51 protein-coding genes (1 of these 51 cut by a window edge) are annotated in these 56923 nt (G+C 70.4%); 24 read left to right on the top strand and 27 right to left on the bottom strand.

What is annotated here, in order from left to right; all coding sequences use genetic code 11:
* Positions 1-71 precede the first annotated feature (71 nt).
* Positions 72-794, bottom strand: coding sequence for a GntR family transcriptional regulator (locus C5B99_RS16810; protein ID WP_181065045.1), 723 nt, complete (start codon positions 792-794; stop codon positions 72-74).
* Between the two features lie 177 nt (positions 795-971).
* On the opposite strand from C5B99_RS16810, the gene C5B99_RS16815 reads away from it, so the two are divergent.
* The 6 genes from C5B99_RS16815 to C5B99_RS16840 are packed head-to-tail and all read left to right on the top strand — an operon-like array spanning position 972 to position 8163.
* Complete coding sequence (locus tag C5B99_RS16815) at positions 972-1889, top strand: ABC transporter permease (protein WP_104244202.1); 918 nt, start codon at positions 972-974, stop codon at positions 1887-1889.
* Positions 1886-2776, top strand: a complete 891-nt coding sequence (locus C5B99_RS16820) for an ABC transporter permease (protein ID WP_104244204.1) — start codon at positions 1886-1888, stop codon at positions 2774-2776. The genes C5B99_RS16815 and C5B99_RS16820 overlap by 4 nt, the downstream gene beginning before the upstream one ends.
* Positions 2773-4401, top strand: a complete 1629-nt coding sequence (locus C5B99_RS16825; RefSeq protein WP_104244206.1) for an ABC transporter ATP-binding protein — start codon at positions 2773-2775, stop codon at positions 4399-4401. Before C5B99_RS16820 ends, C5B99_RS16825 begins: the two co-directional genes overlap by 4 nt.
* 35 nt (positions 4402-4436) lie before the next feature.
* On the top strand, positions 4437-5975 hold the full coding sequence (locus C5B99_RS16830; RefSeq protein WP_104244208.1) for an ABC transporter substrate-binding protein: 1539 nt from the start codon (positions 4437-4439) through the stop codon (positions 5973-5975).
* On the top strand, positions 5972-7186 hold the full coding sequence (locus C5B99_RS16835) for an amidohydrolase family protein (RefSeq protein WP_258063505.1): 1215 nt from the start codon (positions 5972-5974) through the stop codon (positions 7184-7186). The genes C5B99_RS16830 and C5B99_RS16835 overlap by 4 nt, the downstream gene beginning before the upstream one ends.
* Positions 7183-8163, top strand: a complete 981-nt coding sequence (locus C5B99_RS16840; RefSeq protein WP_104244210.1) for an ornithine cyclodeaminase family protein — start codon at positions 7183-7185, stop codon at positions 8161-8163. The genes C5B99_RS16835 and C5B99_RS16840 overlap by 4 nt, the downstream gene beginning before the upstream one ends.
* An 18-nt stretch (positions 8164-8181) precedes the next feature.
* Here C5B99_RS16840 and C5B99_RS16845 read toward each other — a convergent pair whose 3' ends face one another.
* Positions 8182-9171 (bottom strand): Gfo/Idh/MocA family protein, encoded by a 990-nt coding sequence (locus tag C5B99_RS16845; protein ID WP_104244212.1) that lies wholly within the window; start codon positions 9169-9171, stop codon positions 8182-8184.
* Positions 9172-9301: 130 nt separating this feature from the next.
* Here C5B99_RS16845 and C5B99_RS16850 point away from each other — a divergent pair, with 130 nt between their 5' ends.
* Together C5B99_RS16850 and C5B99_RS16855 are read left to right on the top strand one after the other, a co-directional pair.
* Positions 9302-10585 carry an acyltransferase gene (locus C5B99_RS16850; RefSeq protein WP_258063506.1) on the top strand — a complete coding sequence of 428 codons (1284 nt, stop codon included), beginning with the start codon at positions 9302-9304 and terminating at the stop codon, positions 10583-10585.
* An 82-nt stretch (positions 10586-10667) separates the two neighbouring features.
* Entirely contained in the window at positions 10668-10898 is a 231-nt protein-coding gene (locus tag C5B99_RS16855) for a hypothetical protein (protein WP_104244214.1), read from the top strand.
* A gap of 3 nt (positions 10899-10901) precedes the next feature.
* Here the strand turns inward: C5B99_RS16855 and C5B99_RS16860 are convergent, their stop codons facing one another.
* The gene (locus tag C5B99_RS16860; RefSeq protein WP_104244216.1) at positions 10902-12077 is read right to left on the bottom strand and encodes an SLC13 family permease; all 1176 of its coding nucleotides are present in this window, start codon (positions 12075-12077) and stop codon (positions 10902-10904) included.
* Between the two features lie 203 nt (positions 12078-12280).
* Complete coding sequence (locus C5B99_RS16865; protein ID WP_146080119.1) at positions 12281-12640, bottom strand: hypothetical protein; 360 nt, start codon at positions 12638-12640, stop codon at positions 12281-12283.
* A gap of 68 nt (positions 12641-12708) precedes the next feature.
* Between C5B99_RS16865 and C5B99_RS16870 the strand changes: the two genes are divergently transcribed.
* On the top strand, positions 12709-13668 hold the full coding sequence (locus C5B99_RS16870; RefSeq protein ID WP_181058088.1) for a carbohydrate kinase family protein: 960 nt from the start codon (positions 12709-12711) through the stop codon (positions 13666-13668).
* 522 nt (positions 13669-14190) lie between these two features.
* On the opposite strand, the gene C5B99_RS16875 is transcribed toward C5B99_RS16870, so the two are convergent.
* The 3 genes from C5B99_RS16875 to C5B99_RS16885 form a co-directional block, all read right to left on the bottom strand.
* Entirely contained in the window at positions 14191-15771 is a 1581-nt protein-coding gene (locus C5B99_RS16875; protein ID WP_104244222.1) for an amino acid permease, read from the bottom strand.
* Between the two features lie 196 nt (positions 15772-15967).
* On the bottom strand, positions 15968-16660 hold the full coding sequence (locus C5B99_RS16880) for a YitT family protein (RefSeq protein WP_104244224.1): 693 nt from the start codon (positions 16658-16660) through the stop codon (positions 15968-15970).
* Positions 16661-16762: 102 nt separating this feature from the next.
* Positions 16763-17716: an L-lactate dehydrogenase gene (locus C5B99_RS16885; protein ID WP_104244226.1), complete on the bottom strand. Its 954-nt coding sequence runs from the start codon at positions 17714-17716 to the stop codon at positions 16763-16765.
* A 199-nt stretch (positions 17717-17915) separates the two neighbouring features.
* Between C5B99_RS16885 and C5B99_RS16890 the strand changes: the two genes are divergently transcribed.
* The 7 genes from C5B99_RS16890 to C5B99_RS16920 all read left to right on the top strand — a co-directional run bounded on the left by C5B99_RS16890 (position 17916) and on the right by C5B99_RS16920 (position 30791).
* On the top strand, positions 17916-22367 hold the full coding sequence (locus C5B99_RS16890) for a proline dehydrogenase family protein (RefSeq protein WP_104244229.1): 4452 nt from the start codon (positions 17916-17918) through the stop codon (positions 22365-22367).
* A gap of 555 nt (positions 22368-22922) precedes the next feature.
* The gene (locus C5B99_RS16895) at positions 22923-24320 is read left to right on the top strand and encodes an FAD-binding oxidoreductase (RefSeq protein WP_104244231.1); all 1398 of its coding nucleotides are present in this window, start codon (positions 22923-22925) and stop codon (positions 24318-24320) included.
* 397 nt (positions 24321-24717) lie between these two features.
* The gene (locus C5B99_RS16900; RefSeq protein WP_104244233.1) at positions 24718-26508 is read left to right on the top strand and encodes a circularly permuted type 2 ATP-grasp protein; all 1791 of its coding nucleotides are present in this window, start codon (positions 24718-24720) and stop codon (positions 26506-26508) included.
* Positions 26502-27443, top strand: a complete 942-nt coding sequence (locus C5B99_RS16905) for an alpha-E domain-containing protein (RefSeq protein ID WP_104244235.1) — start codon at positions 26502-26504, stop codon at positions 27441-27443. The genes C5B99_RS16900 and C5B99_RS16905 overlap by 7 nt, the downstream gene beginning before the upstream one ends.
* The gene (locus tag C5B99_RS16910) at positions 27440-28288 is read left to right on the top strand and encodes a transglutaminase family protein (RefSeq protein ID WP_104244237.1); all 849 of its coding nucleotides are present in this window, start codon (positions 27440-27442) and stop codon (positions 28286-28288) included. The genes C5B99_RS16905 and C5B99_RS16910 overlap by 4 nt, the downstream gene beginning before the upstream one ends.
* Positions 28289-28290: 2 nt before the next feature.
* Positions 28291-29256: an alpha/beta fold hydrolase gene (locus C5B99_RS16915; protein WP_104244239.1), complete on the top strand. Its 966-nt coding sequence runs from the start codon at positions 28291-28293 to the stop codon at positions 29254-29256.
* A 485-nt stretch (positions 29257-29741) separates the two neighbouring features.
* Positions 29742-30791 carry a lipoate--protein ligase family protein gene (locus C5B99_RS16920; RefSeq protein WP_104244241.1) on the top strand — a complete coding sequence of 350 codons (1050 nt, stop codon included), beginning with the start codon at positions 29742-29744 and terminating at the stop codon, positions 30789-30791.
* A gap of 19 nt (positions 30792-30810) precedes the next feature.
* On the opposite strand, the gene C5B99_RS16925 is transcribed toward C5B99_RS16920, so the two are convergent.
* The 18 genes from C5B99_RS16925 to C5B99_RS17010 are packed head-to-tail and all read right to left on the bottom strand — an operon-like array spanning position 30811 to position 48298.
* Positions 30811-32856 carry a GNAT family N-acetyltransferase gene (locus C5B99_RS16925; protein WP_104244243.1) on the bottom strand — a complete coding sequence of 682 codons (2046 nt, stop codon included), beginning with the start codon at positions 32854-32856 and terminating at the stop codon, positions 30811-30813.
* Positions 32853-33731, bottom strand: a complete 879-nt coding sequence (locus tag C5B99_RS16930) for an ABC transporter permease (protein ID WP_104244245.1) — start codon at positions 33729-33731, stop codon at positions 32853-32855. The genes C5B99_RS16925 and C5B99_RS16930 overlap by 4 nt, the downstream gene beginning before the upstream one ends.
* Positions 33728-34627, bottom strand: coding sequence for an ABC transporter ATP-binding protein (locus tag C5B99_RS16935; protein ID WP_104244247.1), 900 nt, complete (start codon positions 34625-34627; stop codon positions 33728-33730). Before C5B99_RS16935 ends, C5B99_RS16930 begins: the two co-directional genes overlap by 4 nt.
* Positions 34618-36093 (bottom strand): carotenoid oxygenase family protein, encoded by a 1476-nt coding sequence (locus C5B99_RS16940; protein WP_104244249.1) that lies wholly within the window; start codon positions 36091-36093, stop codon positions 34618-34620. Before C5B99_RS16940 ends, C5B99_RS16935 begins: the two co-directional genes overlap by 10 nt.
* Positions 36090-37376 carry an ABC transporter permease gene (locus tag C5B99_RS16945; protein WP_104244251.1) on the bottom strand — a complete coding sequence of 429 codons (1287 nt, stop codon included), beginning with the start codon at positions 37374-37376 and terminating at the stop codon, positions 36090-36092. Before C5B99_RS16945 ends, C5B99_RS16940 begins: the two co-directional genes overlap by 4 nt.
* Entirely contained in the window at positions 37360-38076 is a 717-nt protein-coding gene (locus tag C5B99_RS16950; RefSeq protein ID WP_181065046.1) for a flavodoxin family protein, read from the bottom strand. The genes C5B99_RS16945 and C5B99_RS16950 overlap by 17 nt, the downstream gene beginning before the upstream one ends.
* Positions 38073-38738, bottom strand: a complete 666-nt coding sequence (locus tag C5B99_RS16955) for an ABC transporter ATP-binding protein (RefSeq protein ID WP_104244255.1) — start codon at positions 38736-38738, stop codon at positions 38073-38075. Before C5B99_RS16955 ends, C5B99_RS16950 begins: the two co-directional genes overlap by 4 nt.
* The gene (gene fabZ, locus C5B99_RS16960) at positions 38735-39139 is read right to left on the bottom strand and encodes a 3-hydroxyacyl-ACP dehydratase FabZ (protein ID WP_374953450.1); all 405 of its coding nucleotides are present in this window, start codon (positions 39137-39139) and stop codon (positions 38735-38737) included. Before fabZ ends, C5B99_RS16955 begins: the two co-directional genes overlap by 4 nt.
* A 26-nt stretch (positions 39140-39165) precedes the next feature.
* A complete protein-coding gene (fabG, locus tag C5B99_RS16965; RefSeq protein WP_104244259.1) occupies positions 39166-39927 on the bottom strand; it encodes a 3-oxoacyl-ACP reductase FabG in 762 nt (253 codons plus the stop codon).
* The gene (locus tag C5B99_RS16970; RefSeq protein ID WP_104244261.1) at positions 39924-41045 is read right to left on the bottom strand and encodes a beta-ketoacyl synthase N-terminal-like domain-containing protein; all 1122 of its coding nucleotides are present in this window, start codon (positions 41043-41045) and stop codon (positions 39924-39926) included. Before C5B99_RS16970 ends, fabG begins: the two co-directional genes overlap by 4 nt.
* Positions 41042-42481: an NAD(P)/FAD-dependent oxidoreductase gene (locus C5B99_RS16975; RefSeq protein WP_104244263.1), complete on the bottom strand. Its 1440-nt coding sequence runs from the start codon at positions 42479-42481 to the stop codon at positions 41042-41044. Before C5B99_RS16975 ends, C5B99_RS16970 begins: the two co-directional genes overlap by 4 nt.
* Positions 42468-42941 carry a thioesterase family protein gene (locus C5B99_RS16980; protein ID WP_104244265.1) on the bottom strand — a complete coding sequence of 158 codons (474 nt, stop codon included), beginning with the start codon at positions 42939-42941 and terminating at the stop codon, positions 42468-42470. The genes C5B99_RS16975 and C5B99_RS16980 overlap by 14 nt, the downstream gene beginning before the upstream one ends.
* Complete coding sequence (locus C5B99_RS16985; protein WP_104244267.1) at positions 42938-44131, bottom strand: ABC transporter permease; 1194 nt, start codon at positions 44129-44131, stop codon at positions 42938-42940. Before C5B99_RS16985 ends, C5B99_RS16980 begins: the two co-directional genes overlap by 4 nt.
* Entirely contained in the window at positions 44128-44754 is a 627-nt protein-coding gene (locus C5B99_RS16990) for a 4'-phosphopantetheinyl transferase superfamily protein (protein ID WP_104244269.1), read from the bottom strand. The genes C5B99_RS16985 and C5B99_RS16990 overlap by 4 nt, the downstream gene beginning before the upstream one ends.
* A complete protein-coding gene (locus C5B99_RS16995; RefSeq protein ID WP_104244271.1) occupies positions 44751-45809 on the bottom strand; it encodes a DUF4872 domain-containing protein in 1059 nt (352 codons plus the stop codon). The genes C5B99_RS16990 and C5B99_RS16995 overlap by 4 nt, the downstream gene beginning before the upstream one ends.
* Positions 45806-46738: a hypothetical protein gene (locus C5B99_RS17000; RefSeq protein WP_104244273.1), complete on the bottom strand. Its 933-nt coding sequence runs from the start codon at positions 46736-46738 to the stop codon at positions 45806-45808. The genes C5B99_RS16995 and C5B99_RS17000 overlap by 4 nt, the downstream gene beginning before the upstream one ends.
* Positions 46739-46755: 17 nt before the next feature.
* Positions 46756-47970, bottom strand: coding sequence for a beta-ketoacyl-[acyl-carrier-protein] synthase family protein (locus tag C5B99_RS17005; RefSeq protein WP_104244275.1), 1215 nt, complete (start codon positions 47968-47970; stop codon positions 46756-46758).
* Positions 47971-47998: 28 nt separating this feature from the next.
* On the bottom strand, positions 47999-48298 hold the full coding sequence (locus C5B99_RS17010) for a phosphopantetheine-binding protein (RefSeq protein WP_104244277.1): 300 nt from the start codon (positions 48296-48298) through the stop codon (positions 47999-48001).
* 311 nt (positions 48299-48609) lie between these two features.
* Here C5B99_RS17010 and C5B99_RS17015 point away from each other — a divergent pair, with 311 nt between their 5' ends.
* The 5 genes from C5B99_RS17015 to C5B99_RS17040 are packed head-to-tail and all read left to right on the top strand — an operon-like array spanning position 48610 to position 53420.
* Positions 48610-49707: a DUF6177 family protein gene (locus C5B99_RS17015; RefSeq protein ID WP_104244279.1), complete on the top strand. Its 1098-nt coding sequence runs from the start codon at positions 48610-48612 to the stop codon at positions 49705-49707.
* A gap of 2 nt (positions 49708-49709) precedes the next feature.
* Entirely contained in the window at positions 49710-50045 is a 336-nt protein-coding gene (locus C5B99_RS17020) for a hypothetical protein (protein ID WP_104244281.1), read from the top strand.
* 1 nt (position 50046) lies between these two features.
* Positions 50047-50415 carry a DUF6507 family protein gene (locus C5B99_RS17025; protein ID WP_104244283.1) on the top strand — a complete coding sequence of 123 codons (369 nt, stop codon included), beginning with the start codon at positions 50047-50049 and terminating at the stop codon, positions 50413-50415.
* Complete coding sequence (locus C5B99_RS19405; protein ID WP_181065047.1) at positions 50412-52904, top strand: hypothetical protein; 2493 nt, start codon at positions 50412-50414, stop codon at positions 52902-52904. The genes C5B99_RS17025 and C5B99_RS19405 overlap by 4 nt, the downstream gene beginning before the upstream one ends.
* Before the next feature lie 9 nt (positions 52905-52913).
* Positions 52914-53420: a DUF6301 family protein gene (locus tag C5B99_RS17040; RefSeq protein WP_104244285.1), complete on the top strand. Its 507-nt coding sequence runs from the start codon at positions 52914-52916 to the stop codon at positions 53418-53420.
* Between the two features lie 132 nt (positions 53421-53552).
* Here the strand turns inward: C5B99_RS17040 and C5B99_RS17045 are convergent, their stop codons facing one another.
* Positions 53553-53861 carry a hypothetical protein gene (locus tag C5B99_RS17045; protein ID WP_104244287.1) on the bottom strand — a complete coding sequence of 103 codons (309 nt, stop codon included), beginning with the start codon at positions 53859-53861 and terminating at the stop codon, positions 53553-53555.
* A gap of 25 nt (positions 53862-53886) precedes the next feature.
* Complete coding sequence (locus tag C5B99_RS17050; protein ID WP_104244289.1) at positions 53887-54234, bottom strand: hypothetical protein; 348 nt, start codon at positions 54232-54234, stop codon at positions 53887-53889.
* Positions 54235-54375: 141 nt separating this feature from the next.
* Between C5B99_RS17050 and C5B99_RS17055 the strand changes: the two genes are divergently transcribed.
* The 3 genes in view from C5B99_RS17055 to C5B99_RS17065 are tightly spaced (at most 47 nt apart) and all read left to right on the top strand, a layout consistent with a single transcriptional unit that may run on beyond the window.
* A complete protein-coding gene (locus C5B99_RS17055) occupies positions 54376-55113 on the top strand; it encodes an FHA domain-containing protein (protein ID WP_104244291.1) in 738 nt (245 codons plus the stop codon).
* The gene (locus tag C5B99_RS17060; RefSeq protein WP_104244293.1) at positions 55110-55610 is read left to right on the top strand and encodes a hypothetical protein; all 501 of its coding nucleotides are present in this window, start codon (positions 55110-55112) and stop codon (positions 55608-55610) included. The genes C5B99_RS17055 and C5B99_RS17060 overlap by 4 nt, the downstream gene beginning before the upstream one ends.
* Positions 55611-55657: 47 nt before the next feature.
* On the top strand, positions 55658-56923 hold the 5' portion of the coding sequence (locus tag C5B99_RS17065) for an EsaB/YukD family protein (RefSeq protein ID WP_104244295.1). It continues 69 nt past the right edge of the window; only the first 1266 of its 1335 coding nucleotides appear in the window; its start codon is at positions 55658-55660; its stop codon lies off the right edge, out of view.

A 56923-nucleotide genomic window follows, 5' to 3' on the forward strand; every position in this document is an offset into this window, starting at 1 on the left:
CTATCCCCGCCCCCGCCCCGCCGCCGAGGGCTGACTTGTGGTCGCTTCCGGGCGGTGTTGACGACCACAACTCAGCTTTCGGCGGCAGGGGCGGGGGCGGGGGTAGCGCGTCGACGGCGCACCTTCGTCGCCGGGGCCTCGCTCGGCAGCCGCGCCTCGAGGAGCGGCATGGACTCGATGCGGCCGCGTTCGACATGAGCGGCCGTCAGCAGCTCTGCCACGTCGGCTTGGCCCGCCACGATCGCGTCGACGATCTCGCGGTGCTCGACCCACATCGCCGCGGTGTCGCGCTGCGGCGTGAGGCGGAAGAGCCAGCGCACGCGTCCGCTCATCAGCTTCGTGACCCGGCGCAGGAGCGCGTGGTCGGCGAGTGCGATGATCTCCTCGTGCAGGTCGGAGTTGCGCGTCGAAGGTGGTGCGTCCGACTGGGCGTCGGAGGTCGACCCGCCGTGTGCCGACTGCAGGGCCGCCAGCATCGGGCCCACGTCGGCGCCGGCCTGCGCCCGCCTGGCGGCGAAGGCGGAGGCCATCGGCTCGAGCTGTCGGCGCAGGTCGAACACCTCCATCGCGTCGGTGACGGTGAGGATGTGCACGACGGCGCCGCGACGCGGCTGCGAGGTGATGAACCCCTCGGACTCGAGGATCGGCAGCGCCTCCCGCACGGGGATGCGCGATACCTCGAGTCGCTCCGCGATCTCGCGCTCGTTGAGCTTCGACCCCATCGCGAGCTCGCCCGTGATGATCTGCTCGCGGAGGGCGTGCGCGATGCGTGCTGGGGTCGGCTCGAGGCTCATGGGGACCATTCTGGCACGGTCGCGATGTCGTTTTTGGAATGCCAATACCCCCTTAAGGCGGCCCTGGCAGCGCTGAATTGACCTTTTGGTATGCAAACGTGACGCCAGGGTAAGAACTGTGTGACGAGCGTGTTACTTCGTGCCGAAGCGCGCAGGTGGTCGCATAGCGTCGCCGACGTGCTCCCGTTTATCGCCCGCCGACTGGCCCTCGCCGTCGCCACCGTGCTCGCCGTGGTGACCATCGCTTTCGCGCTCGGCCGCGCCACCGGTGAGCCCGGTGCGCTGCTCCTGCCCGACAACGCGACGCAGGCCGAGGTCGATGCGCTCAACACCGCGCTCGGCTTCGACCGCCCCCTCATCGTGCAATACCTCGACACCCTCGCCGGTCTTGTCACCGGCGACTTCGGCAGCTCGTACCGGCTGCACGAGTCAGCGCTCGGACTGGTCCTCGAGCGGGTCCCCGCGACGCTCGAGCTGGCCTTCTGGGCCTTCGTCATCGGACTCGTGCTCGCCGTCGCCGCGGCGCTTGCCATCCAGCTCACCGGCAGCCGGACCCTGCGCGCCGTGGTGGGGTGGGCCGGCGCCATGCGCCAGTCGGTGCCGGACTTCTTCTTCGCGCTGCTCCTGGTGCTCGTCTTCTCGGTGCTGCTCGGCGCGCTGCCCTCGCTCGGGCGGAACAGCTACGCCAGCCTCGTGCTGCCCGTGCTCACGCTCGCCACTGGCCAGTTCGTCATGTATCTGCGCCTGCTCGACTCGTCCCTCCGCGAGCAGGCCGGTCAGGACTACGTGCGCACCGCCATCGCGCAGGGACAGCGGCGCTCCACGGTGCTATTCACCCGCATGCTGCCGAACGCGGCGCTGCCCGTGCTCGGCATGGCGGGTCTCAACCTCGGTGGACTGCTCGGCGGCACCGTGGTGGTCGAGGTCGTGTTCGCCTGGCCGGGACTCGGCCAGCTCCTCACCACGGCAGTGAGCCAGCGTGACTTCCCGATCGTCCAAGCCGGTCTCGTCTTCGTCGCGCTTGCCTTTGTCATCGTCAACACCGCGGTGGACGTGCTCGTCCGCCGAATCGACACGAGGACGGCCGCAGCATGACCGCTCAGATCACCCCCGTCACCCCCGTCAGCCCGGTCGCACCCGTGCCGCGTCGCCTGCGCCTGCGCCCCGGCGCCGTCGTCGGCGCGATCATGATCGGCGCCGTGCTGCTCCTCACGGCCATCGTGCCGATGCTGCCCGGCTTCGACCCGATGGGGCAGGACCTGCGCGCCGCGATGCTGCCCCCGTTCACCGATCCGGCGCATCCGCTCGGCACCGACGCCCTCGGCCGAGACCTCCTCGACCGCATCGCGCTCGCCTCGGCGGTCACGCTCGGCATGACCGTGCTCATCGTGGTGATGAACGCCCTCATCGGCAGCACCGTCGGCATCCTCGCCGGCTACTTCGGCGGGCGACTCGAAGCGCTCGTGACGCTGCTCAGCAACGTGACGCTGGCCATGCCCGTCGTCCTGCTTCTCATCGCCATCTGCGCCGTCCTGCGTCCGAGCGCTGGGCTCACGATCCTGGTGCTCGGCTGCACCTGGTGGGTCGGCTACGCACGGGTCACGCGCAACGTCGCTGCCTCGCTGCGACGCCAGGACTTCGTCGTCTCGCCACTGACCCAGGGCGGCGACACCATCTGGGTGCTCACCCGCCACATCGTGCCCAACATCTGGCCGCACACGCTCATCATCGCCGCCACCGACCTCGCCACGATCGTGCTCATCACCTCCTCGCTCGAGTACCTCGGCCTCGGCGTGCAGCCCCCGGTGCCGAGCTGGGGCGGCATGATCTTCGACGGCCAGCGCCACCTCGGCAGCGACCCCTGGCTGTCGCTCCTCCCAGGAATCGTCATGCTCCTCGCCGTCGGCGGAGTGCAGTTCCTGAGCCAGCAGTTCACAGCAGAGACCCGCGGCTCGCTGCTGCGGAAGGGAGGCATGCGATGAATCCGGTACTGCGCATCGAGGACCTGCGTATCGAGACGACAGGCGAGGCGCCACGCACGCTCGTCGACGGCGTCACGCTCCAGGTCGACCGCGGCGAATCGCTCGGAGTGGTCGGGGAGTCCGGTTCGGGCAAGAGCCTGACCGTGCTCGCCGCGCTCGGCCTGCTGCCCGCTGGCACCCGCATCGCCGCCGGCCGCATCCTGCTCGACGACACGGTGCTCGTCGACACGGAGGCCGACATCTGGATGCGCGAGCGCGAGCTGCGCGGTCTGCGCGGACGCACCGCCGCGATGGTGTTCCAGGACCCGATGTCTTCGCTCGACCCGCTCCGCGCGGTCGGCGCGCAGGTCGCCGCCGCGGTGCGGGTGCACCAGCCCATGAGCCGACGCGCGGCGCGCGAGCGCGCCGTCGAGCTGCTGACCGCGGTCGGCGTGCGGGATGCTGCCGAGCGTGCCGCCGCCCGACCCCACCAGTGGTCCGGCGGCATGCGCCAGCGCGCCATGATCGCGATGGCGATCGCCCACGACCCGCTCCTGCTCATCGCCGACGAGCCCACCACCGCCCTCGACGTGACAGTGCAGGCGCAGGTCATGGACCTGCTCGCCGAAGTGCGCGAGCGCACCGGTTCGGCGCTCGTGCTCATCACCCACGACCTCGGCCTGGTCGCCGAGAACAGCGACCGGCTCGCCGTCATGCACCACGGACGGGTCGTGGAGACCGGCGTGACACGAGCCGTGCTCGACAACCCCGCCGAGGACTACACCAAGCGCCTCATGGCGGCCATCCCCGCCGAGAGCGAGCGCTCCGCGAGCGCCGTGCGCCCCGGCGAGCCGGACGCGCTGGTCGCCGACGGCGTCGTGGTCGAGTACCGAGCGCACGGCCGCCGGCAGCCGGTGCGGGCTGTGGACGGCGTCTCGCTGCGGATCGCGGCAGGCGAGACGGTCGCCGTCGTCGGGGAATCGGGATGCGGCAAGTCGTCGCTGGCCAAGGCCGTGCTCGGCGTGCAACCCGCCGCCGCAGGCAGCATCGAGCTCGGCGGAGTCGCAGTGCACAACGAGCTCGCGGCGCGCAGCGCGGCGGAGCGGGAACGCGCGCAGATCGTCTTCCAGGACCCGTACTCGGCGCTCGACCCGCGACTGACCGTGCACGACCTCGTAGCCGAGCCCCTGCGCATCCGGCACGCCTACGACCGAGGGACCGTGACCCGCCTGCTCGCCGATGTAGGCCTCGACGAGCAGCACGGCGCCCGCCTCCCTGCTCAGCTCTCCGGGGGTCAGCGCCAGCGCGTGGGCATCGCACGGGCCCTGGCGCTTCGCCCACGGCTGCTCGTGCTCGACGAGCCCGTCTCGGCCCTCGACGTGTCGATCCAGGCGCAGGTGCTCGAGCTGCTCGACGCACTCCAGCGCGAGCACGGGCTCGGCTACCTCTTCATCTCACACGACCTCGGCGTCGTGCGAAGCATCGCCGACCGCGTCGTCGTGATGCAGGAGGGGCGAATCGTCGAGGAGGCCTCGACTGCTGAGATCTTCACCTCCCCGAAGCACCCGTTCACCCGACAGCTCCTCGACGCCGTGCCCCGCCTCGACGGGGCGCGCCGCGGAGCGCATCCGCTTCCCGTCTCCTGACCCACCGACCCCCCCCCACCGAACTGAGGAACTCCATGCCCAAGCACGCCCTCCGACGTCGCCTCCTCGCGACCAGTGCATTCGCCGCCACCGGCACCCTCCTGCTCACCAGCTGCGCAGGTGGCTTCGAACCCACCAGCGCCGAAGGCGAGACGCCCACCAAGATCGTCGCCGCCATCCCCACCGACCCGAGCTCCATGGACCCGATCCGCTCGGGAGCTCTCGTCGTGCTGTCGGTGTTCTTCCACACCTTCGACCAGCTCGTCGCGATCACCGCCGAGGGCGAGCTCGCACCGAAGCTCGCCACCGAGTGGACCTCCAACGACGACCTCACGCAGTGGGACTTCACGCTGCGCGAGGGCGTCACCGCCAGCAACGGCGAGGCCATCACCGCCGAAGACGTCGCCTTCTCCTACCAGACGATCCTCGACGACCCGACCGGCGAGAACTTCGCCTACCTCAGCTCCGTCGCGTCGGTTGAGGCCGTCGACGAGCTCACCGTGCGCTTCACCCTCAACTCGCCGTTCTCGGCGTTCCCGCGCAACACCTCGCTCATCTCGATCGTGCCCGCCGACACCTACCAGGAGGCGGGCGCCGACGCCTTCGCCCAGGACCCCATCGGATCCGGCCCCTACGTCTTCGAGAGCATCCAGACCGGTGTCTCCTACGACCTCGCTCGCAACGACGACTACTGGGGCGAGGCCCCCGCCATCGAGCAGATCTCGCTGCAGCCCGTCTCCTCCGACGAGTCGCGCGTCAACGGGGTGCTCTCCGGCAGCCTCGATGTCGCGCCAATCGGACCCACGCAGGTCTCCTCGGTCGACGGGCAGGGCTCCGCGCAGGTGTTCTCCGCCCTGTCGAACGGCGTCGTCTTCCTCGGCGTCAACTCCACCAGCGGAGTGCTCACCGACGTGCGCATCCGCGAGGCCATCGCCCTGGCCATCGACAAGGAAGCCATCACCGGCGGGCTGCTCGGCGGCCTCGCCGAACCCGCCAGCGCCATGCTCGCGCCAGCCGTCGAAGGCTACAGTGACGACGTGACTGACCCCGGCTACAACCAGGAGCGGGCTCGCGAGCTCCTCGCGGAAGCCGGCTACGCGGGTGAGTCGATTCCCTTCGACTACGCGACCGACGGACGCATCCCCCTCTCCTCGGAGGTCGCGCAGACCATCCAGGCGTCGCTCGCCGAGGTGGGCATCACCGTCGAGCTCCGTGGCGCAGACCAGCAGGCCCACACGCTGAAGGTCCGCAGCAAGGAGATGCAGGGCATCTACCTCAACACCTGGGCGCCCTCGACGGTCGACGGCGACCTCCCGCTGACCGACTTCTACGAGACCGCAGGCAACAACAACTACGCGCAGGACCCGCGCACCGCCGAGCTCGCGGCAGAACAGCGGGCCGTCACCGGCGAGGAACGCCTCGACGTCTTCGCCGAGCTCCTCAACTACAGCAACGAACAGGGATACTTCGTGCCGCTCTACGTGCCCATGAACAACTACGCAGCAGACCCCGACCTCGACTGGACGCCCCGCGCGGACGGCCTGTTCGACTTCACCCAGACGAGCTTCCGTTGAGCGCCGCGCTGATCCGCGGCGCCCGCCCCTGGGGCGGCGAGCCGGCCGACGTCCGGCTGCAGGACGGCAGGATCGCCGCCATCCTGCCGCCCGGCACAGCACCGGAGCTGGGCGAGACGGTGATCGAGGGTCGCGGCCGCATCCTGCTGCCCTCCTTCGCCGACGTGCACGTGCACCTGGACTCCACGCGCATCGGCCTGCCGTTCCGCCCGCACACCGGCAGCCCCGGGGTCTGGGGAATGATGCTCAACGACCGCGTCAACTGGCGCGAGGCCGAGGTCTCCATGGAAGAGCGGACGAGCGGAACGCTGGCGCGCATGATCGCCCATGGCACGACGAGCGCCCGCAGCTACGCGCAGGTCGACGTGGATGCGGGACTCGAGCGGCTCGAGGCGGTGCTCGCCGCCAAGCAGCAGCACCGCGACCGCGCCACCGTGGAGGTGATCGCTTTCCCCCAGGCCGGTCTGCTCCGCGAGGAAGGCTCCTTCGAGCTGCTCGAGGAGGCCATGCGCTCAGGGGCCGACGTGGTCGGCGGCATCGACCCGTGCCAGCTCGACCGCGACCCCGCCAAGCACCTCGACCTGGTCTTCGGACTCGCCGAGCGCTACGACGCCCCCATCGACATCCACCTGCACGAGCCCGATCAGCTGGCTCGCTTCTCCGCCGAGCTCATCGTGGAGCGCACCCGCGCGCTCGGCATGGCCGGACGAGTGACCATCTCCCACGGCTACGGCCTCGGCGAGCTGCCGCGCGAGCAGCTCGTCCCCCTCGTCGAGCAGTTCGCCGAGCTCGACATCTCCTGGGCGACCATCGCACCGGCCAAGCCCCTGCCGACGCTCCTGCTGGCGGAGCACGGCATCCGTCTCGGCCTTGGCCAGGACGGGCAGCGGGACTACTGGTCGCCGTACGGCAACGCCGACATGCTGGACCGCACCTGGCAGCTGGCCTTCACGAACGGCTTCCGCCGCGACGCCGACATCGAGCACTGCATCGCCATCGCCACCATCGGCGGCCGCTCCGTGCTCGGCACCGCGCCAGCGCTGCAGGGCGCGCTCGACCGGCCGGGCGTGGCCGTCGGCGACCCCGCCGACCTGCAGCTCATCGAGGGGGAGACCGCGACCAGCGCGATCATGGACCGCCTCCCCGATCGCACCGTGCTCTTCGGCGGCGTGGTCGTGGCAGACGCGCTCGAACTCGTGGGCACCGCGTGATCGTGCTCACCGCCTCGCAGCTGGAGCCGCTGGTCGACCGACCGGCCACCGAGCGTGCCGTGGCGAAGATCTTCTCCGAGATCGCGCGAGGCAGCGCCGACCAGCCGCCGCCCACCTCCATGAAGACGGAGGCTGGCACCGGCCGCTACGTGCTCATGTCGGCACTCTCGGAGGCCACCGGCACCGCCGCGGTCAAGCTGCTCGCCGACGTCCCCGACAACGCGGCGCGGGGGCTGCCGACGCAGCGTTCCATGATCACCGTGCTCGACCGCGAGCTGGGAGCCCCGGTCGCCCTGCTGCATGGTGGGGTGCCGACCCGGGTGCGCACGGCAGCCGCGAGTGCCGTCGCCACGCGGGCCCTGGCCCGCGACGACAGCCGCGTCCTCGGCCTGGTCGGCGCTGGCGGGCTCGCGCGGGAGCACGTCGAGGCGCTGCGAGGCGTGCGCGACTGGGATCGCCTCGTCATCTGGTCGCGCACCAGAGCGCGGGCGGTCGCGCTCGCGGAGTCGCTCGACTGGTCGGGGGCCATCGAGGTCGTCGACTCGTGCGAGCGTGTCTTCGGGGTGGCGGACACGGTGTGCACGCTCACCCCATCGGTCAGCCCGATCGTGCGAGGCGAGTGGCTGCGCCCCGGACAGCATCTCAACGTCGTCGGCGCCAGGCCACGAGCCGACGAGCGCGAGGTGGATGCGCTGACCATGTCGCGATCGTCCGTGTGGGTCGACGACCTGGCGACGGCGCGCACGAAATCGGGCGATCTGATGCTCGCGGTCGCGGAGGGTGCGCTCAGCCTCGACGACCTCGTCGGAACCCTCGGCGAGGTGCTGGCTGGGCTGCGGCCCGGGCGGACGAGCGCCGACGAGATCACGTTGTTCGACTCCGTCGGCATCGGCGCTCAGGACCTCGCCATCGCGGACCTCCTCGTGCGTGAGGCCCGCGTGCGGGGTGTCGGGATCGAGCTCGATCTCAACGGCTGAGGATCGGCCAGGGCTCGGCTATCTGGCCCCGGCCATCACGGTCGCGTGCCAGGCATCCAGGAGGCGCGCGACCGTGCGGGTCTGCTCCCACGGCATGGCGCGCGACTCGAGCCGCCCGTCCCTGAGGGCGCGGGAGACCGCGTCAGCCTCGGCCGCGAACGGGTGGACCTGCGCCACCTCGATCGTGTCCCGCTGCCCGTCGTGGAAGTGGTCGAGGGTCTTCGGCGAGTGGTTCCGGTCGCCGAACGCGTTCTCGAGCGTGATCCAGCCCCCATCCCCGACGATGTCGGCCCGCTTGGACAGCTGGGTGCCGATGGAGCAGTCGACGTGGGCGGTGAAGCCCACCGCCGCCAGCCGTGCGGAGGCGTCCACGTCGACGCCCCTCTCGACTCGCCCGTGCGCGGCCTCGAGGGTTAGGCCCTCGAGCGCGACGCCAGCTGCAGCGGCCGCCGCGACCGCGAAGGAGACGGGGTAGCCGCCGACGTCGAAGATCGCCCCACCGGCAAGTGCGGGGTCGAAGAGCCGGCCGTCACTGCCGCCCGCTGCGAAGCCGAACTCTGCGCGCACCTGCATCGGGGCGGCGACCTGGCGCCGTTGCAGACGCTGGTCGATCGCGCGAGCGAGCGGACTGAAGCGGTGCTTGTACGCCTCGACGACGGGCAGGCCCGCGCGCTCGGCGGCGGCGAGGACACGCTCGGTCTCGGCGGCGCTCGGCGCGAGCGGCTTCTCGCAGAGCACGGCCTTGCCCGCCTCGAGCGCCGCGATCGCGAGCTCGGCGTGGGTCGTGTGCACCGTGGCGACGTACACGGCATCGACATCGTCGCGCGCCAGGATGTCCGTGTAGCTGCCGGAGACCTCTGCGCCGTAGCGCGCAGCGAAGGCCGCCGCGCGATCCGGGTCGCGGCTCGCGACCGCCCGCAGCTCGCCGTGCTCGGAGCTGGGCAGCCACGTCGCGAACGACTCCGCGATCGCACCCGGTCCGAGGATCGCCCACCTGGTCTTCTGCATGACGCGAAACTACCGGAGCAGGCTCGCACTCATCCACAGCCCGACCGCGAGCGTCGTGTTTGGCGGTAGGTTCTGGATGCAGCGGTGCAGGGGCAGGCGCCCCGATGGGAGTCAGGGAAGGGGCGGTGACGTGGCCGAGCCGAGACAGCAGGTGGTCGCCGTCGACCTCGCCAAGCGCGACCTGACGCTCGACCTCGCGCGCGTGTTCTGCGTGCTGCTCGTGGTCCTCATCCACCTCCTCATGGTCGGCATCGGTGCGGATACGAGCGGGCAGCTGGTCGCGTCCCGTCCGCTCGAGGCCCAGCCCTGGTTCGCGCTCGCCACCTGGGCCGGGCAGATCATGCCGCTGTTCTTCGTCGTCGGAGGCTTCGCGTCGATCACGGCCTGGCGCAGTGCCGTGCGTCGCGGCTCGACGCCGGCGGACTACGTGCGCTCGCGGGTGCTCAGGCTGGCCCAGCCGGCGCTGCCCCTGTACGCCTTCTTCCTCGTCGGCATCGGCGCGGCCACGCTCGCGGGCATCGACCCGGCGCTCGTCGACCTGGCCGCATCCGGTGCCGGCACACCCCTGTGGTTCCTCGCCGCGTACACGCTGTGCCAGGCAGTCGTGCCATGGATGGCTGGCTGGCACGCCCGCGCCCCGCGGAGCACCCTGGGCGTCCTGCTCGCCGGCGTGATCGCGGTCGACGCGGCCCGCTTCGCGACTGGCGTTGCCGAGGTGGGCCTCCTCAACCTGTTCTTCGTGTGGGTGCTCGTGCAGCAGCTGGGATTCTGGTTCGCCGACGGGTGGCTCGACCGGCGGCACCCGCTCACGCTCCTGGCCATCGCCGTCCTGGCGTACGCGTCGCTCGCACCGCTCACGACGCTCGGCCCCTACTCGCCGGACATGCTCTTCAACCTCAACCCGGCGACGCTCCCGCTCGTGGTGCTCGCCGTCGCACAGGCGTGCATCCTGCGTCTCCTGAGGCCCGCGCTGGCGAGGCTCATGGAGACGTCGGGAGCGCGCGCGGTCGTGTTCCTCGTCGGGTCTCGGCTCATGACGATCTACCTCTGGCACCTGCCCGTGATCCTTCTCGTCTCAGGTCTCGCGCTCCTCATCCCGGGCGCGGCACCCGAGCCTGGCTCCACGGCGTGGTGGTGGAGCCGCATCCCGTACTTCCTCGTCGTGCTCATCTCGGTCTACGGGCTGTCGTTCATCGTGGGGCGGTGGGAGACGCCGCGGGAGGTGGGGCGCACTCCGCCGGGGTTGGTGGTCGCACTGGCCGTGGCCTGCGCCTTCACGCCGTCGTTCCTCGTGCTGCAGTTCCTCATGGACCTGCCCCTCGCCGCGATCGGCACGGTGCTGCTGAGCGCCGCCATCCTCCTGCTCGGGCGCTGGCCGTCACGCGCGGCTGTGCAACGGCCGAGGGGAACCTGACGGTTCGCCGCCACCGCTCGTGGGCAGGGCGATCGACCCGCCAGACTTGGCGCACAGCTCTCGACGAGGACCGGAGGCGACCGTGACCGCACCGAAGCAAGGCGAAGACCCCGTCAGCAGCTACCGGCCCCGCCTCGTGCCGTGGGCCCTCGGCATCGCGATCGGTGTTGCGATCGGCGCCGTGATCTCCGTCATCCTCTCGATGAGCGCCGGGTTCACGATCGCGTTCCTCTTCATGGGCGTCGCGATCGGCGTCGGTGTCGCGATCGCCCTGCAGGCCGCGTTCGACGACCTGGCGCGAAAGAAGAAGTAGGCGTCAGATCGTGGCCGCGAGGGCCAGCGTCGCGAGCGGGACGACGAGAGCGACGCCGACCAGCCCGAGGGCCACGAAGCGGAGCCACGAGATCGTCACGCCGAGCGCCACGAGACGCTCGTGCCAGAGCAGCGTGGCGAGCGACGCCCACGGCGTGACGAGCGGGCCGAGGTTGACCCCGATGAGCAGCGCCACGAGGCGAGCCGGGCTGTCGGCCACCGGCTCGAGCGCCAGATAGGCGGGCAGGTTGTTGATGCCGTTGGCGCTCGCGGCACCGATCGCGGAGAGCTGCAGGAGACTCAGCGGGTCGTCGCCGCTTCCCGAGACCGCGGCGAGCAGCTCGCTCAGGCCGTGCGCGTGGGCCGCCTCCACCAGCACGAACAGCGAGCCTGCGATGCCCAGCGCCTGCCACGGCACGAGCCCGAAGCGCAGCGCCCCGCGGCGGCGGACGGCGAAGGCGACGATGAGCAGCAGCGCGGCGACTCCAGCCGGGATCGCCACCTCGACGCCGGTGACGAGCGCCGGGAGGAGCAGGGCGGTGACCACGGCGGCGAAGATCAGGAGCGGGCGGTCCTGGATGCTCGTCGGGGTCGGCATCCGGTAGCGGCGGTCGAGTTCCCTCCGGAAGACGAACGACAGGATGGCGGCGCTCGCGAGCACGCCCACGAGTGCAGGTGCCCACGTGATCGCAAGGAACTGCAAGGGCCCACCCTCGAAGGAGCGGGCAGCGAGCAGGCTCGTGAGGTTCGAGACCGGGAGGAAGAGGGAGGCGGTATTCGCGAGCCACACCGTCGCGAGCGCGAACGGGATCGGCGAGACGCCGACGTGCACGGCGAGCAGGACGACGACGGGCGTCACGAGCACGGCGGTCGTGTCGAGCGAGAGGAAGGCGGTGCTGACGGTGGCGAGCAGCAGGACGAGCGTCCACAGCAGCCAGAGGCGCCCTCGCCCGAGCTTCGCGAGCCGGTCGGCGAGCACCGAGAAGACCCCGGCGTCGCTCGCGAGCTCCGCGACGATCGTGATGCCGACGACAAACGCGAGGACGGGCACCACACGCTCGCCCAGCTCCAGCAGCTCAGGGGCCGGGAGCACTCCGATGGCCGCGACGACGGCCGCCGCGACGACGAGCACGGCGGTGGCGATGATGGGGGCGACGCGGGCGACGCGGGACTGTGCCATGGCGGAGCAAGCATAGGCCCGCGAGGCGCTTGGGATGTCGGCGTCCGCTCGTAGGATTCGAGCATGACCTCGAACGGGGATGTTCCTGCGCGGAGAGCGGCCGTCATCGTGAGCGGGCTGCGCGTCCGTTCCCGGCCCGGCCTATCCGACCCGCCCGTTTTCGCTCGCGGATGCGCCGGGAACGCGGGAAGCGGGAAGCGCGGCTACTTCGCGGCGACGCTGTCGAGGTGCTCGCGCAGCGCGATGATGATGTCGTCGCGCGTCGCGTTGCGCGCATGTGCGAGCTCCTCGATGAGCCAGTCGAGGGTCATGTAGTTGGCGTGGAGCAGGTTCGAGAGCTCGATGTTGACCTTGACCTGGTTGGGGCCGCCGTCGACGGGCTGCTCCGCATCCGGGTCCGTGTCGGCGTCGAGTCCCTGCCCCTGCTCGACCTTCACGACGAACGCGCCGACCTCGACGAGGCGCTCGTACGCGAGCGCCGCCGCGTCCGGAGAGACTTCCGTGACGGAGACGGCGTCGAGCAGCACATGCGCTGCTTCTCGACTGGTTGCTGGAGTGGACATGCAACGAGGATAGGCGTGCACTTCGCGCAGACAGTCAGGGTCCATCCATGCAAGGCACAATCGGGGGCATGAGCAGCAAACCCACAGCGAAGACCCGGCCGACCTCGGACGCGCCAGTCGTCGTCGTCGGCGATGCCATCGTGACCGAGCTGCGGGAGACCGAGGCGCGCGGCGGGCTCACGAGCCGCAGCTACGTGAGCGGCTCCGCGCTCAACGTGGCGATGGCGCTCGCCCGCCTCGGCGTGCCCATCGCGCTCATCGCCAGCATCGGCGATGACCCGGACGGGCTGCGCATCCGCGACCACCTCCACAGGTGTGGCATCCAGTTCGCGCCGTCCGTCTCGCTCGCCGGAACCGGGCGAGCCGTCGGCGAGTCCGCCGACGGGGAGCCCCTGTACACGTTCGACGACGCCGCGAGGGCGCGGCGCATCCGCTTCGACGACGAGCAGGTCGCTCTCATCCGGGCCGCGCCGTTCGTCGCGATCTCCGGCTTCGCGTTCGACGACAAGAAGCAGCACCGGCGCCTGCTCGAGGCGGTCATCCGACCGCAGGAGCGGCTGCTTCTCGACCCCAACCCGCGGCTCGGGCTCGTGGAGGACGCGGGCGCGTTCCTCGACAACTTCGAACGGCACGTGTCGAGTGCTCTCTTCGCGCACCTGTCCGACAACGACGCCGACCTGCTCTTCGACGCGCCCCTCGACGAGGCGACCAGCGACATGCTCGACCTCGGCGCGACCCACGTCCTCGCGACCGAGGGCACGCGCGGCGGCCGCTGGGTGAACCGGGCCGGCATCGACGTCGCCGAGCCGATCGTCGACCTGCCCGGTGACATCGTCGACACCATGGGCGCGGGCGACGCGGTGTTCGCGACAGCTGTCGCGTCGATCGCGCAGGGCGGCATCCCGAAAGATGTGGCGGATGCGCGGCGCATCCTGCAGCGCGCCATGACGGTCGCCGCCGCGACGGTCCGCGTCACGGGCAGCTTCCTCGCGGCCGACGACGACCTGCCGCCCGCCGCGGACGCGTAGGCCGCTGCCGCTGCCGCTGCGCGCTGCGCGCTGCGCGCCGCGCGCCGCGCGCCGCGCGCCGCGCGCCGCCGCGCCCGTCTCCCTGCCCGCCGTTTCGGGATGGCTTTCACGTCTGCGGATGGCTTGCAACCCATCCGCATGCGTGGAACCCATCCCGAGAGAGCTGGCCCTCGAGAGAGTCCGCGGCGTGAGGCATCCGGACGCGTGGGTCCCATCCCGATTCGAGCTTTTCACTCACCCGAGTCGGGACGTCTGCCGATCTCTCTGCCGATCTCCCCACTTTCGGGATGGCTTTCACGCCTGCGGATGGCTTGCAACCCATCCGCATGCGTGGAACCCATCCCGAGAGAGTCCGCGCCCGAGAGAGCCGGCCCCGAGAGGGCTACCCCCCCCCCGCAGGAACCCGGGCCCCGCAGGAACCCGGGCGCCGCAGAAACCCGGGCGCCGCAGGAACCAGGCCCCGGGTGCATCGCTCGACCCCGAGAGCGCGCACCTTGGAGAGAGCTCGCTGCGGGGGACGAGCTACTCCGCAGAACCCGCCGAGCCCGAGCCCGAGCCCGCGGTACCCGAAGCCACGGCCGCCGCCGAGCGTTCGCGCTTCTGCTTTCGCTGCACGTAGACGCCCGCGACGATCGAGATGCCGGCGATGACGAAGCTCGTGGTCACCTCGATGAGGCGCGTCTCTCCCGCGAAGAACATGTAGATGAGCAGCGCGGACAGGGCGATGATGACCACCCAGGTGAGCCACGGGAAGCCCCACATGCGGATGCTGCCCTTCGCCGCTTCGTTCGGGTCCTCGCCGGCCGCGACGGCGTCTTCCGCGAGGATCCGGCGCGAGCGGAGCTGGGAGACGGCGATGACGATCCACACGAAGATCGCGACGGCGCCCGTCGAGTTCACGAGGAACGAGAAGACGTACTCGGGGGTCGTGTAGTTGAGGACGACCGAGAGGAGGCCGACGACGGCGGAGGCGAGGATCGCGACGTACGGGGTGCCGCGCTTCGAGACCTTCCGGAACGCCTTGGGGGCTTCGCCGCGGCGGGAGAGGGAGAACGCCATACGGGATGCCGTGTAGAGGGAGGCGTTGAGGGTGGAGAGCAGCGCGGAGAGCACGATGATGTCCATCGCGAGGGCCGCCCAGCCGATGCCCGCCGCGTTCAGCATGGTCACGAAGGGGCTCACGCCTGCCGTGATCTGGTCCCAGGGCAGCACGATGAGCACCACGAGGATCGACCCGATGTAGAAGAGCAGGATGCGCCAGACGACCGAGTTGACGGCCTTGCGGACGGCCTGCGCCGGCTGCTCGGATTCGCCGGCGGCGATCGTCGCGACCTCGGCGCCGAACATCGAGAAGATGACGGGGAGGAGGGCAGCCAGGATGCCCGCGACGCCGAACGGCGCGAATCCGCCGTCTGCTGGTGCGAGGTTGCCGAACGTGGCTGTGTTGTTGGGGATGACGTGCGCGATGAGGAGCGCGCCGACGATGATGAAGATGATGATCGAGACGATCTTGATCGACGCGAACCAGAACTCGAACTCGCCGAACGACTTCACGCTGATGAGGTTCGCGATGAGGAACACGAGCGTGATGATGAGCGCGGGGATCCACTGGGGGACGTCGGGCAGCCAGCCGCTGATGATGACGGCGGCCGCGGTCGCCTCGATGCCGACGACGACCACCCAGAACCACCAGTAGAGCCAGCCGATGGAGAGGCCGGCCCACGGGCCGATGAATCGGGTCGCGTAGGCGGAGAAGGAGCCCGTCTCGGGGGAGATGGATGCCATCTCGCCGAGCATCCGCATGACGAGGACGACGACGACGCCGGCGAGGGCGTAGGCGAGGATCACGGCGGGTCCGGCGGCGAGGATCGCGGTGCTGGAGGCGACCAGCAGGCCAGCGCCGATGACGCCGCCGAGCGCGATCATCGACAGGTGGCGCGGTTTGAGCGTATTCGCGAGGGCCTCGCCCTGCTCGACGGGGCGGCCGTTGCCGCGCTGGTGGCCGCGTTCGCTGAGATCGCGGCCCTTCTCGGTGAAGACGGCCTCGGTGTGAGGCGCTGCTGCGCCTTCGGGAATCTTGCCGTCAGCGCTTGGGGACGTCATGGATCACGTTTCTCCTGGTGAAGGGGGCCCCGGGCGTCACGTGCTCGCTGAGGACTCAGCACGTGGGGGAGGAGCGCGGCGGGCGCCTCGAGGTCGGTACCGAGCAAGGGTAGGGCCCTGCGCGTGTCCCGTTCACCTTGTGTTCATAAGTGACGCGGCGGGGTGGGACTGGGCCCGTCCGGGATGGCGGTGCGCGTCAGCTCGCGGGCGAGTCGCCCGGCAGCATCTCGGGGTCGCTCGGCGCGACGCTGCCGCGCACGTCACGCTCCAGTGGAGTCTCCGACTTGGCCGCGTCTCCCACGTCGACCGTGAACCAGCGGATCGTGACGCCGCAGATGGGTCCGATGAGCAGCGCGAACGCGACGGTGCCGATGCCCACGTCTCCGCCGAGCATCCACCCGATGGCGAGCACGACGACCTCGATGCTCGTGCGCACGATCCAGATGCGCCATCCGGTCACCCGGTGCAGGCCCGTCATGAGGCCGTCGCGCGGCCCCGGGCCGAAGAGGGCGCCGATGTAGAGGCCCGTCGCGAGGCCCAGGGTCAGGATGCCGCCGGCGAGCAGCAGGATGCGCCACCACAGGTCGAGGCCGGGTGGGATGATCCACAGCCCCAGGTCGGCGAAGGGGCCGACGAGCAGCGCGTTCGCGAGGGTCCCGAAGCCGGGCCGCTGCCGGAGCGGGATCCACAGGCACAGCACGACGACGCTGATGAGCACCGTGATGAGCCCGAACGGCAGCCCGGACTGCACCTGGACGCCGAGCGTCAGCACGTCCCAGGGCGAGACGCCCAGCTCGCCGCGCACGATCATGGCGATCGCGAAGCCGTAGAGGAAGAGGCCGACGGTGAGCTGCGTGGCGCGGCGGGGCAGGCGGACGATGGAGCGCATCCGTGTATCTAAGCCTCAGCGCGCGCGGGTATCGCGGTCCACTCCGGAAGAGTGGATGGGTGGGTGCTCCTGCCCGCGTCCGGCCTAGCTGACGGCGCGCACCTAGCTGACGGAGCGCACCGTCGAGCGGATCTCCTCAGCCGAGGCGAGGAACTTCTCGAGCTCGCTCGGCGACATGGGGGTGTCGAGGATGCGCTCAACGCCTCGCGCACTGACGATGACGGGGGTGGAGATGGCGACGTCGTCGATGCCCCACTGCCCCTGCAGGAGCGTGGAGACGGGCATGATGGCGTGCTCGTCGTTGACGATCGCCTCGGCGATGCGCGCCCCGGACAGGCCGATCGCGTAGTTCGTGGCGCCCTTGCCCTCGATGACCTTGTAGGCGGCGGTGCGCACGTCGTTCGTGATGCTCTCGAGCGTCTCCTCGGTGAAGGGGCGCTCGCCGTCGCGCTCCCAGTCGAGGATCGGCACGGGCCCGATCGTCGCCTGCGACCACAGGGCGAACTCGCTGTCGCCGTGCTCGCCGACGATGGTGGCGTGCACGCTCGTGGGGGCGAGGCCACCGGCGAGCTTCGCGATGATCCAGCGGAGGCGGGAGGTGTCGAGCACGGTTCCCGAGGAGATGACACGCCCCGGCGGCAGGCCGGAGATGCGCTGGGCGACGACCGTGAGCACGTCGCAGGGGTTCGTGACGAGCACGAACACGGCGTCGGGGGCGAGCTCCACGAGTCGCGGCATGAGCGACTCGAGGATGCCGACGTTCACGCCGACGAGGTCGAGCCTCGTCTGCCCCGGCTTCTGCTTGGCACCGGCAGTGATGATGACGACGTCGGCGCCGGCCACGGTCGTGATGTCGCTCGAGCCGGTCATGACGCTCGAGCCCGTGAACTGGGTGCCGTGGGCGAGGTCGAGCACCTCCGCCTCGACCTTCTTCGTGTCGATGTCGTAGAGCGTGATCTCACGCGCGACACCGCGGATGAGGCAGGCGTACGCGAGCGAGGTGCCGACGCTGCCGGCTCCGACGATGGCGACCTTGGACTGCTTCTGCACTGGCATGGTGCTTCCTTCCACGAAGCCTCCGCGACGGAGACGCTGACTGAGGAGACCGTCACGGGCAGACGAACGCTGAGCAACGCGGCGTCGACCGTCGCTTCGGTCGGCAACGCTCTGATCGTATGGGCGCGGCCCGGCGCACTGCGGCGTGTCGCGGCGCGGCTCGGGTTGGCCCGAAGGTGCGCTGGTTACGCTCGTTCGCATGCGCATCCCGTCGGAACCCAGTGAAGAATCACGGCACGACGGCGCGACTTCCCCGAATGCCGGTGCGAACGACCGTGGCACCGGTGCGAACGACCGCGGCGATGGCGACCGCCGCGCTCGCGGACTCGAGGAGGTCGACGCCAGGCGGGTGCAGCGCGCCGATTTCGTGAAGCAGGTGCTCGCGAAGCGCGACGGCGGAGCGGATGCAGACCCCGAGTCGTCCGTGTCCGCCTCGAGCGAGTCGGCGCTCCCGGGGGCCGGTTCGCCCGCCGGGCAGCTCTCGCCGGACGAGACCGTGACGGTGGATGACTCGATCGTGCGTGCACTGCGCGCAGAGGGCCGGACGGCCTCGAGCGACCGGGACGCCGCGAGCGACGGTGCCGATGGCGTGGGTGTCGCCGGCACCGCTGGTCCCGACGCCGCTGGTCCCGTCGCAGAGCGCACCGTCGCCGTCGACGACTCGATCGTCGCAGCCCTGCGAGCCGAGGGGCGCACGGCGACGGGCGACCGCGACGCGAGCGACGCGTCCCGAGCCGCATCGCGAACAGCGGGCCCCGCAGCGCCGGGGACCCCGCCCACCTCGGCAGAACCAGCCGCCCCAGCGCGCAAGGCTCCGGTCGACGCCGCCCCGCCCACCGCGGCGATGCCCGTCGTGACGCAGCTCCGCGACGTGCCCGTCTCGGAGGCCCTGCCCGCGGCCCTCGCGACGCTGCGCGGCTGGCGCGAGCAGCTCGCCGCCTCCGACGCGCAGCGCGCGGCCGCAGTCGAGGCCGCCTCGAGCGCCAGGGCGAGACGCCGCGCCGACACGACCTCCGAGCTGGATCGCGTGCTCAGCGGACCAGACGGAGCAGACTTCCTGCGCTCCCTCATCGACGACGTCATCCGACCCGACGACGCCATCGCAGCCGGCAACGGCCTCGGCGACCTCGCGCCGAAGCTCCCCGCGAGCCTCTCGCCTGGCACGAAGCGCGCGTTCCAGCTCGGCGCCTTCGCGGGTCCCGGCGTGCCGTGGCTCGCAGTCCCGCTCATGCGCCGCGCCACGTCGGCGTTCTTCGGCGACGACACCGTCCGCAACGTGCCCGCCGAGATCTCCGCCGCCACCGAGCGCGCAGCCTCCAGGGGAGCGGTGCCGCGCATCCGCCTCCTCGGTGACGCTGTGCTCGGCGAGCGCGGCTCGAACGCGAGCCTCGAGACCTACACGCAGCTGCTCGCCGCTGGTCAGGTTCGCGAGCTCGAGCTGCGCGTCGCGGACATCGAGGCGCAGCCGGCCCTCTGGGACTTCGACGGCACCCTCGAACGGGTCGTCTTCAAGCTCGCCGCGCTCGGACGCGCGGCGCTCACTGCCCCGACCCCGCCGCTGATCATGCTGCGCACGCAGTCCTCGGCCGACCTCGAGCTGACCGTGCAGGCGTTCATGCGCGCCTTCGAGCAGGAGGAGCTGCGCGGCCTGCACGTCGGCATCTCCCTGCCGGCGCAGTTCCCCGAGACGACCGGCCTGCTGCGCCGCATCGGCGGGTGGGCGCACATGCGACGCGAGGACCTCGGCTCCGACATCACGGTCGCCATCACCAGAGACGCGAACCACGAGCTCGAACGCGCCGACGCCGTGATCAACGGCTGGCGCCTCGCGACCTACGCGTCCGAGGCCGACGTCGACGCCAACTTCGCGCGCCTCCTCGACGAGGCTCTCGCCATCGACCACGCCGCGGCGTTCAGGGTCGAGGTCGAGGCGGATGCACTCCGCGACGTCGCGCTCGCCGCGGCCATCGCGAAGGCGCGAGGCCTGCCGAGGCCGGTGCGCGTCGTCGTGCCGCGATCGAGCGACGAGGCGACGCTCGGTCGCATCCGCTCGGCAGGGGTGGAGGTCGTCGAGCGAACGCCCGTCATCACGGGCAGCACGCAGCGCCACGCGGCCAGCTATCTGCAGCACCGGGTGGACGTGCGGGCCAGGCAGCTCGGGGCAGACCCAGCCGAGGGCGCACCCGCTGCCCCTGCCGGCCTCCCGGCCGACGCCGTGCATCCCGACGACGAACGCCTGCTCAGCGCGACGGCGCGCATGCGGCAGATCGATTCCGGGCCCAACCGCGAGCAGGACCGCGTGCTCGCGGACGACGCCGCGACCGTCACGGCCAGCATCCAGCTCGAGCTCTTCCCCGAGGGCCTCTTCGAGGACGAGGAGCCAGCGGCCGAACGGCCCGCGCGAGTGAAGAAGCTGAAGCCAGCCTCGAAGCCCGTCATCGACGACGAGGAAGAAGTCACCGAGAACCCTGCCGACACCGGGCCGAGCCCCCGCCTCACCGAGGTGGTGCTCGGCCTGAAGCGCGGCAGGCTGCTGCGCAACACGTTCAGGAACGCGCCGGGCACCGACCCTTCGCTCGCCAGCAACCGCGAGTGGCTCCTCTCCATCCAGCGCCGCGTGCCGCGCAGCGAACTCGGCATCGACGAGGTCGAACGGCACCTGCTGCACGAGCCGGGCGACGTGGATGCGCTGCTCTCGCGGGCAGAGCGTGCGGCCGAGCCGTGGGCACAGAAGCCGGGCTGGGAGCGGGCAGCGGTGCTCGAGAAGGTGGCGAAGGCCCTCGAAGCGAACCGGGCGCGACTCATCGAGGTGGCCGTCTCCGAGACGGGGACCCCGCTGCCCGACGTCGACGCCGACGTGAGCCGCTGCGTCGACCTCGCGAACTACTACGCGCACCTCGCACGCCAGCTCGACCGCATGCAGGGGGCCGACTTCGAACCCGTCGCGGTGACCGTCGTCACGCCCTCCTGGGTCCCGGCAGTCGCAGGCAGCGCAGGCCACACGGCGCAGGCGCTCGCCGCCGGCAGCGCGGTCGTGCTGAAGCCGTCGCCTCGAACGCGCCGCACGGCGGCGGTCTTCGCGGAGGTGCTGTGGGACGCGGACATCCCGCGCGACCTCGTGCAGCTCGCGATCTGCGACGAGAGCCTCCTCTCCGACGAGCAGCTCGGGCAGATGCTCATCACCGACGACCGCGTGCAGCGTGTGCTGCTCAGCGGCAACTGGGAGACGGCCCGCTCGTTCCTGCGCTGGCGTCCCGACCTGCCGCTCATCGCCGCGACGAGCGGCAAGAACTCCATGATCATCACGCCGAGCGCCGACCTCGACCGGGCCGCGCTCGACGTCGCACGCAGCGCGTTCCTCAGCGCGGGACAGCGCCCGGGGCATGCGGGCACCGTCATCCTCGTCGGCTCCGTGGCCCGCTCGAAGCGCTTCCACGAGCAGCTCGCCGACGCCGTCGCCTCCCTGCGCATCGGCTACCCGAGCGACCCCGGCGCCGTCGTCGGCCCCCTCGTGTCCCCGCCGGACTCGCAGCTGCGCTTCGCGCTCAGCTCCCTCGGCGAGGGAGAGTCGTGGCTCGTCGAGCCGAGGCAGCTCGACGACACCGGGCGCCTGTGGTCGCCCGGCATCCGCGCCGGCGTGAAGCCAGGGAGCTACCAGCACGTCACCGAGTTCTTCGGTCCTGTCCTGAGCGTCATGCACACGCTCACGCTCGACGAGGCGATCCGCCTGCAGAACTCGACCCAGTACGGGCTGACGGCGGGCATCCACTCGCTCGACCGGACGGAGATCGCCGAGTGGCTGCGGCGAGTGGAGGCCGGCAACCTCTACGTGAACCGCGACATCCTCGGCAACACTCCCCAGCGTCAGCCGTTCGGCGGTTGGCTGCGCTCCATGGTCGGCACGGCGACGAAGTTCGGCGGCCCCAACTCGCTGCTCTCCCTCGGCACGTGGCGTCCGAACCACGGCGAGCAGTCGCAGACGCTGCACCTGAGGGGCATCGACGAGCAGGCGACGGCCCTCATCGAGTCGGCGGCTCCCTTCATGGACTACGAGACCTTCGACCGCCTGCGCCGTGCCTCGCTGAGCGACCAGATCGCCTTCAACGAGGAGTTCGGGGAGGTCTCCGACGTCTCGAATCTGGGGTTCGAGCGCAACCTCATGCGGTACATCCCGGTGCAGGCCACGATCCGTGCCGCCGAGGACGCGACGCTCGCCGACCTCATCCGCACCGTCGTCGCGGCTCGCATCGTGCGTTCGAAGCCGCTCATCACCTCCGGCATCGAGGTGCCAGATGCGGTGCTCGCCGAACTGCAGGCCCAGAATCTGACGGTGCGGCGAGAGACGGATGCGGAGTTCGCCGAGCGGGCGAGGGCCGGCGGCATCGAGACGCTGCGCGTGCGCCTCGTCGGCGGCAAGCGGCGTGAGTTCTGCGACGCCCTCGAAGGCGATCCGGACATCTCCATCTGGTCGGATGAGGTCACGCCGGCCGGTCGCATCGAGGCGCTCCCGTTCCTCCGCGAGCAGGCGATCTCCATCACGGCGCACCGCGGCGGGCATCCGGACCTGCGCATGCAGCAGCTCTTCCCGTACGAGCAGACGTTCGATCCGGACGCGCCCATCACGCAGGGCCCCACGAAGTCCCGCGGGTAGGCGCGCTGACGCAGCGGGCAGCGATGCAGGGGTCAGCTGCCCAGCTGCCCAGCTGCCCAGCGACGCAGCGGACTCCGGGGCGTGGGTGCTCCGGTCCGCGGGGCTTCGCTGTTGGTCCTGCTCGACCGTCGGCGCCGCCGCTGTCCAACATGAGTGCAATTTCGGTGTTTGAGGCCAGTTGGAGGGGGTGGGGCGCTGTTTTTGCACTGATGTTGGTCAGTGGCGCCGGCGAGGGAGCCTGAGATGCGCCGACAGTCGGCCTTCGCCGTGCCGCTAGCCGCGTGGGTCTGCTGTTGGTCCTGCTCGACCGTCTGCGCCACCGCTGTCCAACATGAGTGCGATTTTGGCGCTTGAAGCCAGTTGGAGGGGTTGGGGCGCTGCTTTTGCACCGATGTTGGTCAGCGGGGTCGACGCTGCCGCTTCCGGACTTGGCAGTGCGCCGTGAAGCTGCGCAGCGCCGGTCAGCGGAGGCGACGCTGCGCGGGGTAGCTGCTGCGCGTGGCGGCGGGATGCGCGGCTCGCGAGGGTGCATCCGCTTCGCCTACGATCGGGCGCATGTCTGCCGATGTCGCCGGAGCGCCAAACACCCTGCACGCACTCGAATCTCTGCACCGTGAGCTGCCGGGACGGGTGGTGACGGACCCGGCGGCGCTCGAGCCGCTGCGCGTCGATCGTTCTGGTGTCGTCGCCGCTGGCGTACCGGTGGCGCTGGTCGAGGCGGAGTCCGTCGCGGATGTGCAGGCCGTGTGCCGCATCGCGAGCGAGTTCGGGGTGCCCATCGTCACGCGCGGGGCCGGAACCGGCCTCGCTGGCGGGGGCGCGGGCGGCGCTGGCGAGATCGTGCTGTCGACGCTGCGCATGAACCGGGTCCTTGAGATCTCGGCGGCGAACCAGCTGGCCGTCGTGCAGCCGGGCATCCTCAACGGCGCTCTCAACGAGGAGCTCGAGGGGCACGGCTTCTGGTGGGCGCCGGACCCGGCGTCGAAGCACATCTCGTCGGTCGGCGGCAACATCGCGACGAACGCTGGCGGGCTGCTGTGCGCGAAGTACGGGGTGACTCGCGAGGCGGTACTCGGTCTCAAGGTCGTGCTCATCGACGGCTCGGTCATCGACGTCGGCCACCGCACGGTCAAGGGGGTCACGGGCCTCGACCTGTGCGCGCTCATGGTCGGTTCGGAGGGCACGCTCGGCGTGATCGTCGAGTGCACGCTCAAGCTGCGTCCGCTGGTCGATGGGGTCGTCCCGACGATCGGCGCGTACTTCCCCGACGTGGGGAGCGCGGCCCGCGCCTCCGCGGCGGTCACCGCGTCTGGTATCCAGCCGGCCATCATGGAGCTCATGGACGGGGGCGTGCTTCGCGCTGTCTCGGCGTACACGGGTGTCGACCTCGCGTCTCACGGCGACTCGTACCTGCTCATCCAGACGGATGGGGCGAACGCGGTGGCGGAGGCGGAGGGCATCGTCGAGGTGCTGCGCGCCAGCGGCGGAGCGGCGGAGATGACGACGGACCCGCAGTCGGCGCTCACGCTCGTGGATGTTCGGCGGCAGGCGTACGCCGCGAAGGAGGCGCTCGGGCAGGTGCTCGTGGAGGACGTCTCCGTGCCGAGAGACCGGCTGCCAGACATGTTCGCGAAGATCGACGAGGTCGCCGCCCGCACCGGGACGACGATCGTCACGGTCGCGCATGCGGGCGACGGGAACCTGCATCCGACGTTCATCTACGACCGGGCGGAGCCTGTCGTCCCGCAGGCGGTGTGGGATGCGGCCGACGAGCTGTTCACGTACGCCATCTCGATCGGCGGAACCCTCACGGGCGAGCACGGGGTCGGTGTGCTCAAGCGGCAGTGGCTCGGTGCGGAGCTCGGCGAGCGTCAGTATGAGCTGCAGCGCGGCATCAAGGGCCTCTTCGACCCGAAGGGGCTCCTGAACCCTGGCAAGGTCTTCGCCGAGTAGCGGGCAGCGCGCCGCCCGGCCGCGCACGTCTGCGGCTCTGCAGCCCACGCGGTCAGGTTTCGAGATGAGTTCCACGCTTCGGGATGGGATGCAAGCCATCTGCAGGCGTGGAACCCACCCTGAAACGCCGCGTCGAACGGGAGGATGCGTGCGGCAGGCGGACGCCACCCGTCCGCGCCCGGACGCCCGGCCCGCCTTGCCCTGGCCAACATCCGTGATGATTGGCCGCTTCGCCGCTTCGGGAGGCGGTCTCGGCCGGAACGATCACGCAAGCTGGACGCGCGCCACCCCAGGAAACTCCTCGATTGACGGGAAATTCTGCGGGACCCCGGGCGTGCCGTCCAGGCGAGCGCTCCGCGAAACAAGCGCGTCACATTGCGTCCACTAGTCTCGGGGCATGGGTGACCTCTTCGACGGCTACAGCCAGGCTCTGACCAGGCAATCCCAAGCGGCGCTGTCGCCGCCATTCGACGAGATGTTCATGGGGGAGGCGCCAGAGGGCGAGCTCGATCCGCGGCGCACATACCGAGATCTCTACGACGTCCTCTCGGGGATGACGCAGGAGCAGATCCGGCACCGCTCCGACTCGCTCGCCGACTCGTACCTCGCCCAGGGCGTCACGTTCGACTTCGCCGGCGAGGAGCGCCCGTTCCCGCTCGACGTGGTCCCGCGCGTCATCGAGCGCGCCGAGTGGCAGAAGACGGAAGCCGGCATCAAGCAGCGCGTCCGTGCCCTCGAGGCGTTCCTCGACGACGTGTACGGCGACCAGCGGGCCATCGCGGACGGCGTCATCCCCGCGAGCCTCATCGCCTCCTCGGTGCACTACCACCGGGTCGCGAAGGGCATCCGCACGGCCAACGGCGTGCGCATCCACGTGTCGGGCATCGACCTGATCCGCGACGAGCACGGCGAGATGCGCGTACTCGAAGACAACGTGCGCGTCCCGTCCGGCGTCTCCTACGTCATCTCGAACCGCCGCGCCATGGCGCAGACGCTCCCTGAGCTGTTCTCGCGCATGCGCGTCCGCCCGGTCGGCGACTACCCGAACCGCCTCCTCGGGGCGCTTCGGGCCTCCGCCCCAGACGGCATCGAGGACCCGACGGTCGTCGTCCTCACCCCCGGCGTCTACAACTCCGCGTACTTCGAGCACACGCTGCTCGCGCGCCTCATGGGCGTCGAGCTCGTCGAGGGCCGCGACCTGTTCTGCTCGGGCGGTCGGGTGTGGATGCGCACCACGGCCGGCCCGCAGCGCGTCGACGTCATCTACCGCCGCGTCGACGACGACTACCTCGACCCGCTGCAGTTCCGCCGCGACTCGATGCTCGGCTCGCCCGGCCTCATGATGGCGGCGCGCCTCGGCAACGTCACGATCGCGAACGCGGTCGGCAACGGCGTCGCCGACGACAAGCTCGTGTACACGTACATGCCCGACCTCATCCGCTACTACCTGTCGGAGGAGGCGATCCTGCCGAACGTCGACACGTGGCGCCTCGAGGAGCCGGACGCGCTCGAGGAGGTGCTCGACCGCCTCGACGAACTCGTCGTGAAGCCGGTCGACGGCTCGGGCGGCAAGGGCCTCATGATCGGGCCGAGCGCCTCGAAGACGGAGCTCGACGAGATGCGGGTGCGGCTGCTCGCCGACCCGCGCGGCTGGATCGCGCAGCCCGTCGTGCAGCTCTCGACCATCCCGACGCTCGTCGACGACGGGATGCGGCCGCGCCACGCGGACCTGCGCCCGTTCGCCATCAACGACGGCCACGACGTGTGGGTGCTGCCGGGTGGCCTCACTCGCGTCGCCCTCCCGGAGGGACAGCTGGTCGTGAACTCCAGCCAGGGCGGCGGGTCGAAGGACACGTGGGTGGTCGGCGCCGAGCGGAGCTTCTCCAAGCCGCAGCCGCACGGCGTCGAGGAGCTCCTCGACGACCAGGCCGACGTGTCGGAGACGCCGCACCCCGTGACGGGCGTGCTGCGCGTCATCCCGCACCGCCAGGACCACATGCCGCAGGACGCCCCGAAGCGCGGCGACCAGCAGCAGGTGCAGCAGCAGACGCAGGGCCGTCAGCCGCAAGCCCAGTCGCACTCGCATTCACAGTCAGAGCAGGTGCAGCAACAGCAGCAGGCGCGCGCTGAAGCGTCGCCGGCAGCCGCATCCGCCGGCAAGAACCCGAAGGGAACGGACGCATGCTGAGCCGTATCGCCGAGTCGCTCTTCTGGATCGGCCGCTATGTGGAGCGTGCCGACGGCACCGCCCGCATCCTGGACGTGCACCTGCAGCTGCTCCTCGAAGACCCGTGGGTCGATGAGGCGACGGCCTGCCGCTCGCTCCTCAGCGTCATGGGGGCGGCGGATGTGCACCCCGACACGGAGCTCACCCGCTCGGACGTCCTGAACCTCCTCGCGGTCGACCGCTCGCAGCCCGCATCCATCGCCTACTCGGTGAACGCGGCCCGCGAGAACGCTCGCCGTGCTCGCGAGATCGTGTCGACGGAGCTGTGGGAGTGCCTCAACGCCACCTACTCGCGCATGCCGTTCAGCGTGCGGCAGGAGAAGGTGCACGACCTGTTCGCGTGGGTTCGCGAGCGTTCGGCGCTCGCGGTCGGTGTCGTGAACTCGGCGGCGAGCCGTGACGACGCATACCAGTTCATGATGCTGGGGCGTTCCCTGGAGCGTGCCGACATGACGGCGCGGCTGCTCGCGACGCGTTCGCTCACCGAGGCCTCCGGGGCGTCGTGGACGACGATCCTCCGCTCGTGCGGTGCGTACGAGTCGTACCTGCGCACGTACCACGGCATGCCGTCGGCGGCCAACGCCGCGGAGTTCCTGCTGCTCGACCGCCTGTTCCCGCGGTCGATCCAGTACTCGGTGTCGACGGCCCTCTCGAGCCTCTACGACATCCAGCCGCGCCACGAGCGCGGTGGCCGCGTCGGCGTCACCGACCAGGCCCAGCGGCTCCTCGGGCAGATCTCCTCTGACCTCGAGTACCGCCCCATCCACGACACGCTGGCCGACCTGCCCCGCTACATGGATGGTGTGCAGGACGCGGTCTCCCGGGCTTCCGAGGCGATCCGTCAGCGCTACTTCCCGTCGATCACGGCACCGAGCTGGGTGGGAGACAACTCATGAGCCGCATCCGCATCCGCCACTCCACCGGTTTCCGGTACGAGGGCGACGTCACGACCTCATACAACGAGGCCCGCATGCTGCCGATGGCCAACAACGGCCAGTTCGTGCTGTTCGGGCACCTCGATGTCACGCCGCATTCGTCGACGCACAACTACTCCGACTACTGGGGCACGAAGGTGACGGCGTTCGAGGTGCTCAACCCGCACTCGGAGCTGTCGCTGACCGCGTCGAGCCTCGTCGAGGTGCGCCAGCGGCCCGAGGCGGGTCAGCTGTCGCTCAGCTGGGATGAGCTCGCCCGCGAGCGGCTGCGCAGCGTCGAGCTCGTGGAGCAGACCGCGCAGACGCGACTCACGATGCCGCCCGACGACGTGAAGGCGCTCGCCGCTGAGGTGAAGGGCGCCAACGCCGGACCCGCGTCCACCGCGATGGAGATCCTCCACCTCGTGTACGAGGCGGTCGCCTACGAGGGCGGCGTGACGGGTGTCCGCACGACGGCGGCCGAGGCGTGGGAGCACAAGCGCGGCGTGTGCCAGGACATCTCGCACATCGCACTCGGTGCGCTCCGTGCGGCGGGAATCCCGGCGATCTATGTCTCCGGCTACCTGCACCCGCGGCCGAACGCCGAGATCGGCGAGACGGTCAGCGGCGAGTCCCACGCATGGATCGAGTACTGGGACGGCGAGTGGCGCGGCTGGGACCCCACCAACGACATCCCGATCGGCGAGCGCCACGTGCTCGTGGGCCGTGGCCGCGACTACAACGACGTGCCTCCGCTGCGCGGCGTGTACGCGGGCCCGTTCTCCTCGCAGCTGTTCGTGAAGGTCGACATCACTCGAGAGGCGTAGCAATGACGGGGTCGGGCACGGGTTCGCAGGGCGGTTCCGCCGGCGGGTCGCACGGCGGCTCGCAGGGGCGGGCGGATGCGCGCGGCCCAGCCTCCCCGAAGCCCGACCCGTCCGGCGCGCCGGCCTCGTTCGTCGTGCCGGTCGGTCATGGCATCGACGTGCACGTCTACGAGTGGGCCTGCGAGTCGCCGCGAGGCGTCATCCACCTGTCGCACGGCTCGGGCGAGCACGCGATGCGCTACGACGCGTACGCGCGCGATCTGGTCGCGGCCGGCTACGCGGTCGTCGCGCACGATCACCTCGGCCACGGGCAGACGGGCCTCGGCGCGCACGGGCTGTCGGTGCTTCCCACGACCGAGAATCGGGCCGCGCTCGAGGCGCTCGAGGACATCTCCGCGTGGGTGCGGGACCGGTACCCGAAGCTGCCGCTCATCCTGCAGGGGCATTCGTGGGGTTCGCTGCTCGCGCAGCAGCTGCTCGCCCACGACTCGGCGTTCTTCTCCGCGTGCATCCTGACCGGGACGACGCTCGCGGTGCCGGGCTTCATCAACGCCGGGAATCTGAACAAGCGCTTCGAGCCGGACGAGACCGGCCTGCTCTGGTTGAGCCGCAACCCGGATGCTCGCCGCGCGTTCGCGTACGACGAGCTGTGCTTCGACATCGCGAAGATGCCCGTGTGGTCGGCGCGGGGTGCGCTGCAGCTGGCGCACATTCCGCCTCGGGCCGCCTCCGGTAAGCTCGACGACGTCCCGGTGCTGATCATGGCCGGGTCGGAGGATTCGATCGGATACGGCGAGCGGGGGCCACGCGCGCTCGCGCGGCTGTACCGGAAGCGGTCGAAGCTGAGCGATGTGACGCTGAGGATCTACCCGGAGGCGCGCCACGAGCTCCTCAACGAGCTGAACCGCGACGAGGTCATCGCCGACATCGTCGCGTGGCTGGACACCCGCATCCCGCTCCCCGCCTGACCCCGCGCGGCCTGCCCGCGCGCCGGCGCATCCGCCCGCCCGCCTGCTCGCGCGCGCTTGCTCGCGCGCGCCTGCGCATCCGCCCGCCCGCCCCACCGCCAAATGGGGCGTTTTCGCCCCGTCTTCCGGGCCGCGGAGGGGCTAAACCGACCCATTTGGTGGTGGTGCGGAGATGGCGCGATGGCGGTGGCGGGAGGAGGCATGCGGCGGCCGGGTGTGCGCGGATGGGGCGTTTTCGCCCCGTTTTCGGGGCTTCGATGGGGTGAGACTGACCTATTCGGTGTGGCGGAGGCGGGAGGGGGCAGGCGGTGGTTGGTGTGTGCGCGGATGGGGCGTTTTTCCCCCGTTTTGGGGGCTGCGATGGGGTGAAACCGACCTATTCGGTGTGGCGGAGGCGGGAGGCGGGAGGTGGCGGTGGCGGTGGCGACGACGGTGGCGGCGGCGGGCGGAGGGCAGGTGCGAGCGGAGCGCCGTAGAGTGCTCTCATGCACGGTGAGTACAAGGTTCCTGGCGGGAAGCTCGTCACAGTCGACCTCGAGGTGGAGGGCGGTCGCATCGTCGATCCGCACCTCGCCGGCGATTTCTTCCTCGAGCCCGATGAGGCGCTCGACGACATCAACAGCGCACTGCGGGGGCTCGCCGCCGATTCGTCGGCGGAGGACATCTCGGCGGCGGTTCGGGACGGCCTGCGGGAGGACGCGACACTGCTCGGCGTCACGCCGGAGGCGGTCGGCGTGGTCGTGCGCCGTGCCGTCCTCGGCGCCAGGGACTGGCGCGCGTACGACTGGCAGATCCTGCATCCGGGCCCCCTGTCGCCCCGCGAGCACGTCGCGCTCGACCAGGTGCTGACGGAGGAGGTCGGCGCCGGTCGTCGGCCGGCGACGCTGCGGCTGTGGGAGTGGGATGAGACGGCGGTCGTGCTCGGCTCGTTCCAGTCGGTGAAGAACGAGGTCGACCAGAAGAACCTCGACAAGTACGGGGTGCAGCTGGTGCGGCGCATCACGGGCGGCGGGGCCATGTTCATGGAGGCCGGTTCGGTGGTGACGTACTCGCTGTACGTGCCGAGCGATCTGGTGCATGGCATGTCGTTCGCGGAGTCGTACGCGTTCCTTGACTCGTGGGTGCTGGATGCGCTGCACGGCCTGGGCATCAACGCGAGGTACGAGCCGCTCAACGACATCGCGAGCCCGTCGGGGAAGATCGGCGGGGCGGCGCAGAAGCGGCTCGGCTCGGGTGCGGTGCTGCACCACGCGACGCTCAGCTACGACATCGACGGCGACCGCATGACGGAGGTGCTGCGCATCGGCCGGGAGAAGCTGAGCGACAAGGGCACGCAGTCCGCGAACAAGCGGGTGAGTCCGCTCCGCTCGCAGACGGGACTCGAGCGTTCGGCGATCATCGACCATTTCAAGCAGACGTTCGTGGAGCATTACGGCGGCACGCCGGGTGAGCTCACCGAGGACGAGCTGGCGCGTGCGCGCGAGCTGGCGCAGTCGAAGTTCGCTTCGCGGGAGTGGACGCACCGGGTTCCGTAGCCTGCGGGAGCGTTCCTCGTCAGAGGAGGGTGAGGCGCCAGCGGGCGTGACGTTCCTCGCCGGCTGGGCGCGCGAGGCATGTCGCGAGCACACCGGCCGGTCCGGCCCGGAGGAGCACCTCCGTGTGGTCCCCGTCCCTGGGCTCGACCAGCACGTCGCCGGCTGGGGTCGGGAACCGGAACGCCCGCGTCCAGGTGCGCCATGGCGGCCCCGCGATGCTCAGGCGCTTCGCGTCCGGCCCGTCGCCGAGGTCGATGTGCTGGGCGGTCGCCGGCACGAAGACGAAGACTGCGAGCTCGTCGGTGCCGGGTGCTCCTGTCGGATCGCTCAGGGAGATGTCGATCGCTGAGAAGTCGGCGTTCGGCTGAACGCCCCAGCGTCGTTCGCCTGCGCTGGCACCGTCGAGGGTGAAGCTGGCGTCGTGCGGCGCCCACTCGACGCCGTGGTCTGGCGTCGTCCGGTCGCGGAGGCTCGCGACCCAGGCTGCTGCTGGCAGGCGGTAGAGGGGCCCGATGGAGCGACTGCGTGGCTGGGAGGAGTCCAGCACGTGGATGCCGCGGTGCCGCCATGCGTGGAGGCCCGTCGCGGCTGACACGTCGAGGCCGCTCGCGGGAGTGAGGACGCCGGCCTCGTGTGCGGCTCGCGTCCATAGCCGCCGAGGCCGAGACAGAGGCGTCGGCGTCGGCGTCTGCGCCGCCATGGGCATGCGCGTCTGCTGCCCGTCGCGGAGCTCGATGCGGTAGGCGATCGTGCCGTGCCCGCTGATTCGGGCCAGGTGCGGTCCTTCGACTCGCCAGGCGCCCGAGGTGAGCCCGGTCACGTCGATGCCGATTTCGCTGTGCTTCTCGTGCCAGCTCGCTCGCATCCCGAGCGCTTCGTACGTGTGGGCAGCGCCGACGGCGGGTTCGAAGTCGGTGGCCTCGGGAGGCCAGATCCCGCGCACGACGTGGGCCGAGCGCTTGTCGCGTCCGCGCGCCGCGATGGTCAGCTCGGCGTCGCGGAACCCGCTCCAGGGGGAGGCGGTGAGGAGGTGGCCGCAGTTCTGCGTGACGGTGAGCTCGATGCTCCCGCGCCGGAAGCTGACGACGCGGGTGAGGTGCTCCGAGGTGGTGGTCCAGGTGCCGCCGTGCTGGCTGACGCTCACCCGCGTGACCGCCGGTCGCCGCACGCCTGCCGGGGTGTCGCCGCAGACGGGGAACGCATCGACGAGCAGCGGGCCGAGCCGGTCCCTGTGTCGAACGGTCAGGGCGCCCGTCTCGACGTCCAGCTCGGCGCTGAACCCGCCGAGCTCGTGGCGAAGCGGCGGATGCACGGCTCGGGAGGGAGGGGCGAGTTCCGCATCCGGAATCTCGGCTGGGTCGCCGTCGACCCTCCCGGAGACGAGTTCGCCCGTCTGGCCGTCCACGACCGCCTCGATCCGGCTCGTGCCGATGCGCAGTCTGTAGTCGATGACGGTCCGCCCGGCTCCGTCGATGCGGACACCGCCGGTGAGCGACTCCGCCCGAGCCTCCCGCAGCGATCGTGTCTCGGAGCCCGGCGCGCTCGGGCCCACGAGGCCGGCCTCTCCGGGGACCAGGGCCGACGAGATCCCAGGGAGGTGGTTCACGAGTTCCAGGTAGCCGTCTTCGTCCGGCCTCGGGGAGGAGACGTTGCGGAAGCCGACGCGCACGTAGAGCGGGAACGCTCGCTGGTTGGCGGGGTCGACCTCGAGCCGCAGTGTGCGCAGGCCGAGCGAGGGGAAGCGTCGGAAGGACTCGGTGAACAGCTCGCCGACGAGGAAGCCGCCTCGCAGGGTGCGCTCGACGACGAACATGACGGCGAAGAGGTGGTCTTCTGGCGCCACCCGGCGTCCGGACATGCGCGCGTAGCCGAGGGTGCCGACGATCGTGTCTCGGCTCTCCGCGACGAGGAGGAGGCGCACCCCGGTCTCCTGGATGCTCGCGAGCAGGGATGCGCCGTCCAGCGGCAGTCCCGTCACGACGGGCCCGCTCCCGTGGTCGTTGATGAAGCGGGCGACCCGCTCTGCGTCCGACGCGGCGTCGAAGGGTCTGATCCTGGTGGTCATCGGATCTTCGCGGAGAGGCGCCACACGCCGAGGCCAAGGAAGAGCGCGAAGACGGCGGCGAGGGCGAGGCTCGCGATGCTCGCGGTCAGCTCGAGCGTGCCGACGCTCGTGGTCATCCCGTAGAAGTCCCGGAGCCCGTCGAGCGCGGCTTGGTCGCCGCCGGCCAGGGCGCTGGCTGCCTGCTCGGTGTACGGACGCCGGATGAGCATGGCGGCCTGGGCGAACGGCAGCGTGTTGATCATCGTGACGACTCCGGCCGGGAGCGTGCCGGCTGGCACGTACGCGCCGGAGAAGAACCCGATGAGCGACCCGATGACGGTGGACACCGCGGTGAAGGCGCCGGCCGTCTTCAGGAAGGTGACGATGAAGGCGCCGAGACCTGAGAAGGTCGCGCTCGAGAGGAGGACGAAGGCGAAGGTCGTCCCGAGGTTGCCCGGTGTCAGGGGCGGGTGCCCCTGCGTGAGCAGGTAGAGCTGGCCGATCACGATGATGACCGTGGTCATGATCACGGAGATGATGAATCCTGCGATGAGGTAGCCCAGCACCACCTGGGAGCGTCGGAGGGGCGACACCATGAAGTCCCGGAAGCGACCGGTGACGTTGTCGTCGACGAAGACGCCGAGTCCGGCGATGGCGGTCGTGAGGGTGGTGATCATCGTGATGCCCGCGAAGACCCACGAGTCGACGAACCAGCGCACGTCGGCGTCGGCGGCCTGCGGGAACGTGGTGCGGAGGATGCCGACCTGCAGTCCGCCGAGGAAGAGCGCGTAGAGCGCGATCAGGATGATCGCGGACAGCAGCGAGAAGAAGACGCCGATCCGGTCTCGGAAGAACAGACGGAGGTTGCGTCCCGTGAGGAGCCAGATGCTGCTCATGCGGCGACCCCCTTGAGGAGGGCGAGGAAGACGTCGTCCATGGTGCCGTGTCGGAACTCGAAGTCTCGGACTCGGAGGCGACGCAGGAGGTCGAGCGCCTCCGTCGACGACGAGACGGTGACCCGGAGGTCGTCGCCCTCTCGGCGCACGTCGATGCCGGAGGCCGCGCAGAGGCGGAGGGCTTCCGCGGGGTCGTCGAGGCGGAGCGTCAGCACGCTCGAGCTGAACTGGGCGCGAAGCTGAGCCGGTGTGCCTGCGGCGACGATCCGCCCCTTGTCGATGACGCACACCTCGTCGGCGTTCTCCGTCTCCTCCATGTAGTGGGTGGTGAGGAAGATGGTGGTGCCCTGGTCTCGGCGGATGTCGTGGATCGTCGACCAGATGAGCTCTCGCGACTGCGGGTCGAGTCCGGCGGTGGGTTCGTCGAGGAACAGCACGGTCGGTCGGTGCATGAGTGCCCGCGCGATGTCCGCCCGGCGCCGCTGCCCGCCGGAGAGCGGGCCGTACCGTCGGTCCAGGATGGGCTCGATGCCGACGAGGCCTGCGAGCTCGGCCGTGCGGGTTCTGGTCTCCTGCTTGCTGAGACCGTAGAAGCCCGCCCGGATCTCGAGGTTCTCCCGCACGGTCAGGAGGGGGTCGAGCAGGGACGACTGGAAGACGGCTCCGATGGTGCGCTTCACCCGCTGCGCTTCCGTCTGCACGTCGAAGCCGTTGACGGTGATCGTGCCCGAGGTGGGCGTGAGCGTCGTCGTGATGCACCCGATGGTCGTGGACTTGCCCGCGCCGTTCTCCCCGAGGAAGGCGAAGACCGAGCCTCCGGGGACGGAGAGCGACAGCTCGTCCACTGCGACGAGCTCGCCGTACGTCTTGCTGAGTCTCTCGACCTCTACCGACACCAGTTCTCCTTCGTGCTTCGCGCCATGGCCGTGTGATGCTCTCGGCGGTCCGGCCCCGCCTGCGGGCCGTCGTCGTGGGCGGGGATCCAGCTGCCGTGCAGCCCCAGCGGGATCCGCGCGGGGAGGTGGATGCGCGCGAGCTCGTCGCCGCCGAAGTCCTGAGCGCTCAGGATCAGGAGGTCGCTGGCGTTCCGCTGCGGGTTGTGGACGTAGCAGAGCAGGTAGCCGTCGTCCTCCTCGGTACTCCCGGCTCGCGCGACGAAGATCGCCTCGCCGACTGCCGCATCCGTGCCGAGCCGCCGCGCCTGCGCGGAGCCGCGGTCCAGGTCGTGTTTGAACAGCACGTTGTCGAACTGCGAGTCTGGGACGTCGTCGAGCTCTCTCGGCCCGGTCCGCCAGGTCGCGACGAGCTCGCCGGCGCTTGACGTGTAGGCGAAGCGGTTCCGGCGGCCGGAGCGGCGGTCGTCGATGCGCGGGAACTCCTGCGGGGTGTCGTCGAGTCGACGCCGGACCACGGTTCCGCGGGTGAGGTCGAGCGTGAATCGCTCCAGCGACGGGGTGCCGTGGCCTTCGATGGAACCGCGACGCGTGGCGAACATGGAGGGGTGCGTGATGGCGTCGAGGGTGATGACGTTGTCCGCCTCGAAGGCGTTGACCGTGTGGTAGATCCAGACGGGGTCGATGTCGAACCACGTCACGTCTGCGCGCTCGTCGCCTCGGGACAGGACGCCGAGGCGCGCGTTCGCCGCCGAGCTCCATCTGAACGGGAAGGGGTCTCCGGCGGCGGCGGCCAGCGCGCTGAACTTGGCGGGCAGGTCGAAGAGGATCACGTGCTCGCTCGTGAGCGCGAAGTCGTGCATCATCGTGGCCGTGGGCAGCTCGATCGACTGCGAGCGGACCAGCTGACCGCGCGCGGACACGACGCAGTACTCGACGGAGGGCGACCCGGAGAAGTAGCCGACCGTATGGAGGTCACCGGTTTCCGGGTCCGTCTTGGGATGCGCGGACAGGCCGGCCCGCAGCGTACCGTCGAAGTCGTGCGGGCCCACCGTCTCGAGGCTCGCGTCGAGCTCGAACGGGAGCGTCCCGCCTTCGCCGAGGGACAGGATCCTGCCAGCGTGCCCGACGACGTTGATGTTCGAGGCAGTGTCGACGCCGCCGAGCACCGCGTACGCGCGTCGGGGTTCGCCGAGCGTTCGCGTGACGGGGCTCTGCCGGACCCAGCGGTTGCGGTACCACTCGGCGCGGCCGTCCCTGAGGCGCACGCCGTGGATCATGCCGGCGCCGAGGAAGTAGTGGAACCTCGCGTGCTCGACGCCGATCGGATTGGGCCCGTTGCGGAGGTACCGGCCGTCGAGGTCGGTCGGGATGGATCCGGTCACCGCCAGATCGAAGGCGGTCACCTCCTCGGCGACCGGGGCGAACGACCCCTTCCGGAACGGGGAGCGAGCACCCGTGTTCCTCATGCGGCTTCCGCCATCTGCACCGGTGAGCGGGAGAGCAGCTTCCGGGCGGCGAGCGCGTTCGCCGCCTGCTGCGCGGCGATCATGAGTGCTCCGGTGAGCAGGACGTCCGAGGCCTTCAGTGAGGGTCGGAGCGTGTCGCCCCCGAACAGCTGCTGTCCCTCTCCGATCGGGATGCCGACGGCGCCTGCGATCGCGACGGCGACGATGGCCGCGACAGTGCCGATGGTCACCATCCCGAGCCCGATGAGCAGGACCTGCATGGCGTACACCGTCTCGAGGTCTCTCGCGCTGAAGCCCATCGTCCGCATCGTCGCGAGTTCGCGTCGGTCGCGACGCAGGGAGAACCCGACGACGTTGCCGATGAGGACCGCGCAGATGAGCGCCGCGACGATCACGAGCGCCCACATGATCGCCTGCTGCGCGGCGAGGACCGTGAAGATCAGCCCGGCCGTCTCCTTCGACGTGAGGAACTGCAGCCCAGGAGCGTCAGGGCCGAGGGAGGCCGCCGCTGTCGCGGGGTCCACACCCGGGTCGAGGGTGATGAGCATCTGCGTGATGGCGTCTGGCCGGTCCAGGATCTCCTGCATGCCGGCGATGTCCATGATCACGGAGCTGGAGCGGAAGAGCCCGAATCGGCTGTTGTCGTACACGCAGACGACGTCGGCGGTGACGGGACCGGCATCGACGGGCGCGCCGGCGACCGAGAGGAGCACGCTCGTGCCGATGTCGATGCCGAGCTCGTCCCGCTGCGCGATGTTGATGCAGATCTGCGCGGCGCCCGCGGGCGCCTGCCCTGCGACGATCTCGTAGCCTTCCGCGGCGACGTCCGAGCCGACGAGGACAACCCCGGCATCCTGTGCCTCGGCCGTCATGCTCGCGCCGGCCGTGAGGCGCGGCCGCACCTGCTCGACACCCTCGGCGCCCGCGACTCGCTGCACCGTGGACTCCGCGTCCGGAATGTAGGTGACGACGTCGGACTCCGGGTTGAGCATCGAGTACTCGTACCCGTCTGCGAACGCGGAGACGTCGCCGCTGATGATGTCGCTGGCCGACTGCGTCATCACGGTGCCCATCGCGGTGATCGCCGCGAACGAGAGCAGCAGTCCGAAGGTCGCGACGGAGACGCTCGTGAACGTCCGGGCGTTGCGTGGGTTCGCGCGGATCATGGACACCGCCATGTGGAGCTTGTAGCGCAGGTCGAGGCTCGCGCTCCGCTCTCGCGTCTCGCGCCTCCCCGGCGATCCGGGGCGCTCGGCAGGCTCTGGGTCAGTGGCTCGCGTCATCCGTCGCCCTCTCCTTCGTCGTTCGGTCCTGCTCGGCGAAGTACCGCTCGTCGCTGCGGAAGAGCCGCTTCGCGACCTCCGGATGCTCGCGAAGCGATCTCCGGATGTCGACGCCGAAGGTCTCTTCTGGCACGTGCTCGCTCGGCGATTCGACGGCCGAGATGAAGGCGTCGAGCGATGCCCGCATGGCCTCGCCCGCCGCAGTCTCGCCGTAGTCGAACACGATCATGGGGCTGCCGATGTTGCAGACGTCGACGACGCTGGCACCGTAGCTCCCGAGCACTCGCCTGAGGTACTCGGCCGCGTACGGGGCATCGAACGGACTCGCGGATGTGGACATCGCCAGCGCCCCCTTGCCCGCGAGGAGCTGCCGGTGGCTCAGGCGCGTCGTCCGCTCGATGAAGCGCATCATCGTCGAGTTGACGTTCGCGCAGTAGTTCGGGCTCGCGAGGATGACGCCGTCCGCGGCGAGCATCGCGTCGATCAGGGTCTCCGCGTCGTCGACGAACGTGCATCCATCTCGACGGAAGCAGCGGCCGTTGCCGTCGCACGTCGTGATGTCCAGGTTCCACAGCGCGGTCTCCTCGTACCGCCAGGCAGGGCGCCGCTCGGCGAGGTAGGAGCGGGAGGCTTCGAGCATCACCGCCGTGTGGCTGAGGTTCCTCGGCCGCGGGCTGGAGTGGATGGCGAGGATCTTCACGCCGCGAGCCGCCCATCGACGAGGTGCACGATGCGTCTCCCCGCTGCCAGGACTCGGTCGTCGTGGGATGAGACGACGATCGTCGTGCCGTCCCGTTCGTTGAGCAGGCGCAGGAGGTCGAGGACCCCGTCAGCGTTGCGCCCGTCGAGGCTCGCCGTCGGCTCGTCCGCGACGACCACCGCGGTTCCGCTGGTGACGGCGCGGATGATCGCCGCGCGCTGCTGCTGGCCTCCCGACAGCTGCCGTGGAAGCGCCGTGAGCTTGTCGCCGAGGCCGACTGCGGCGAGCAGCTCGCGGGTCCTGGCCGCCGCTCCTCGCGTGAGCCGGCCCTGGACCCGGAGCTGCAGGACGGCGTTCTCGTAGACGGAGAGGGAGCCGACGAGGTTCGACTTCTGGAACACGTAGCCGATCTGATCGCGGCGGAAGTCGGAGAGCTCGCGAGGCGAGAGGCGGGTCAGCTCAGCGCCGTTGACCGTGACCGAGCCCGAGGTCGCCGTGTCGAGTCCTCCGATGAGGTTGAGCAGGGTGGTCTTGCCCGATCCGGAGGGGCCCGCGAGCACGACGAACTCGCCGGCCGCGATCTCGAGGGAGATGCCGCGGTTCGCGCGCACCTCGCTCGTGCCCTCGCCGTAGGTCTTGGTCAGGTCATGCGTCGTGATCATGCGGTACGTCCTTCGAGGAAGCTGTAGGTGATGTCGGCGCTCGCGACGATGCGGTCGTCGACGGTCGCGGTCGCCTCGACCTTCCCCATGGAGGCGAGCGTCGCGATCGCCCGTGCGTCGAGGATGAGTCGGTCGCCGGGGACCACGGAGTTCCGGAAGCGGACGGTGTCGATCCGGGCGAGGACGCAGAGCCGATCCCCGATGTCGAACAGCTGGCCTCCTGCCTGGGCCATCGCCTCGAGGATCAGGACTCCGGGCATGATCGGGTTCCCTGGGAAGTGGCCCGCGAAGTGCGGCTCGTTGACCGTGACGTTCTTGATCGCGCGAACCGAGGTTCCGGGATCGAGCTCCTCGATCCTGTCGAGCAGGAGGAACGGGTACCGGTGGGGGAGCCGCGCCATGAGGTCGCGCGTGGTCGCGGCGCCACTCATGCCGTGAGCCCGCCATCGGCGACCAGGCAGTGCCCGTTGATGTAGGAGGCGCTCGGCCCCGCGAGGAACTGGACGACGTCCGCGATCTCCTCCGCCCGCCCGAAGCGGGCCTGGGGGATGAGCTTCAGGTAGTCGTCGCGCGTCGGCTGCGGCAGCGAGTCGAGCATGTCGGTGTCGATGAAGCCGGGAGCGACCGAGTTCACCCGGATGCCGAACGTCGCGAGTTCCTTCGCGAGGGTCTTGGTGAGGGCGATGACGCCGGCTTTCGCGGCCGCGTAGTTGGCCTGCCCGATGGGGCTCGTGAGGGCGCTCACGGAGGCGATGTTCACGATGGTCCCGTGCTTGGCGGCGGCCATCAGCCAGGCTGCCTGCCTCGAGCAGGAGAAGGTCCCGGACAGGTCGGTGTCGACCACGGACCGCCAGGACTCCTCGCTCATCATGAGCGCGTACCCGTCCTTGGCGTGGCCAGCGTTGTTGACCTGCACGTCGAGCCCACCCCACGCGGTCTTGATCTCGGCGAACATGGCCTTCACCTCGGCGAAGGAGGAGACATCCGCCTTGACCGGCAGCACCTGGCCGGGGTAGCGGTGCTCGAGGCGCTCGAGCACCGACATGGTCTCGCTCCGAGTGCTGCGGTAGTTCACGGCGACGCGAGCCCCGCTGTGTAGGAAGCGCTCCGCGATGGCGAGGCCGATTCCGCGGGTCGCGCCGGTGACGCAGACGCGGGTCGTGCCTTCGGGGTGACGATGGGCGTTCATGCTGCCGCCTTCCGGGTGATCGTCGAGGTCACGCCGCCGTTGACGGTCGCCACGGTCGTGAGGATGCTCGAGCCAGGCGCGGATGCCTGCAAGCCGATGACGTGGGCGAGGGCCTCGTTGCCGCCGAAGCACTCGCCGGTCGCGAGTCGCGGCAGCAGCACGCTGCCGCGGTGGCCGATGGCGCGGATGGCCGAGAGCTCGCTCCGCGTGAGGCCCTCGAGGCCGTTCGCGGTGCCGACGACCGTGTCGACCTCGTCGATGGTGAGGTTCGCGCGTTCGAGCGCCTGCCGCATCGAATGCTCGATGGTCGTGTCGTCTGGCTGCCAGTCCAGGTAGCTGACGCCTGCGCCTGCCGCCGAAGCCGAGGCTGTGCTCAGGAGCGTCGCGAGCGGCGTCGCACCGCGTGCCTCGGCCGACCGGGCCGACTCCAGGACGACGACGGCTGCCGCTTCCCCCGTGGCGAAAGTGAAGGCGACCCCTCTGGGGTACTCGAAGACGCGGTCGAAGTACTCGGTCATGATCTGGTTGGTCTCGTCGAGGGAGATGGCGAGCAGCGCATCCGCCTTGCCGGAGGCGAGCAGCAGCTCGGCGTAGGCAAGCGCTGACCCGCCGACGAGGGTCGAGTTGGCCCCCTTGAGGCCGAGGGCGAGGCTCGCCTGGCCGTTGGCCACGTTGTAGACGGTCTGCGTGAAGAGCCCGGGACTCGCCTGCTGGAGCCCGCCGCCGAGGAGACCGTCGAGGTACTCGCTGACGACTCGTTGCGGCCCGTACTCGGTGCCGGTGACCACGCCGACTCGCTCGAGGTCGGCTGGCCGTTCGCCGAGGCGGGCCGAGGTGAAGGCGACGGTGGCGGCCGCCATGGCGATCTGGCTGAAGCGCTTCTTGCGGCGGAGCCCAACGGGCTTCACGTAGTCCGTGACGCTGAAGCCCTCCGGAATCGGCCGGGTCTCGTGTCCGTGCTGCGTCGTCGAGCGGGACGCGAGGCGCTCGGCTTCGTCGATGTCTGCGAAGGCCCAGCCGAATCGGTCGAGCGCGCCGGCGGACGCCGCGTGGTCCTCGAGGCGCAGGCCCAGCGGCGAGATCGCCCCGAAGCCGGTGATGAGCGTGGGTGCTGTCATTGCTGTGCTCGCTTTCTCAGCCAGTTCTCTGCGAGGGAGATGGATCTCGCTGCGGATGCGATCAGCTGCGGGAGGCCCGATCCGTACTCGCCCCACTGGCCGGTGATGAAGGTGTTCTGCAGGCCGGTGCGCTGGCTGATCCGGCGCACCAGGTAGTTGTCGACGTCGTGCGCCCAGCCCGTCGCCGATCCGCCTCGGTGCCCGAACCAGCGCAGGTAGTCGAGCGGGGTCGCGACCCTGCGGTACACGCAGTGCTCGCGCAGCTCTGGCACCAGGCGCCTGGCGACGAGGCCTTCGATGACCTGCGCGTACTCGGCGTAGAAGGCCTCGTCGTGGGCGTCGTCGTCGTGGTACATGTCGACCTCCAGGCGCAGGAGGTCTCGGCCCGGTGCCGCCAGGGAGGGGTCGATGCGGCTCGGGAAGTGCAGCTTGATCACCGGGTGCTGCGGGAGCCTGCCGGTCTCGAGCACCCGGTAGGTCTCGAACACGTCGTCGGTGTCCGTGAGGTAGTGGCGGGCGGCGCCCGCGAACCGTGAGAGGTCGGCGCCCTCGAGCGTGAGGAACAGGCTCAGCGAGGAGTGCCCGCGTCGTCGCCCCTCGACGGCGATGCCCGTGCCTCCGTGCTCGGCCAGCATCGTCTCGAGCGCGAAGACGTCGCCGTTGTAGAGGACGACGTCTCCTGCTCTCGTCGAGCCGTCCGCGAGCCGCACGCCATGCGCGACTCCGTCGGCGGCGAGGATGGCGGTGACCTCCGCGCCCAGCAGCACCTCGCCGCCTGACTCGGTGATGTACCCGACCAGGGCGTCGACGAGCGTGCGCACGCCTCCTCGGAGGGAGACCATCCCCTTCGCGTAGCACTCGGTGAAGAACCCGGCCATGATCATGAGCGACGACTCGTCGCACTGGATGCGCATGGCAAGCGCCGTGCGCAGCAGCGGGTCGGCGATGGTGGCCGTGCAGAACTCCTCGAAGCCCCGCCGGTAGTTCCGCATCATGAACCGGCCCTTGTCCTCGGAGCCGCCGTCGTCGCCGAGGAACTGGCGCATGAAGCCGAAGAACGCCGCCAGGTCGTCCGTGGACTCCGGGAACTGCACCCCGAGGCTCGTCTGGAGCCGGTCGAGACCGGTCGGCAGGGTGATGCGTCGATCGCCGATGACCATGACGTCGGCGATGTCGACGGGGTCGAGGTGCACGGCGTGCTCGAGGTCGAGCTCGTGGAGCAGGGTGTGGAGTGCCCCTCCGGGGTGGCCGCCGAGCAGGTGCGAGACGGCGAGGTCGAAGTGGTCGCCGGCGTCGTTCCGGAACCCCCCGAAGTAGCCGCCGGCCTGTTCGCGCTGCTCGAGGACGGTGACGTGGTGACCGTGCGCCGTGAGGCGGGCCGCCGCGACGAGGCCGGCCATGCCGCTGCCGACGACGATGCATTCAGAGCCTGGCATCGAATTCCTTTCCGTCGGTGACCGCGTGCGGGTGCTCCGCGAAGAAGCTGTCCATGCGGTGCCTCGTCGACTCCGGCCACCTGAAGAGGAACCGGTTGTTGCCGCGGAGCACGACGTGCTCGGTCATGCCGATCGCCACGGGGCTGCCGTCGCGCACCTGAGTGAGGCGGTAGTAGAAGACGAGCTTCGTGGTCGCCTGCGGCTTCAGGAAGGTCTCGAGGCGGAGCTCGTCGCCGAAGCGTCCGAGGCCGAGGAACGAGACTCGCGTCTTGGTGACGGGGACGAAGAGCGTGTCCCCCTCGAGTTCGAGCAGGCTCCCGCCGCGGGTGAGCTCGTCGATGAGCGCGAAGCGTCCGACCTCGAACCATGTGAACAGGTTGCTGTGGTGGAAGACGCCGGCCATGTCGGTCTCGCTGAAGCGCACGGAGAACCGGGTCTCGTTCACGCTGCGGCCGCTCATCGGAGCTCCAGCAAGGTGAGCGCGGGCTGCTTCGACACCCCATGGACCGGGAACCAGAGCACTGCCACGGTCAACGTGAGGCCGATGGCGAAGGGGGCGGCGAATGCCCACCAGCTCGGGTCGAGGTGGAGCTTCGTCGAGCCGACGGCGAATGCGAAGGCCGAGTCGGTGGAGGAGACCTCCAGGAGGTTCACGACGGCGACCGTGGCGGTGGCGATGAGGGCGCCGATGGCGTATCCGACGATGAACTGGGCGACCACCTCCGCGAGGTACATCCGCCGCAGCGTCCCACCGCGTGCTCCGACGGCTTTCAGCACGGCGAGATCGCCGACGCGGGAGAGCATGGCCGAGTAGATGAGCGAGGTGAGGCCGATGCAGATGACGACGTAGGTGAACGTGAAGACGGACACCAGGAGGATGACCCAGATCTTCGGGCCGAGCATGAGAGCCGACCAGCTCGTCTCCGACCAGGAGGACACCGTGGTCGGGGTGCCCAGCGCGGCGGCGGCGGTTGTGATCTCGACTCGCGCCGACTCGTCGTCAGCGGCGTCGACGAGGATCGCGTTGACGCTGTCCGGGTCGCCGTGCACACGCTCGGCGAGGCTGTCTCGGTCGACGATCGCCCAGCTCTCCATGACGAAGCTCGGGGTGTCTGGGGTGACGACGTCGTCGACGGTGTAGGTGATCTCGGCGCCGGCAACGGAGATGCTGACCTCGTCTCCCGCCGTGACCCCGAGGCGGCTCGCGGTCTTCTCATGGAGTTCGATGTGCTGCGTGCCGATGCGCTCCGGTGGGAGTCCGAGGTTCTCGGCGAGCTGCGGTTCCGCGGAGAGATCGGCGCCGATGAGGCTCACCGATGCGCTCTCGGGGCGTGCGCTCGAGCCGTTCGGGTTCGAGACGTTCGCGGTGAGCTGCAGCCGGGGCCGCACGGATTCCGCGTCGCTCGCGGACGACAGGAAGCGCTCCGCGGTCGCTGCGTCGAAGCTGAGGGCGCCGCCGCTGTCGGCGCTCGGCTCGACGAGCCACGTCGCCCCGACGCTCCCGAAGACGAGCCGGTCGGCGTTCTGACCGATGGAGCCGACGAAGGACAGCGCGATGACGAAGAGCGCGATGCCGATGGCCACCTGGCTCACCACGCCTGCTGCTTCGCGCCGGTAGTGGACGACGTCGTGCAGCGCCAGTCTGATCATGCGGCTCGTTCCTTTCGATCGGTGGCTGCCGCGGCGGCGAGCTGGACAGCGGTCGGGGTGCGCCGGAGGACCGTGATCTCGCTGCCCACGGGGTGGGCCAGGATGCAGACGGCACCAGGGATGGTGAGGCGCGTGAACTCGACATCCGGGTGAGACGCGTGCAGTGCGGCTTCGTCGAAAGCGCCGAATCCGATGCCGAGCCCGCGCCCTGCGCGCTTGCCCCAGGACTCCTTGAGGACGAAGATCTCGAGCAGCCGAGCCGGTGACGTCGCGATCTCTCGGCGTTCTGCGGGGGTGAAGAACCCCGACCGCAGCGACGGCAGCTCACGGGTCAGCCGGTGCTCTCTGGGTGAGCCGACGGCTTCGAGGTCGATGCCGATGGGCTCGCGGGCGACCGCGCAGACGGACAGCTCGCCCGAATGCGACGTCGAGAAGTGGAGCCCGCTCGTCTCGAGCCGGGGCTTCTCGGGAGACCGCCTGGTCACCCGCGCATCGTGCACGCCGAACTCCGCGAGGGTCTCGGTCAGGAGTGCACGGCCCGCGGCTCGGCGCAGCTGCCAGCCACCGGTCGGCGCCGCTGCGCGTCGCATCTCCGCCCGGTCCAGCCAGCTGACCGCGATCACGAGGTGCCTCGGAGGAGGCAGTCGGCGAGCGATGAGAGCCGGGAGACGGCCTCGAGTTCCGCGCGGCGCAGTTCGCGCATCCGAGAGACGAGGTCACCCCAGCCGTCTCTCGGGTCTTCGGCCCCGGCATGTGCGCGGAGTGCCCTCGCGAACGCGCGCCACCCTCGTCCGAGGCTCGCGTACTTGTCGGCGATCGGGTCGAGGTCGCCGTGTCCGAGGTGCCGCGCGCTTGCGCGCAGCCCACGTGAGAAGAGGTGCCGACCGGCGCCGCCGCCGGTCCCGATCTTCTCGAGCATGGTCGAGATCGACAGCAGCTCTCCCCGCATCTGCTGGGTCGTGAGCACGTCGGGCATGGAGGACAGCTCGCGTTCGAGTGCCTTCAGCGCCCGTTCTCCCTGCGTGTTGTTGGCGGGGTTGAGGAACAGCTCGGCGCTCTCCGCGAGGGAGACGATCAGCACCTCGTCGAGGTCGGGGACGAGCCTCGGCGGAACGATTCGCCCGACGGCGAACTTCCGCGCCGGCGCCGCCATGAGCAGGGACCCATCGCTCGGCATCGAGGCCGCGGCCGCCGCGCTCGCGGCGGACACCTCGACCGGTGTCGACCAGAGGTAGTCGTTGCAGATCAGGTCGCCGTTCGGCAGGACGGCCCTGACGGGAAGCGCGTGCTCGCCGAACGCATGGACCTCGTCCCAGGGGAGGACGCCCGCGAAGCTCGGGAGCTCGCGCGCCTCGCAGTACAGGTAGGGGAGGAGCCCCTGCTCCGACCATTCCCGTGCGCGCTCGGTCATCGTGTGCGCGTCCGGATGCGAGAGGAACTCGATGCGCGAGCCCGTGCGCCGCGCGAAGAAGTGCTCGAGGTCGTGCATGCGCGCGTTGACGTAGACGTTGCTCTCCTCACGGTGGAAGAGGAACCCGAAACCGCCGCCGATGACGAAGCAGAGCCCCTCGTCGAGGTCGAACCCGGTGCCCTGGAAGACGTTCGAGAGCATGGTGGAGAAGCAGTGCGACCCGCGGCGGTAGGTCTCGGGCCACGTCGTGCGCGCGGTGAGGTTCACGACTCGGTCTCCGCTGCTCGCCAGACGCGGACCGTCTCGAGGGCGGCTCGTTCGACCGCGACGATCGCGGTGAGCGCGGTGTCGTCACCGTCGAGGAATGCCCGGTGCAGTCCAGCGGACCGAAGGAAACCCAGCCTCGTGGCGTCGTGCGCGTTGGCACCGCCATAGGTGTCGAGGGCGTCGACGAGGCGCGTGCGCCCGTAGCTGCTGTCGCCGCAGGAGACCGCGCGGAGTCGGTGGCGGTAGGCGGCGACGTCGCCCCGGCTGGGGCGCGTGGCCAGCCAGTCCGACAGCATGGACAGCCCGTCCTCCGCGACCCGCATGCGCTGGAGCGCGAGGCCGAGGGAACGCGCGGCCCGCCGTGCGAACGAGAATCGGCTCGGCGCGATGATCGCTCTGAGGGAGGGGACCGGCGCGGCGTACCCCCAGGACGTCAGGGACGCGCTGCTCAGCTCGCGGTAGCTGAGCGAGCGGTCGGCGTAGATCGACGTGACGCGGACCGACGCGGCGTCGAACTCGCTGAGTGCGACGGGGAGGAGGACCCTCGAACCCGTCGCGGGATCCGTCTCCGGGTGGATGGCGTACATCGGCGCCGCTCGCCAGCGTCGCTCCGTCAGCGCATGCTCGCGCCGTGCGGCTTCGAGGAACTGCGCGCTGTCTGCGGTGCGGAACTGCTCGCAGTTGAACCCCGCGGCTTCGAACAGGTCGAAGGCGGCCTCCAGCCCACCGAACTCGTCTCGACCGTCGGCGATGGGCCGGACGTAGCGGAACGTGGAGGCCATGGCGCAGACCGCCACTGGCTCGATCTCGATGCCGAGGTGGCCGAAGACGAGCTGCGCAGGTGCGATGACGGGGTGCGCGATCTCTGCGATCTCGGAGGCCCTGATCTCGGAGGCCTTGATCTTGGAGGCCGGGACGGCGGAGCCCATCGGCTGAACGTGGGCCATCATGCCGGCGGCCGGAAGCTGCGCACGGCGATGCAGGTGTTGTTGCCGCCGAAGCCGAACGAGGTGGAGATGGCGACGTCCACGCGGTGATCCTCGAGGGTGCGCGTCGGCAGCTCGAGGTCTCCGAAGCCGCTCATGGCCTCTCGGAGGCCGAAGTTCCCCGGTACGAAGTCGCCTTCCATCGCGGCGAGGCAGGCGAGCAGCTCGATGCTGCCCGCGCAGCTGAGCGTGTGGCCGTGCAGCGGCTTCGTCGAGCTCACGGGGATGGCGCGGAGCCCGTCGCCGAAGACGCTCCGCAGCGCGGTCAGCTCCATGACGTCGTTGTACCGCGTGCCTGTGCCGTGCGCGTTGACGTAGTCGACGTCGGCGGGCAGCACGCCCGCCTGCTCGAGGCACTGTCGGATCGCGAGCTCCGCCCCTCGTCCGCTCGGGTCGGGAGCCGTCGCGTGGTGCGCGTCGTCGGAGAGCCCGTACCCTGCGACCTCGCCGTAGACGCTCGCGCCTCGTGCGAGGGCCGACGCCTCGGACTCGAGCACGAACATGCAGGCGGCCTCGCCGAGCCCGGTGCCGTCTCGGAGCTCATCGAAGGGCCGGAGCGCGTCGTGCGTCAACGACTTGAGCAGCGTGAAACCGGAGTAGGAGAGCATCGAGAACGGTTCGGCACCGCCGGCGAGAGCCAGTTCGGCGTGGCCAGATGCGATGAGGTCGCAGGCGAGTCCGACGGAGTTGCTTCCTGCGGCACAGGCTGTCGACACGGATGCCTGGGGGCCGCGGAGCCCGAACTCGGATCGTATCGACGCCGCGACGGTCCCCGGCGTCCGCACGATGGTCGCCCCCGTCTCGAGAGTTCCCGCCAGCGACTGCTCCGCGTATGCCTGGTTGGTCTCGACGCCGGCGTTCGACGAGGCGACGACCACCGCAGTGCGAAACGGGTCGAGATCTTCGGAGGACAGGCCGGCGTCTGCGAGGGCGCGGCTCGCGCAGAATGCTCCGTAGTGCTGGGCCGTCTCCCATCCTGGTCGGTCCGCGACGAATGCCGCGAACGCGTCGGGCAGCTCTCTGATGGTCGCGCCTCGGTCGTAGGGGAACTCGGTGGTGTCGAAGGCCGTGATCGGCGCGAAACCTGAGTCGCCGTTCCGAAGCGAGTCGCTGAATTCCGTGAAGCTGTTGCCGATCGGGCTGAGCAGCCCGACGCCGGTGATGAGGATGCGCACTGCCGGACCAGCCGTCGGGCGACGCAGGCTAGGACGTGCTCGCGTCGAGGGGACGCGGCTCGCGGATATAGGCGGCGATGGCCCGCACGGAGCCGAAGATCTCAGGCTGGTCGTCCGGCAGCTCCACGTCGAATGCGCTGCCGAGGGCGAGGACGACCTCGAGGATGTCGATGGAATCGAGGTTCAGGGAACTCTCCTCGAACTCGGTCCCCTCGGCCAGGGCGGCGAAGATCGGCGCGTCGACGTCGACGTCGGCCGTTTCGATCTCCAAGCCCAGCCGGGCAACGATCGCCGCGATGATGTCGCGCTCGAGGTCAGTGTTCGCCATGTTGGATTCCTTCTTGTCCGCCGCCCAGGAAGCTACGTTTAAGTAGCACTCCGGACAGTAGCAGGAAGAATATCGAGTAACAAACCCGGCTTCGTGGCTGTGGAGGAGGCCGCGCTGTGCGGGGCGGCCGAGCGGCGGTGGCGGTGTTCGCGTGGGGCGGTCGATCGGCAGGGGAGAACTGCCCTTCGGGTGTCGCCGTTCTGCAGATAATCTGGCGATTCGTCCGAGTGCCCCGGAGGTTCCCAAGTGCCGCACCAGTCCCACGTGCCGTGCCAGCTCAGCAAGGCCAGAGCCTGCCAGGAGGTGACCGCGTGACCGCGTTCATCGACCCGCTCTCCGACGAGCGAGGTGCTGACGGGGCCGGCGGCGGCTACACGGTCTACTGGGCGTCGGCGGAGCGCGTGACGCTCTCCAGGCCGTTGCAGCGCTTCCTCATGGATGCCCACGCCGCACGACTCCGGCCCGTTCTCGTCACCACCGACCACGCGCACGTGTCCACCTTCGTCGCGGATGCGTTCCAGGCCGCAGGCGGGTACTGGGCCGTCTCCTTCGAGGGCGCGATGTTCGACGCCTTCCGGGGAACACGCATCTCCAGCTTCGGCGACTTCTGGGCGCCAAGGGCCGACCGAGTGCCAGAAGCGCACCCGACGCTCTCTCGCCTTCGCGAGCACACCGTCCCCTCGTTCGTCTTCGACGTGTACGTGCGAGACCGGGCCGACGAGCGCACCCTGATCGGTGGTGTCGCCGACCAGCTCGTCGCTGGTCTCGGCGGGACCGGGCTCGAACGGTGGGGTGTGGTCGAACCGCTCGCCGGGCGCTGGTCTCATGCTGCCGTCACCGAGTCGATGCGGCGGCAGATGCCCGTCACCGAGCGCCACTACGCATCCGGTGACGACGGCGCGGTCGTGAGCCTCGCAGCGTCCCGGACCAAGACGGGACTGCTCGAGCACGTGCGGGGCACCGTGCCGATCCGCGACGCGGAGCTCTCCCCGCTCGCCAACGTGCCGGGCGGTGCGCTCGCCGCGCATCCGCGAGTCCTCGACACCCTCCAGGCGCTGGCAGAGCGGGCACGCGTGAACGTCGCGCTCCTGTCCTGCGGCGAGGTCGAAGAGCGAGCTGGCTCCTCCGGGCGGCTCCCAGGCGTACGCAGGCCAGAGCAGCCATTGGCCGTCCTTCTCGGCGCCCGCGCCGTCCGCGACCTCGCGGTCGACGTCGAGGCGCTCGCCGAGCGACACGACGTCACGACCGTCGGCCTCCGCCGGGCTCCTGCGCTCGTCGTCCGCCTCTCCGGCGGCGACCCGCTGTGGCACCAGCTGCGCGCGTTCGCCTCCGACCTCGACCAGGAGCGCCTTGCGTCCGCACTCGCCCTCGAGTTCGCCACGGGCGACACCAAGGTCGGGAGGAGCTGAGCATGCCGATCGAACTGGTCCTGTTGAGTGAGGTGGCGCCGAGCGACGAGGCCGTCGCGCGCGCCATCGCGGAGACGCACCCGGAAGGGCAGCTCATCTCGTTCGAGGGAGGCACGGTCCGCCACGCCGTCGACGGTGACGGCGCGTCGCTGCTCACGCTCTTCGAGAGCCAGCCGATCGTGGACGCGACGAGCGCGGCCGCGGCGCTGGCGCATCCGCCTGCCGCGTTCGGGCTCTGGACGGAGGTGACCGTGCCGAGGGGCGCGGCGCAGCAAGGGCGTGAGCTCGCCGAGCGGCTCGCCTCGGCGATCGGCGGCTCAGTGACAGAGAGGGTGTGACGTGTCCGACTGGAAGATCGATCCGACCGGCGTGCAGGGCGTGCTCACGAGCGTGCAGGCCACGCAGGGTGAGCTCGCGACCGTCATCACGGAGGCCGGCATGAACGGCGTCATGGCCGGGGTCGCGTGGGGCGGCGGCATCACCGCCGGAGTCTCCGAGGCACTCGCCGGGCTGCTCACGGAGCAGCAGTCGAATGTCACCGCGGTCGGCAACACCGTGAACGCGAGCGTCGCGGGTGTCGCCAACGCCGTCTACGCCTACAACAACGGGCAGGAGCAGATGGCGCTCGAGTTCCAGGGTGCCATCGCCGACGGCTCGAACGGCGACTTCAGCTTCTTCGAGCAGCACGGATACCAGGGGGACGCATGACGATCGAAGTCTGCACCGGGGACGGCCTCATCGACCCGTCTGCGTTCGTCTGCAAGAGCGCGGACCTCGACACCTCGGTCATCGAGGGTTCGGCGACCTCGCTCGAGGGCATGGGGAGCGGCCTCGTCGAGAAGGTGTCGACGATCAGCACGACCTGGGCGGGCATCGGCGCCTCGTACCAGGCCCCAGAGCAGGAGTCCGTGTACGCGGCGATCTCGCCGGCGACCAACGCGGCCTCCGACGTCGAGGCGAGCTTCTCGAGCGCGGCCGGCTACCTGCGCACCTACGCTGAAGAGCTCGAGGGCGTCAAGACGACGCTCAAGGACCTCGAGGATCGAGCCGCCGCCTTCCGGCAGGAGGCGCTCCGGGGCTACAACGTCACGGTGTGGGATGCGCACGGGCTGTCGTGGGAGTGGGCGACGACCGACATCACGAAGCTGGGCGACAAGACCGAGCACTTCTCGTGGACCGAGCACGGCCCCGCGCGGGACAAGAACGAGGAGCTGCTCGCCGAGTACGCCGCGATCATCGAGACCGTCTCCGCCGCCGCGACGACCTGCGCGGCCGGGCTCGAGACGCTCAGCACGGGCAGCTACGTCACGGAAGACGAGGCCATCACCGCCGAGGCGATCATGGCGTCGACAGAGCTGCCCTGGGGCTACCCGGCCGACGAGGACCGCAACTGCTCCGAGTCGGTCGCGCACGGCGCCGGCAATTTCTGGCACGGCACGTGGACGGGCGCGGCGTCGCTCATCGGCCGCGACCCCGTCTCCGGCGAGTGGGGCTGGGACAAGGCGGGCGCGGCCTGGGGAGGGCTCGGCAACTTCGCCCTCTCGACGGCCGTCGTGCTGTCGCCGACGACCTGGGCCGTGAAGCTCGTCGCTCCGGGATCGGAGGCCGATCAGTGGTTCGACGATCGCGTGAACGTCGCCGCGACCGGCTGGGGGAGCCTCATCGGCTGGGACCACCAGGCTGCGCTGGCAGGAGAGAACGGCTTCCACGCCTGGGAGGAGGACGCCGTCGCGACGGGCACCGAGACGCTCGCGAACATCGGCACGTTCTTCATCCCAGGGGCGAACATCGCCAAGGGCGTCTCGACGGCGGGCCGGGTCGGCTCGATCGTGACGCGTGCCGGTGCCTTCGCCGCCGACTTCGCCATCCCCGGCGGCTCGCTTGCCGTCGGTCTCGCGACGCGGGGCATCCGGTTCTCGCCGGACGGCCTGCGCATCACGCCGTACGTCGGGGCGACCGGGATCGTGGATGCGCTCGCTCCCACGGGAGGGGTCCCTCCCGTGTCGAACGCGTTCGGCCTCGAGGCGCCCGGCTCGACAACCCTCCCGGGAGCGGGAGCTGTGCCGGGAACTGGAACCCTCCCGGGAACGGGAGCTGTGCCGGGAACTGGAACTGTCCCGGGAACGGGAGCTGTCCCGGGAACCGGAACTGCCCCCGGAACCGGAACTGTCCCGGGAACGGGCGCCGCGCCTGGCACCGGAACCCTCCCGGGCACCGGCCCGGGGTCGCCGACCGCGCCCACTTTCGACCCACCGCCTGCGCACGCACCGGATGGGCCGGGTTCGGCGGTGCCTGGCGGCGATGCGCCTGGCGGCGATGTGCCTGGCGGCGAGTCCCCGCGGACGGGCGCTCCGGTCAACTCGCCCGGCGTGGAGCCCTCGAGCATCGACCCGCACTCCGCGCACCGCACTCCGACGGACATCGGCGTCGACCGCTCGGCGGACTTCGACGGGCACCACAGCACGCGCTCCGAGCAGGAGGCGATCCGGCATGAGGCGCTCGAGACCCGCAACGAGCAGCTCGAAGCCCTGAACGACCTCGATCTCACGGTCGATGTCGACGGCGGGGCGCTCAACAAGAAGAACATCATGGCGACCATCGACGAGCTCAACGACCAGCTCGATGAGCTGGACCTGCCGCCGGAGGAGCACGCCGCCGCGGCGCAGGCGATCGCCGACCTCGAGGTCGCGGCCAGCGCCGAGCGCGAGGCCTTCGGGGCGCAGGTGGGCGCATCCGAGCAGATGGGCGACCAGGCGGCACGTGACGCGATCGCCACGCAGGGCGGAACGGTTGTGGTCGACGGCGACGGGGCTGGCCCCGGGACGTTCGATCAGATCGGTCTGCGCGTCGGCGAGGACGGAACGCAGACGCTCATCGTCGCCGAGGCGAAGGGCGGCAGCGCGCGCCTCAGCACGACGGGCCGGATCCTCCCAGACGGCACGACGCTGTCCGACGGCACCGTGCTGCCGAACGGCAGCCGCGCGGCTCAGGGGTCCACGCTGTACTTCAACGATGTGTTCCGCAACGACGCCAACCTCGCCGCGTACCTCCGCGACAATCCGGCCCTCGCCGCGGGCCTGGCCGACGGCTCGGTCAGGGTCGACTACCAGCTCGTCAAGGCGAGCCCGGGTGGCAGCATCTCCGTCCAGAGGCTCGGCCTCAACCCTGCCGAGCTGAACCTCGGCCTGCCTCGATAGGATCAGCCCATGGATGCACTCTCGCGCGCGACAGACGAACAGGTGCGTGCGGTCTGCGCGGCCTTCGACGCGGTCGAGTGGCCGCTCGGTCGCGACGGCTACGCGGCGCTGGCTGAGGAACTCGGCTGGCAGCCGAAGCTTGAGACGTCGAGCGGCATCCAGCACCGCTCCGGCTACCCCGTGAGCCTCCCGACCGTGCGGTCGCTGGTCGCCGACGAGGCGGTCTCGCAGATCACGATCGCCGCGAGCGACAAGAGCGACGACTCGGCGGCCCTCTCTCAGGCGGCGAGCGCCCTTCGCGACGCGGTGGACTCGCAGCTCGGGGCCCCGTCGGGCCAGCAGCAGGGAGACCCCTACTGGGAGCTGGGCAACGGCGGACGCATCTGGCTGAAGTCGGTGCCGAAGAAGGTGCTCCTCGTGGTCCAGGACCAGCGCTTCGCCGACATCGAACGCGTCGAGGAGCGTCTCGGTATCGACCCGAGCCGCAATCCGGGCACCGCCGACGACAACCGGTAGCAGCCCGCTGCGCACTGCGCAGCGACCCGAGACGACAGAAGACGGCGGCACGCGTGAAGCGTGCCGCCGTCTTGGGTGCGGGCGTCCCGTGCTCTGCCGAGCGGAAACTCGGCCGAGCACGGGAGGCGCGGCCTAGCTTGGGATCGAGGCGCGCGCAGCCGACAGGGCGCGGCGTGCGACGTCGTCGTTCTCGACGAGCGAGTTGCGGATGGCGGCGATCACGTCGCGCACCTGCTGGCCTGCGGAGTTCCACTGCTGCTCGAGGTGCGCGTACTCCTCGGAGACGCCGTCTGCCTGGTAGTCGGCCATGGCCTGCTTGACGTCGGCGTCGCGGCGGTCGAGTGCCGACTCGAGGCGTGCGGCGACCTGCTCGAAGTTCGCCTGCGTCGCCTCGGAGGAGCCGATGTTGTAGTCGTTGCGATCCATCTGGTTCGTGAACATGCGTGTTCTCCGGTTCTCGGGAAGGCTAGGCCTGCGGGCGGATGCGCGACAGGAAGGACTCGGAGCTGAAGTCGGTCGAGTTCGACGACGCCTCGTGGGTTGCCGCGCCGTCATCGGCGGCAGCGACGAACGCCTTGTTCTGGCCGCTGATCGACGTGACGATGCCGGCGAGCGCCGAGTTGAGCGCGTTCGAGATGTCGTCCGTCTTGGCCTTGAAGTTGTTGAAGCTGGCCTTCGCCGGTCCGTTGAAGGTGGACGCGAGCGGCTCCGCAGCATCGAAGAGCTGCTTGACGAGCTCGCCGAGGTCGTCCGATTCGGTCTGCGACTTGTTCCCGAGCGTGACCAGTGTCTGGTCTTCCATTGCGAACTTCATGGCATCCTCTCCAGCACCGCGGTCGGCGCGCGTTGTCCTCCGGAGACGTCAGTTCAGCATGATCGCACCGCCCTCGTCCAACTTTTTCGAGGGGAGTTCTCCCCTCCCGGGGTCAGGTTCGTCCGACTAGCCTTGCCACTCGTGTGGAAACAGGCCGATCTCCCAGCGGCGACCCGCCAGCGCGCCTGGTCGGTCGTGGTCGATGTCGCGCTCGGACTCGTCCTCGTGGCTGGCCTGTCGCTCTTGGCCGCGCGGATCAGCGGCGCGTTCGCCGCGCTTGTCGGAGCATCCGCGGCTCTTCTGATGCTCGGCCTCTGGTGGTGGCTGCGGTCGGCCCTCGGCACGAGCCCTGGCCACGCGCTGCTCGGCCTGCGCACCGTCGCGCGCTCGACGGGGATGCCAGCGCGACCGCTTGCCGGCGCGCGTATGACGCTCGACATCCGCGGAGGCCTCGACCCGCTCGAGCTGATGCCGGCTCCCATCGAGCTCGCACCGCCCACGCGTGTTCCCCAGCGCTTCTCGAGCCCGGACCTGGAGCTGCACTTCGACGACGGCTCGCGTCACGTCGTGCGCGGCGTCATCATCGTGGGTCGTGCGCCGCAGGTCACCTCGAGGGGGCAGCGGCCCGTCGCGGTCCCCGACTTCTCGCGGAGTCTCGCGCCGACGCACGTGCGCCTCGAGCCGAACTTCGACGGCGTGCTGGTCACCGACCTCGGCAGCATCGGCGGCACGTGGGCCTTCGCCGGCGGCGACCCGAGGCGGCTCCAGCCGGAGACCGCCATCACGGTTCCCTTCGGCACCGTGCTCGCCCTCGGGTCGCGGCGCGTGCGTCTCGGACGGCCCGGCGCGAGCATCGCAGGATCGGGGGTGGCGGCATGAGCGACACCGACCGCACCCTCATCGACACGACTCGCGCCCACCGCGAGCGGATGCTGGGCGCGCTCGCGCACGGACCGCAGGCGACGCGGCGGTCGGTCAACACCAACGTGGGGCGACTCCTCGGCTCGGTCATCCTCGGAGCCGTCATCTGCTGCGCGTGCCTCGGCACGAGCTTCGTCGTGAACCTCCTCGAGGACCGGAAGCAGCAGGAGGCGATCTCCGCGTTCCAGGCCGCGGCCGCCGCGAACCCCGTTCTGCCCGGCGGCACGGTCGTGAAGGATGAGGCCACGGGCTTCCTCCTCGACCAGGCGACGGGCGAGTACACGGACCCTCGGACTGGATTCGTCGTCGATCCCGTGACCGGCTACGCCACCGACCCGGAGGGCAAGCTCATCGACACGAGGATCGGCTGGTACATCGACCCCGCGACGGGCTACTACACGAACCCGACGAGCGGCATCACGATCGACCCGCAGACGCTGACGGTCGTCGAGTGAGCGGCCTCCGGATGATCACCCGTCGCACGACCCCTGAGGAGCACTGAGTGTCGTACACGCGACTCACCGTCATCGGCAGCGAGCGCAAGGCCGAGCTCGCACTCCCGAACAGCGAGCCCGTGGGGGTGCTCCTGCCGCACGTGCTCGAGCTCCTCGAGGAGACCCCGAGCGGGGGCGCCGTGCTGACGCTGACGACGTTGACGGGTGCATCCCTCGACTTCGACGCGACCCTCGAAGAGCAGGGCGTGCGGCCTGGGGCACTGCTGCGGGTCACGACCGTGGATGATGCTCCGCAGGCGCCGGAGGTCATCGACATCACGGACGCCATCACCGAGGCTGGCGCTGCGAGGCGGGACGCCTGGACGCAGGCGCACACACGTTCCGTGCTCGCGGTGGCCGCCGGTCTCGCCGCCGCTGGAGCCGGGTTCTGGGTCATGAGCGCGTTCGCGCTGCCCGCCGAGTGGATGCTCGCCGCGGTCGCGCTGCTCGCCGCCGCTGGCGCGGGTCTGGCGCGGTCTGGCCAGCGGGCCGCGGTGGCTGGGGTGGCGAGCGCTGCGCTCGGCCTCGCCGTGCCCGCCGCTTTCGGCCTTGCCGCCGAGATCGGTGCGGCGAGTGGCCGCGAGGGCGGCTGGGACGCGCTGCCGACCGGCGTGCTCGTCGCGGCGATGGCGGCATGGTTCGTGCTCGGCCTCGTCTGGGGTGTCGGCTTCCAGCGGACCTCCGCGAGGTACGGGGCTGGGGTCGGGCTGCTGCTCAGCGCCGGGCTGTTCTTCGTCGACCTGGCGGGCTTCGACCGCGGTGGCGTGGCCGTCATCGCCTCCGTGCTGAGCATCGCTGTGCTCGGTCTCCTCCCCGGCGCGGCGCTCTCGCTGAGCGGGCTCACCGCCTACGACGACCGCATCATGCGCGGCGCGCGCGCCACGACGTCGGATGTCCGGGCGGCGATCGCGGAGTCGTTCGCGCAGCTCACCTGGACCGTCATCGCGGTGTCGGCCGTCGCGCTCCTCTCGCTCTCCGAGCTACTGCTCTCGCAGGACCCGTGGCGGCAGGGACTCGCCGCGTCCCTCGCCGTCATCGCGCTGCTCCGCATGCGGACGTTCCCCCTCGCGCCGCCGCGCATCGCACTCCTGCTGGCGGCCGCGGTGCCGACCGCGCTGTGGCTGCTCTCGACGACGCTCGTCAGCGACGAGGGGAAGGCGCTCATCGCGGGCGTCGCTGCGCTCGTCGCCGTCGTCGTCGCGGCGTGGGAGCCCAGCGAAGTCGTCGCCGCGAAGCTCAGGAGATGGGCGGACATCCTCGAGCTGCTTGTCGTG

The sequence above is a fragment of the Pseudoclavibacter sp. Z016 genome, assembly GCF_002931215.1.
Classification (GTDB): domain Bacteria; phylum Actinomycetota; class Actinomycetes; order Actinomycetales; family Microbacteriaceae; genus Pseudoclavibacter.

Coding starts and splice junctions, on each gene's coding strand:
- C5B99_RS16810 (WP_181065045.1), bottom strand. CDS start 794: ATGAGCCTCGAGCCGACCCCAGCACGCATCGCGCACGCCCTCCGCGAG.
- C5B99_RS16820 (WP_104244204.1), top strand. CDS start 1,886: ATGACCGCTCAGATCACCCCCGTCACCCCCGTCAGCCCGGTCGCACCC.
- C5B99_RS16825 (WP_104244206.1), top strand. CDS start 2,773: ATGAATCCGGTACTGCGCATCGAGGACCTGCGTATCGAGACGACAGGC.
- C5B99_RS16830 (WP_104244208.1), top strand. CDS start 4,437: ATGCCCAAGCACGCCCTCCGACGTCGCCTCCTCGCGACCAGTGCATTC.
- C5B99_RS16845 (WP_104244212.1), bottom strand. CDS start 9,171: ATGCAGAAGACCAGGTGGGCGATCCTCGGACCGGGTGCGATCGCGGAG.
- C5B99_RS16860 (WP_104244216.1), bottom strand. CDS start 12,077: ATGGCACAGTCCCGCGTCGCCCGCGTCGCCCCCATCATCGCCACCGCC.
- C5B99_RS16865 (WP_146080119.1), bottom strand. CDS start 12,640: ATGTCCACTCCAGCAACCAGTCGAGAAGCAGCGCATGTGCTGCTCGAC.
- C5B99_RS16870 (WP_181058088.1), top strand. CDS start 12,709: ATGAGCAGCAAACCCACAGCGAAGACCCGGCCGACCTCGGACGCGCCA.
- C5B99_RS16875 (WP_104244222.1), bottom strand. CDS start 15,771: ATGACGTCCCCAAGCGCTGACGGCAAGATTCCCGAAGGCGCAGCAGCG.
- C5B99_RS16880 (WP_104244224.1), bottom strand. CDS start 16,660: ATGCGCTCCATCGTCCGCCTGCCCCGCCGCGCCACGCAGCTCACCGTC.
- C5B99_RS16885 (WP_104244226.1), bottom strand. CDS start 17,716: ATGCCAGTGCAGAAGCAGTCCAAGGTCGCCATCGTCGGAGCCGGCAGC.
- C5B99_RS16890 (WP_104244229.1), top strand. CDS start 17,916: ATGCGCATCCCGTCGGAACCCAGTGAAGAATCACGGCACGACGGCGCG.
- C5B99_RS16895 (WP_104244231.1), top strand. CDS start 22,923: ATGTCTGCCGATGTCGCCGGAGCGCCAAACACCCTGCACGCACTCGAA.
- C5B99_RS16900 (WP_104244233.1), top strand. CDS start 24,718: ATGGGTGACCTCTTCGACGGCTACAGCCAGGCTCTGACCAGGCAATCC.
- C5B99_RS16905 (WP_104244235.1), top strand. CDS start 26,502: ATGCTGAGCCGTATCGCCGAGTCGCTCTTCTGGATCGGCCGCTATGTG.
- C5B99_RS16910 (WP_104244237.1), top strand. CDS start 27,440: ATGAGCCGCATCCGCATCCGCCACTCCACCGGTTTCCGGTACGAGGGC.
- C5B99_RS16915 (WP_104244239.1), top strand. CDS start 28,291: ATGACGGGGTCGGGCACGGGTTCGCAGGGCGGTTCCGCCGGCGGGTCG.
- C5B99_RS16920 (WP_104244241.1), top strand. CDS start 29,742: ATGCACGGTGAGTACAAGGTTCCTGGCGGGAAGCTCGTCACAGTCGAC.
- C5B99_RS16925 (WP_104244243.1), bottom strand. CDS start 32,856: ATGACCACCAGGATCAGACCCTTCGACGCCGCGTCGGACGCAGAGCGG.
- C5B99_RS16930 (WP_104244245.1), bottom strand. CDS start 33,731: ATGAGCAGCATCTGGCTCCTCACGGGACGCAACCTCCGTCTGTTCTTC.
- C5B99_RS16940 (WP_104244249.1), bottom strand. CDS start 36,093: ATGAGGAACACGGGTGCTCGCTCCCCGTTCCGGAAGGGGTCGTTCGCC.
- C5B99_RS16945 (WP_104244251.1), bottom strand. CDS start 37,376: ATGACGCGAGCCACTGACCCAGAGCCTGCCGAGCGCCCCGGATCGCCG.
- C5B99_RS16955 (WP_104244255.1), bottom strand. CDS start 38,738: ATGATCACGACGCATGACCTGACCAAGACCTACGGCGAGGGCACGAGC.
- fabZ (WP_374953450.1), bottom strand. CDS start 39,139: ATGGCGCGGCTCCCCCACCGGTACCCGTTCCTCCTGCTCGACAGGATC.
- fabG (WP_104244259.1), bottom strand. CDS start 39,927: ATGAACGCCCATCGTCACCCCGAAGGCACGACCCGCGTCTGCGTCACC.
- C5B99_RS16970 (WP_104244261.1), bottom strand. CDS start 41,045: ATGACAGCACCCACGCTCATCACCGGCTTCGGGGCGATCTCGCCGCTG.
- C5B99_RS16975 (WP_104244263.1), bottom strand. CDS start 42,481: ATGCCAGGCTCTGAATGCATCGTCGTCGGCAGCGGCATGGCCGGCCTC.
- C5B99_RS16980 (WP_104244265.1), bottom strand. CDS start 42,941: ATGAGCGGCCGCAGCGTGAACGAGACCCGGTTCTCCGTGCGCTTCAGC.
- C5B99_RS16985 (WP_104244267.1), bottom strand. CDS start 44,131: ATGATCAGACTGGCGCTGCACGACGTCGTCCACTACCGGCGCGAAGCA.
- C5B99_RS17000 (WP_104244273.1), bottom strand. CDS start 46,738: ATGGGCTCCGCCGTCCCGGCCTCCAAGATCAAGGCCTCCGAGATCAGG.
- C5B99_RS17010 (WP_104244277.1), bottom strand. CDS start 48,298: ATGGCGAACACTGACCTCGAGCGCGACATCATCGCGGCGATCGTTGCC.
- C5B99_RS17020 (WP_104244281.1), top strand. CDS start 49,710: ATGCCGATCGAACTGGTCCTGTTGAGTGAGGTGGCGCCGAGCGACGAG.
- C5B99_RS19405 (WP_181065047.1), top strand. CDS start 50,412: ATGACGATCGAAGTCTGCACCGGGGACGGCCTCATCGACCCGTCTGCG.
- C5B99_RS17040 (WP_104244285.1), top strand. CDS start 52,914: ATGGATGCACTCTCGCGCGCGACAGACGAACAGGTGCGTGCGGTCTGC.
- C5B99_RS17045 (WP_104244287.1), bottom strand. CDS start 53,861: ATGTTCACGAACCAGATGGATCGCAACGACTACAACATCGGCTCCTCC.
- C5B99_RS17050 (WP_104244289.1), bottom strand. CDS start 54,234: ATGAAGTTCGCAATGGAAGACCAGACACTGGTCACGCTCGGGAACAAG.
- C5B99_RS17060 (WP_104244293.1), top strand. CDS start 55,110: ATGAGCGACACCGACCGCACCCTCATCGACACGACTCGCGCCCACCGC.